Raw genomic sequence first — 56,077 nt, forward strand, 5'->3', positions numbered from 1 at the left:
TGAAAAACCCGGTAACTCAAAACGCTGGCGCACCAGCTCTTCAATCACCACATTGATGATGTCCGCCAGGTCCTGCTTGGTGGTGGCCGCTTCACGCGCTAGTTCCCGTACAATTGCCTTGCCTTCAACGGTGAACGCCTTGATGCCCACCTGTTGACGAACCGTCTCCAGCATCCGCTGACGGGCGCCGCCATTGCGGTCGTAGACCCTGAGCTGGCTCAATGCGAGATGTGAAAGGTCGTCGCACGCCAGAATGTGCGTTGTAATGGATTGGGGAACGGCTTTGAGATGGACAAAGTAGCCCAGACGCTGCACTGTTTTCAGGAGAATGAGTAGGGCGCCACGAGCAGCCGGAGTTCGACCGTGCTTTCGGGCAAAGGATCGTTCCTGGGTAGAGGGTGTATAAATTTCTGCCAGTTCTTGATCCGAGACCACCGCCTTCAATCGCGGATAGGCGGTTTCATGGAGGCTACTCATACGCAGTCCTTCGCTATGGGGTTCCAGTGAAAGGCATTAGCCCACAGTACTTTCGCTCTTGAGGGGGGCATTGCTTATAGTAGGCAGCAATTCGTCAAGACCAAAGGAACCGCCCGTTATTTTGTGAACGCCACGCTCGCTTTACGTTACGGGATTATTCGGTCATCGATCGCCGGTTCCCCGATTTATTGAATCGTTACACCACACCGCAGACTGATTCGAGCTATGGCCATTGAGCATCTTTCCCCCCCCACTGATCATTCACACCTACCAACGCCTTTCTAGTGCCCAGCTAATCGCTCTGGCAGGGACCGGGCTAACGACGGTGGCGCTGGCGCCGCTGGCCCATGACTGACGGGCGGCAGTGCGGGCCAGGTGCTCGGCATTGCGCTGGCCCTGAAGATGATTGCCTACGCCCTAATAGCACCTCTGTTTGGGGCTGTTGCCCAAAAACTTCCCCGCCGTACTCTGCTGGTCACACTGGACATTCTGAGGGCCTGCGGGGTTGCCCTTTGTCACTGAGGTTTGGCAGGGGGCCCACTCTGGCTAGGGTAGGTACAAAATTTTCGCCCAACCCCTTCATGTAATGACGCAATTAAGGGGCACGAGATATTGCCCTCTTGGGCGCAGCACCGATCAACCATGGCGCTCAGTAAAACCTCAATTTGCTGTAGCTTTTCGATCTTCCCACGTACGTCGTGCAACTTGCGCTCCGCGAGAGTGCTGGCTTCCTGGCAGTGGGTGCCGTCTTCGAGTCGGAGCAGGTCGCTGACCTCATCGAGACTGAAGCCTAACTGCTGCGATGTTTTCACAAAGCTCAACCTGCCGATATCGCTGGGACCGTAGCGTCGAATACCCCCGAGAGGACGCTGGGGCTCAGGTATTAACCCACGTCGCTGGTAGTAGCGGATGGTCTCAACTGAGACGTTCGCCGCCTTAGCCAGCCCCCCGATGGTCAATGAGTTCATTTCATCCGGCATTTGCCTTGACTCCGTAGTTGACTACGGCCTCAAGCTTAACCTATCGAACAAGGCCGTAGAAGGTGTAATTGCAATATCAGAGTTGAATTCCGAGTCACAATCCGGTCGCGAGTCGTTAATCGCAGGCGGGGTTGCAGCCTGCTCGCGTCGGCCTGCTGTCTGGGCACCTTGGCCCTGATCGCCCTGGGGGGTTCCGGTGCCTGGATCGGCAACCTGGCGAAGTCTGCGAGGTACCGCAAGTGCGCACCGCTTCGAGACACCCCGCTACCTAGGTATCGACGAGCTGTACCTGAACCGCCGCTACCTCTGCATCCTGACCAACCTGGAGGAGCGTACCTTGTTAGACCTGCTGCCCGGTCGTCAGCAGGAGGCAGTGACGAAGCGGCTCATGAGCATGACCGAGCGCGACAAGATCGAGATCGTCAGCATGGACATGTGGAAGCCATATCGCCGTGCCGTCCAGGCGGCGCTGCCACAGGCCCGCATCGTGGTCGATAAGTTCCATGTTGTGCGTATGGCCAACGAAGCCCTGGAGAAGGTCCGCAAGGGGCTCAGGAAGGAGCTGAAGGCCAACCAACGCCGAACCCTCAAGGGTGACCGGAAGACCTTGCTGAAGCGGGCTCACGACGTCTCCGACCGCGAACGTCTCATCATGGAAACCTGAATGGGGGCCTTCCCCCAGCTCCTGGCAGCCTACGAGCACAAGGAGCGGTTCTACCACATCTGGGACTGTGCCAGCCGGCGAGATGCTGAGCAGGCGCTGGCTGCCTGGATTGACGACATCCCAGTCACCAATGCCTTCACGGAGTCGATCAACCGGCTGGCCAAGGACAAGAACCGCGATGGCCGGGGCTACTCATTCGAGGTGATGCGGGCCCGGATGCTCTACACCACCAAGCACAAGAAGAAGGTGCCGCAGACCAAGGAATCCCCCTTCCTGGGCAAGGCCACCATGACCTACGGCATGGGTCTACCCGAGCCCGAGAAGAACTTCGGTGTCGATCTATCAACCTTCTGGGAAAATTAAGATATCGGTGGGCCTACAGGGATCGTCAACCAATTAATCCGGATACCCATTTTCTAATGGCCACAGCTTGACCGTATCTCAAATGAGATGCGCAATAGCGTCATGTATGACACTCGGATAATTTATCATGGCTCACACTTCAATGCTGGGTAACGGAGGACGAAGGTGAGCAACAATTATGCGGTCACCATTGTATGTGCTGGCCTGGATGATGTTCTCCGGGGTAAATTCTTGGAGAGCGTGCGCGGCCCCCAGAATTGGGCAGTGGCCAGCGTCATCCGCCAAGTACAACTCGCCCTCCCGGTGTTTATAATTAATCACAAGTAGATGGCGCTTAGAAGGGCTGCACAGACGATCCATAGGGTGATAAATACCCCCGCTGCCATGCGGCTTACCGGACGCTCGGTGGCTTTGGCGGCGGTTTCTCGGTGCTCGCTTATTACCTCTGGCGGGATAAGCCTCACGACCAGCATGATTCCGAGCGGCACGATGATGATGTCATCCACGTAGCCGAGCACGGGAATGAAGTCGGGGATCAAGTCGATGGGCGAGACAGCATAGGCCGCGACAACCACCGCAAGCGCCTTTGCGAACCACGGGGTGCAGGGATCACGAGCGGAAAGCCAGACCGCGTGTACGTCACGCTTGATGGTTCGTGCCCATTGCTTGGCGTTCGAAACCAGTTTTATTGTCATAGTAAGTGTCTCTGTACGCTACGCATTACGGACGCGGAGCATAGCCAATGTCCCGGCCGCCATCAGCAGGGCCGCCAAGCCAAAGCCGAGAGTCGGCGAGACTGCGGTCCACACCAAACCGACCGTGGCGCTGGAGACGAACTTGGCCGTCCCGTTGACCGTCCCCAGCGCACCATAGCTGATCATCAGGGTGTCGGCCTGCACCATTTCGGCTGTCACCGTGGACTCCAACGCTTCCTCGACAGTGACGTACAAGCCAGCGACGAAGAAGATGACGGCGAGCAGCGGCACGCTGTCTACCGAAAGCCAGAAGGCCAGTGCTGTCAAAACGGCCGTGAGCGTTCCCAGAACATACCCGCCGACCAGCATGGGGAGATGGCCGAGGCGATCCGCCATAGCGCCGACCGGGTAGGACATCGCGACCTGCACTTGCCGACGGTGGTCATCGGTGCCATGAATTCGTGACAAACCTGATTTTGATTCAGTGTAGTAGGTCATGGTCAAATAATCACCGTTGACAGCGTGTCAGGAGGCCCCCGTCGTGGCTTCGCTTACCGCCGGCATATTCCCGGCTGGCGCAACCACCAGCAATCCCGAGTCCTCCATGGGTAGCCCGAGCACCTCCAACTGATCGGCCCGGGTACGAAAGTCGCCGGCTCGGGCCACCGCCTGTCGCACATCCGGATCCCGGAAGAATACGCGCTCCGAGATACGATACTGGATGACTAGGCTGTTACCCTGGCGCATGGCGTACGCCTGGGCAGGCTCGCCCCCCACTCGGGTCATCCAGGTTGCCAGCACCCGGCTGTTTGCCCACGGCAATGGCGGAGACACTTCCGAGCCGCCGGCCTGGCGAGGCAGTTCCTCAAGGGCGACACGCTGATAATCGCTCAGCACGTCACTGACCATGGGAATCCTGTTGATATTATCCGGCGTCAGGCTGGGCATCAGCAGTACCGCTGCCAGTACCAGGGCAACGGCCCAACCGCCGCTGCCAATCACAACCGACGGGCGAAGGCTGCTCAGCCAGCGTTTCAGATTCGTCATGCGGCGACGACCGGATGGGCGCTTGCCACCGGCGGGGGCGTTCGCAAGGGCGATATCGAGCCGCCCGTCAAAATCGGCGGACAGTCCCGGAGTGGGTATCATCTGCAGTCGTTCGGAAAGAATTCGCTGACGTTCAACATCGTGTTGGCAGGTCTCGCATCCAGCAAGATGGGCCTCGACCAGGGCGGTGTGATGCTCATCCAACTCACCATCGGCATAGCCCGCCAGCCAATCCTGGATTTCGGCGTGCAGGTCGGACCATTCGTGGGCGTCTGTGTTTTTGAGATCACTCATGGGAATTCACCGATGTGTATTTTGTGTGGCTGGCAGCCAGGGACCTCGGGCTTGCCTTGATCAGTCGCTTAGCGAGCAGGCGCCGCGCGCGTGACAGGCGACTCATGACCGTCCCCGGTGCCAGGTCCAGAATTTGTGCGATATCCTGATAGCTCAGCTCCTCAAAGTCCCGCAACAGAATGACCTGCTGAAAGCTGTCCGGCAGGGCGTGAACCGCAGCCATGACCTGCGCATCGCTCTGGTTTTTCAGGAGCTGATCGAAGGGGCCCGGGGCACTGCAGGGATACTCATTCAACACCGCGTCACCGGTGGTCAGCACCGGAGCCAGTTGCTGCCGGCGCCCATCCCGCCGATAGTCATCGGCAACCACCCGGTTGAGAATCCTTAGCAGCCAGGCGTAGGCCGCCACGTGATCGTCCAGTTGGTCAAAGTCCCGCCAGGCCCGGAGCAAGGTCTCCTGGGTCCAGTCCTCCGCCATTTCCTGTGAGGGGGCCTGGCGTTGCGCAACACCGTACAGGCGGTAGCGCCAGGGCCGTACCAGTGTGTCGAATTGCTGCCTGCTTCCGGTGCTGCGCATGGGGCTGCCCGCTACCTATTTATGGTCACTTCACTGGAGGACGTCACCGGGTCGCCTTTTATTCCCGACTTTTTTATGGATTGCCCGGTACCGCGAGCCAGAAGGGGAACTGGCCTCCAACCGGCTCCCGGCGGACCACCTCGAGGGACTGGGTATCAATAACGGCAATGTGGTTATCCGCCGTGACCGACGCGTAAATGAACTGGCCATCGCGGCTTGCCCGAACGCCGTGGGGGCCAACGCCCACGTCGACATTTTTGACAATTTTAAGGCTCTCGGAGTCGATTATAGTGACCACGGACGCAGAAATCGCACCGGTTGCGACGTATTGCTCGCCAGGCACCACGTCGATGCCGCCATGGCCACTACCCACTTTAAAAGTTTTCAGCATGGTTTCGCTAGCCAGGTCCAGTACCCCCACGTTGCCGGTAAAGTCGCGCAGCCATAGCCGTTGACCGTTGGCGCTGATGTCAATGTTGTGAGGCGTCTTGAGACCCGGAGTGGGGATCTGACGCTGTTTTTCCAGGGCCCGCATATCCACTACCGCCAGCGCGCCTTCGCCCTGCAGCGTGACGTAGGCGAGTGTGCCGTCGGCGCTGTAAACGAGGTTGTGGGGTACCTTGCCCACTGGAATTTTCCTGACCAGTTCAAGGGTATTCATATCGATCACCGCAACGTCGCCTTGGGTCGGCGCCACGGCGAGGCCGTAACGGCCATCCGGTGAGATTTTTACGCCCTGGGCCACCTCACCGATCGGTACGCTGGCCATCACCTCACCGCTGGCGGTATTCAAAACGTAGACATTGCCGGTTTTGAAGCCGGACACCATCAGCCGGGAACCATCAGGACTCAGGGCATTGTAGTGAGCGCCCGCGACGCCGGGCCAGGCCTGCTTTGAGGGTAGGACTTTCACGATGCCGCTGTTCTGGACCGCCACATACAGAGGGTCGCGAATGGACTTTTCCAGGCTTAGTTCGGGCGCCGACCGCACGGGAGTGGCTTTGGTCCGCGACTGCTCAGGCGATTGGCCCAGCAGGGTCTGCCGCAGCTGGTAAACATCCTTGCCGGACAGGTCCTTACCCGCAATCGCTTCGATTTCTTCAGGGGTGTAGGGCTGAAACTCACCAGCAACCCGCTTTTCATTGCCGAACGCCGTCAGCACGTAATTCAGCACATCCGCCATTTGCTGGTTAGTGAGCGCACCGCCCCAGGCCGGCATGTTGCCGTTGTAGCTTGTGCCGTCGACTTTGATGGGGCCGGTCAGGCCGTACTGCAGCACATGCCCCAGATAGCGGCGGCCACCGATACCGTCAGTGGCATTGTACATTTGAGCGGTGTGGTTTTTTTGCGGGGGAAACGACCCCGGTATGCCTTGACCCTGAGCCTGATGGCAGGCAGCGCACTGCTGGTTGTACACCTCGCTGCCGCGCTCAAAGCGGGTGTTTTCCGCCGCGCTCACGGGCACACTGACACTGAGCAGGGTTGCGGCGACGAATGATGTGATGGCATGGGGGATCGGTGGACGCATATTACAAACTCCAAAGGCTAAAAGAAGTTCGGCCGGACTCATGTGCTGGCAAGACCTCTTGCCAGCAAAGCACCGGTCGAAAACGATCTGTGAAGCCAAAGGCGTCACCGGGCCGGGATTTATTCCCGAAACTTTCGGCCCGGCCCCCTACCCGCGGACCAAGGCTCAACGAAGGCCAGTAACCCGAGGCTCGCGGCCAAGGGCAAGGCCGCCGAGAATTCCAAGGGGTTATTCTGTCGTGTTCATGATGTTTGCGGAGTACCCCGCACCACGCACAGCCTCCGCAAGTTGTTCGTCCGAAATCCTTGATTCGTCAACTGCCACCCGGGCTTCACCGCTTTCATGGGAGACGGAACACCCCTTGACGCCGGTTTGCTGTTCGAGAACATGACGAACAATTTCCTCGCACCCACCGCAGTGCATGCCGCCGATTGAAAGCCTGATTGTCTGCATGTCTGTCTCCTCACTTATGATCGGCTCGCCTGTAGGCCCCGCATTCTGCTCCAGGGCGTCAAATATGGAACAACACTGCAACGGCCCCTGTCCGGGACAACAGTCCACAAGTGCCGCCAGCCCCTGGCGGATTCGCCGTAACTGTTCAATTTTCTGGTCTACGTCGTGCAGCTTTGCCATCGCCCGCTGGCGTACATCACTTGCGTCTGCCTGGTTGCTTTCGGCATCACGCAACGCGAGCAGCTCAGCGATCTCACGCAGTGAGAAGCCCAGCTCTTGCGCTCGACGAATAAAATGCAGTCGCCTTACCGTGGCGTCCGAGTAAATCCGATAGCCACCTTCCCTGGGACGTGGCGGCTGTTCAATGAGCTTGCGGCGTTCGTAAAAACGAATCGTCTCGACACCAACACCCACCACGTCAGCCACTTTGCCAATGGTCATGTCTGTCATGGCAGAACTCCCACCCAGTAGATCCGAATAATAAGATTAGTGCCCGTACCACGGTACGGGGTCAAGAGTGCTGAACATTTTATAGGAGTGTGGGGCTTGACTCCGTAGCCGACTACGGAAGTATTTTGAAGATAGCCAGCAAAGTCATGAAAGGAACCGTCGCAATGTCAGAGTTGAAATCAGAGTCCAAATCCGGTCGCGGGTCATTAATTGCAGGCGGGGTCGCAGCATTGCTCGCATCGGCCTGCTGTCTTGGCCCCCTGGTCCTGATCGCCCTTGGTGTTTCCGGTGCCTGGATCGGCAATCTTGCCGCTCTGGAGCCTTACCGGCCGTGGTTTATTGGTGCTGCTCTGGTGGCGATGGTCTTTGCCTGGCGTCGGATATACCGGCCTGCACAGGATTGCGAGCCGGGCGAGGTCTGCGCAGTACCGCAAGTGCGCACCGCTTACAAGATCACTTTCTGGATCGTCGCGTTGCTCGTACTGATCGCGTTGGCATTCCCTTTCGTCTTACCGTTATTTTACTGAGAGGCCATACACCATGAGAAAGTCCCTGATCACTGCCGTACTGTTTACGCTGTTCAGCATGCCTGCCTTGGCGGAGCAAAAGACGGTGACCCTGTCTGTTCCCGGAATGACCTGTTCGGCTTGCCCGATTACCGTCAAAGCCGCTCTCAAGAGAGTTGATGGGGTGAGTTCTGTCCAGGTCCGCTATGAGGAACGTGATGCGACGGTTACTTTCTACGATGACAAAACCTCTGTCGACGCAATAACTCAAGCCACGACCAACGCGGGCTACCCGTCCACACTGATACAGTCCGGGGCGAAACAGGAGTAGTGTTTATGAGTGATAACGATCTGCACATTGCCGTGATTGGCAGTGGTGGCAGTGCCATGGCCGCCGCTTTGAAGTCGGCGGAACGCGGAGCCCGAGTGACGCTGATCGAGCGTGGTACCATCGGTGGCACTTGCGTCAATGTCGGCTGCGTGCCCTCGAAGATCATGATCCGCGCCGCTCACGTGGCCCATCTGCGCCGCCGCAGTCCGTTCGACGAGGGCATTGCGGCAGTCGAGCCGACCATTGACCGGCCCCGGTTGCTGGCCCAGCAACAGGCCCGGGTCGATGAGCTTCGTCGCGACAAGTATGAGGGCATTCTCGACGACAATTCGGCGATTACTGTCCTGCGGGGTGAGGCCCGTTTTATCGATGCCAATACAGTGCAGGTTACTACACCTGATGGTACGGAACGCGAGGTACGCTTTGACAGAGCGTTCATTGGTACCGGTGCGCGGCCTACCATCCCCCCGGTTCCGGGCCTGTCCGATACGCCGTACTGGACGTCCGCCACGGCACTGGCCAGTGACACCATTCCGGATCGACTAATTGTCATTGGGGCATCCGTCGTGGCAGTGGAGCTGGCACAGGCGTTTGCCCGACTGGGCAGCGAGGTGACCATCCTGGCGCGCAGTCGACTGTTATCCCGGCAGGACCCGGCTGTTGACGAGGCCATTCAAACCGCGTTCAAAGCCGAGGGTGTCAAGGTTCTGAATGACACCCAGGCGAGCCAGATCAGTTATACCAACGAGGAATTCGTGCTCGACACGAACGCCGGGGAACTGCGGGCCGATCAGCTGCTGGTGGCCGTGGGACGCACACCGAACACAGACAGGCTGAACCTGGAGTCTATCGGCGTCGAGACTGATCGCGGGTCCGTTATCGTCAATGAGCAACTCGAGACCCGGGTGCCGGGCATTTACGCTTCCGGCGACTGTACCAATCAGCCCCAGTTTGTTTATGTGGCGGCAGCGGGTGGTAGCCGGGCCGCGATCAATATGACCGGCGGCGATGCCCGCCTGGATCTCAGCGCCATGCCGGAGGTGGTCTTTACCGAGCCACAGATTGCAACCGTCGGTTTATCCGAGGCCGACGCCGAGGCAAGTGGCTACGTCACCGACAGCCGTACCCTGACCCTCGACAATGTGCCACGGGCCCTGGTCAACTTTGATACCGGAGGCTTCATTAAAATGGTCGCGGAACGTGAAAGCGGGCGGTTACTGGGTGTGCAATCCGTGGCGGGTGAGGCCGGCGAACTGATCCAGACCGCGGTGATGGCGCTACGCGCCCGCATGACCGTCAACGAGATTGCCGATGAGCTGTTCCCGTACCTGACGATGGTAGAAGGTTTGAAGCTGTGCGCTCAAACGTTTACCAAGGATGTCAAACAACTATCCTGCTGCGCGGGATAAGGCAAGGCCCCGTGAATGATATGCGAGAAATCGTGAATCGGCTGGGCCTGACCGGAGAAGCGGAGGCCACGCTTCATGTGGCGCTATTGCGTGAGCTGGTCCAGGGTCGTCCTGTCACTCTTAAGCGGCTTGCAGCGTCGCTCAACTGGACGACGGACCAGGTGGTGCAGGTGCGGGAACAGCTGCCTTGCGGAACCGTCGAGTATGACGGTCAGGGGTTGGTCGGTTCGTAGCTAATCTGGGCCCAACCGGGCGCCCTTTCTCACCCAATGTGGTCCCACTGCTCAGGATAATTGCGGGCCCAACAGATTAGCTTTGTGAGCCACTACAGATACCTGTTCATCGTATTCTGAGTGCTTCCGGGCAGCGTAGCCAGCCGCGACCACACTCACCATTAGTCGGTGTCCCGGATCAACCTGGCGACTTTGGTCAGTAAGGTGTTTGCGGCGTTGTCCGTAAATTGCTGTCCTTCCTCGATGTAGCCCCGCACCGTCCCGTCATGCTTCCAGCCACCCTGGCGCTTGATCTGCGCAAAGTCGACCTTTTCCCGCGCGGCGGCGGTGGATAGACCGCGCCGGAAGCTGTGACTGCTCAGGGTCGGCACGAAGTCCAGGCCGCAGGTTTCCCCAAGCGCTTTCAGGATTCGGTTCACCGACCCGCCTGAAAGGGCCTGGGATTGCAACCGATCCCAGCGGTTGACGGCGCGGAAGACGGGGCCTTCGTGAATGCCGGCATGCTCTAGCCAGGTTTCGAGGGCGCTGACCGGGCAGACCAGCTCGTTGCCCCGAGGCAGGGCCCGCTTCAGGCCTTCACCGTGAGGGTCTGTTTTAGAGCGCGGCAGGGTCACCACCAGCCCTTCCGGCTCCCACGACAAGTGCTTCACCTCAATCGCTACCAATTCACTGCGGCGAAACGCCCCAAAAAAACCGACCTGCAGCAGGGCCCAGTCACGATGCTTCTTGAGCGAGTCAGGCTGTTGCTGGAGTGTTTCCAGGAAGGCCGCAATGTGTTCGAGGCGCAGCGCCCGGGCTTGCCGTTTCGGCCGACCATGGGCGCGACGAATCCCTTCCAACGTTTTGCGCACGCCGGGGTCTCGAGCGGGATCACGCAATCCCTGAGTCTGGTGCCAGCGCCCCAGGGCCGTCAGGTAAACATCCAGCGTGCGAGGATTAAGCGCGTCTGCCTGATCGGACAGATAGGCCGCAAGGGTCGCCGGCTGTGTCGGGAGACGTCCACCCCAGCGCTCAAAGCTGCGAATGGCCGCACGGTAGGTCCGCCGCGTGTTGTCGGTGGTGGCCATGTGGATGTACCGATTAGCCGTATCGGCTAATACGGTCTTTTCCGCGTTACGTAATGTGGACTTGACGGTGGGTTTTGGATCCATGACCGCTCCAATTCGAGGCGTGCTTTCAAGAGCCGCTGATGTACCGGCGTTACAGGAGCAGGATAGAACAGACCACACACTAACGCACGTTAACGCGCTTTAACGTGCGTTAGGCATCTTAAATAAATTTTGTTAATTATCGAATAAATAATGTAATATTACATATCACGTTATATGATAAAATGAGGCATGTCATGGCCCGCGCCGGAATTACTTACCAGGATGTCGCCAACGCTGCGCAACGCGTCCGCCAACGCGGTGACGAGCCCACTGTCGACCGGGTGCGATCGGAACTCGGTACCGGCAGTCGCAGCACTCTCGGGCCAATGCTGAAACGTTGGAAATCAGGCAGCGAAGCCGCAGCGGATCTGAACGGACTCCCGGCTGACTTGGTGGCCGCCGTGAAAGCCCTGCATGAGCGAGCTCAATACGCGGCCGATGAACGTATTACGCAGGAGCGCGAAGCGCACCAGACGCTGGAACAGCAATGGCGCACCGAGCTGGAAGAGGTGCGGCAGCGGTGCGAGTCACTGGAAGAGCAACGCTGCGGGCTGGAGAAGGCCAATGAAGCGCTTCGCAACGAAAGCGATGCCCAGGCCCACGCTCTTCAACAGGAACAGCTCCGGGCGGCCTCACTCACGTCCAAACTGGAGGCAAGTCAGGAGAAACTCAGTGAGACCACTGCAACCGTCCAAGAGATGAAGCAGGAAAACCGCGATATCCGCAGCCATTTCGAGCACTACCAGCAGGAGATTGCCGAGGATCGCCGTCATGAACGGGACCAGTTCCACAGGACCCAGTCAGGGCTGGAGGGTCAGGTGGATCAGCTGACGCAGCAGCTCCGTTCCAGCGAACAGGACCGCGACACGCTGAGACAACATCGCGACCAAATAAACCAGCGCTATGAGGCCAGTCAGGATCACGCTGAAAACTTGAAAGAAAAATTGCACGCGAGCCAGGCCGTCATAACACAATGGGCAACGCGAACAGAAACGCTGGAAGCGACAGTCGACCGCCTCCAGCTGGAGCGAGATAGCGACGCCGAACACAGGGAGAAGCTTGGTGCGGCCCTAACGGATTCTGAAAAACATCTCGCGGCCTGCCAGCAGCGGATCTCCGACCTCAGAGAGCGCGTGGCAGCGGCTGACGACCGAAACCAGTTCCTCAACGATCAGAATCGCGAATTACTGCAGGAAAAAGCTGTCCTCCAGGGTCAGTTGAAACAACTACAAACAAGCCTGGCTAAATAGCCCGCTATTGTCTCGGCCTGATCATCCCTGAGAGTTGCGAGTGATGCCAATCGCGCAAGGAGTAGTTAGATGTCTACCGTGATCTTTGGCAGGCTGCGAGCTGCGGCAAAACGCATTCAGCATGATGCGCTGACGGTTATTTTGTGGCGCGAGACCCGAATACCCCCCATAGTCGTTCGGCTGCTCGCAATCGCAGCGTACGCCATGAGTCCAATTGATCTCATTCCGGACTTCATGCCGATCCTGGGCTATCTTGACGACATTATCTTGGTCCCGCTGGGCATCGTCCTTGTCATCAAGCTGACGCCATCGAATGTGATAGAAGCAAGTCGCTCGAAAGCAGCTAAAGTGGCAATCAAGCCGATCAGCCACGTTGCGGCCGCAGTCGTTATTGGCACATGGCTTTTATGTGCCACGGCTTTTGGCTACTGGGTGTGGGAATACAGCAGGTAACGCATCGTCTGCACGTGATGAAATAGTTAATTTAAGGCTTGTAAAACAGATGGTTAATGCGCTTTTTGGAGGATTTCGTCAGAATCGTTGCCGACCCTCCAATATGTGAAGACCACCTAAATCAGCTGCAATGCTATTGACGACCATCTGAGCATATGAAGTAACTACCGCAATTTTGTAGATTGCCTTCCAAGTCATTCAGCACAGCCTTATTCATGTGACTCTGATACAGCCTACTCGGGTTCGCTGCCCTTCTCTACTTTCTTAAATAACTATTTTAATAAGTAGAGAAATAAAGCGCCAGTTCAATTGCAATTTTGAGTGTGAAAATAGCATCACTCGAAAGCGGAAAATATTATCTTAACACACTGTTTTATAAGTATTCTTACAACCAAAATGCCATTTTCAACAAGCCTGTACGCAAAATCTAGCCTATTGGCAGGGTCAACGCCCGTGGATTTTGCGAAATAAAGGGTATTTTTTGGGCAAAGCACCTCCATGGAGAGAATTTTTTGCGATAGCTTATCGGTCACTGTCAACGGTCGCATATCGTTGACATACAGCCGCGTTAGCTACAAAATGTGCTTTGCACACTTTTACATTGCCTTGTCTGGAAGCACATGTCTATATTGCTTGAATACCAACAGCTGCAGGAGCAATCGGAGTCTCTTCGTGAGCAACTAATATCGGTTGAGAATCGAAGAGTCGAGAAGATTTCAAGCGTGAAAGTGCTTTTTTAATCGCTTAAAAACGTTAATAGTTGATTATAATAGAACAGCCTTGGACGTTATTAAATTGGTTAATGCTGAAAAAGGCGTAAGCGAGTCTCCGGCTCGACGTAAAAAGCGAAAGATAAAGGTATACCGCAATCCTTATGATAGGGAGATTGTCGAAATAAGAGGCGGCAATCATAAAACCCTGAGGGCATGGAAGGATCTGCACGGTGCCGAGGTCGTTGATTCTTGGCTTGTCGAAGAGAAATAGCAGGTTATTACTGTAGGCTGACAGAGGTTAGAGATGGCCAGCGATAGCAATAAAGACAAGGACATACAAGCTGTTTCGGTTAATAAGCCGCCTCAGCTTGACCTATTCAGCCTGAGCGATAGCCGGGACAAAAATTATAGCAATAGCATCGACATTTACGATGCATTGCCTAAATATTCTCTGGAGAAGCGTCGTCGATTCACAGACCTTAACAGCGCGGTAAGAGAGCGCGAATGCCGTATAGGCGAACGCGTTATAAAGGTTAAAGTTAAGCCAGCTATTATCGAGAATAGCAATGGTAAACATGAGCTAGTTTACCCTGGTGAGCGTGAAGAGATTATAGAAGACGCTTTAAGAAAACTGGCGGTTAATGGCGGAAGCGTCATGATCGATGGTAAAGTCGGTGTGCTTTTTACTTTCTACGAGTTGCGTGCTGAGTTACGCCGGAATAAACATGAGTTCAAACTCAGCGAGATAAAAGAGGCGATTCTTGTTTGCCGTGGCGCACAGCTTGAAACGGTCACAAATGATAATGAAACTGTTATTTCTTCTAGCTTTTTTCCTATGGTCGGCCTAACCACGCGAAAAGATATTCAGATGCGCGAAGGCGATACTAAATGCTACGTACAGTTTAACCCTTTAGTAACTGAGAGCATTCTTAAACAAACTTTCCGGCTATATGACTATAGCACTTCGATGGCGATTAAGAGTCCTCTTGCCCGGTACATGCATAAGCGAATGAGCCACTACTGGAGCCAGGCATCAGCCAATGATCCCTATACTCCACACCTCGTTCCTTACCTGTCAGGCAGCCCTCGCGGCCTCTCAGATCGCATGGGCAGTAATGTGCGAGCCATGAAGATTGCCCTTGACGTACTCGTTGAGCATGAGGTTATAGCTAGTTATAAAGCGAAGCGAATCACGGAAGGAAAAAAACTTGTTGATATATATTACGCGATTTATCCAACAGATAAATTTGTTAAAACCGTTAAACGTGCAAATTACAAAAGTAACTCAATACGGTTAAAGAAAGACTTACATTCTATTCGCGAAACATCTCTTTAAAATATTATTCCCTTATTTGCTCTTTGCGAATTCTGATTCATTGAATGCATGTAGATCGCATTTACTGCGTAGGGGGGATGTTGCACACATGGATGACTCGGCGCCCCTTCAAGCCCTCAGCCAGCGTGGATCGGAACCCTGGTGCTGTGCTGCAGAAACTATTGAGGCACGGCAGTATCAGTTCTCATAGCAAGCCAAGCGTGAGTCATCTTTGGGGGGAATGTTGCACAGATGGCCGCTTCCAGACCTCCTCGATCACACCGCCCAATGAGCGTGGCCAACGTCAAGCCACCCTAATAAAGCACACTGCCATCACCACAGTAGGCGTTCAAGAGTGCAGCTCGTGGGGCAAACGTAGGTGGGAACGTTGCACCATTAGCTGCCGCGACAGGCCTCTAATGCTCGGCCAGCGTGCTCAAAAGCGTCATACCTTCCCTGGCTGGGGATTGTTGATCAGTAACAATCTGATGATAGAGAAGCCAAGCTACTGAATTGATCAGCTTAAAATGGTAACGGTATAAATGTGCTCTAATAACAGTCAACGTATCCACATTTACTGTGGGTAAGCCTGTGGAAAAGTACCGTTCTATAGGTGGGAATGTTGCACGGTTTCGGTGGGGACACTGCACAGGTTGTTTTCTGACCAGCGATTTAGTCCCCTATAGTAGGTGGGTATATTGCACAGTTGATGTAAAGCGGATCGAATTGGCCATGTCAACCTATCATTCTTAAATCTTGCAGGTGGGAATGTTGCACAGATGGTGCCTAAATGAGCCAAAATGTGGACAAAAAGACGTTTTCTGTGGACATCAGGAGGATAACTTTGAGCCCCAGGTGGGGATGTTGCACAGCAAGCGGTGGGAATGTTGCATAGCAAGCGGTGGGGACGTTGCATCGGTTTTTGAAAGATAATGCATACTTTTCAGTGGTTTGATGCTTCTTTACTCGCTCGTAACCCTGTTTTAACCCAGCCTTAACCCTTTAACCTTTTTATATTAACCAGCCTTTCCTAACACCCCCCAAGCCACCGAGTTTCTTTGTGGGCCATTAGAAGAGCAGTATCAACATCACAGCAGGTTTAACAATTAAAGGATAGCCCATAAAAAAGCCTCACCAGCTGGAATGCTGGTGAGGCCATGAAAACGGCATAACCGTTGAAGTTATATCAGCCCCCTCTCTGCAAAGCTGACATGCTCGGTGCCAGCCACAATAATGTGGTCTATCACCTTTACGTCGATCACATCCAAAGCCTCTTGCAGCTTCTTCGTAATCTGACGATCAGCATCACTCTCTTGAGGACTACCGCTAGGATGGTTGTGACACAACAATACGGCGGAAGCATTCGTTTCAATCGCACTTCTAACCACTTCCCTAGGATAGACAGCCGCCTTATCCACGGTGCCTCTAAAAAGCTCCTCATGCTTGATGACTTGATGTTGCGAGTTCAGCCACGTCACTGAGAACACTTCGTAAGGCAGTTCCGCATACTTGAGCGTCAGATAATCAACCGCTATCCAAGGAGCCGTTATCTTTGCACCCTCACTCTCAAGCTGACCATAGAACCGTGCTTCGATGATGTTCAGTGCCTCTGAGATAACAGCATCTTCACGCTCTTTACGCTGCTCTGTGATCTCTACGGTTCCCTTTCCAGGGAAACTATAAACTTTGGCCGCCTCACTAACTGCGAACATATCCAACTGGTTGGTGTGCTTCATCATTCTCTCCTCTCTCATTCCCGCTGCCGGGTCTCGATTAGAGTTAGGGAAAGCACTGACCCTGACCCCCCACCGGCTGTCACCTAGCGCCCTATCCCTTCTTGAGACCTGCACTACTGCAGGAATGAGAGAGGAGATAGATCATGAGCAAACGTGCAATCGATGGTATCCGCGAAGCACTCATACAAGGTTTGATGGAAGGCACAGCCCCCTGGCAGAAGCCTTGGAAACCAGGCGACAAAGATGTGAGCCAGCCCTATAACGCCTCTTCAGGGCGTTCTTACACTGGCTGGTCAAATATCATCAGTCTCTGGATTGCTTCATATAAAAACGGCTACACCAGCCCTGCCTGGGTGACTTTCAAGCAAGCGAAGGATCTCGGCACTCACCCCCGCAAGGGCGAAAAGGGCACTCCCGTGGAATTTTGGAAATTCCACAAAAAGCGCGAGAAGAAGGAGAACGGCACAACGGAGGAGAAAATCATCCCCGTGAACCGTATCTTTTATGTGTTTAACGAGGAGCAGCTGGCGGACCCATTGACAGAGGCTGCAAAGCCACCTGTCTTAGAAGCTCAACCTGAGCCCGTGCAGTTCGTTGCACGGCTGATTGAAGCATCGGGCATCCCTTTAAGCTGGGGCGGTGACAAGGCCTACTACAGGCCCTCTACGGATGGCATACGCCTGCCCCGTCCTGAACAGTTCCATGAGGTTAGTGAAATTGCGGCCACCGGCCTGCATGAGCTGATCCATGCTACTGGTGCTCCCTCGCGCCTCAACCGGGACAAGAGCGATCGCGCTCGAGAGGAAGTAGTGGCAGAAGCTGGCGCCTGGCTTGCAGCCATGCGCTTTGGTCTCCCTGCTACCCCCGAAAACTCGGCGTCCTACCTCACTGGATGGGCTTCACGGCTCAAAGGTGACCAGGCCAAAGAGATCGACCGTGCTCTGGCTGATGCGCAGAAGGCGGTCAACTTCATCGAGCAAATGGCACAACAGTGCGGTTTGATCGACGGAGAAGAAGACTCAACTGCAGCAACCGCGGCAGCTTGATTTTTTTCTTTACCATTCAACAGCCTCCCCCTCGGGAGGCTTTTTTTGTGCGCCCGGCACGGGCGCACTCCTGGAGGTGCAAGTCCTCCCGTAAGCTGGCCACAGCGAACGAAGCGAAGCGCAACTGCGGAAGGGTGACCAACCGTGGGAAGGAAGCGTGGAGCGTAAACCGCGAGCCGATGAACAAGAACCGGATAGGAGGCGCTGCCAAGCAGGGCGAGCGGGCAAGAAGCCGCGAAGCTCTTGTGGCCAAGGCGACGTAGCGTATATCCGGCGGTTGTGCGGTGAAGGAGTGTGTTCTTACCCGGGGAGATCTCGCCTTATGCCTGAAAGGGCAACGTGACCCCACGGAGCGAGAAGTCAGCAGAGGCCGTAGTAGCTCCTCGTTTTTTTTTGGAGCAAAGGGCCGAACGAGAAGGAGCGTCAAACGTCTTGTCGATGAGATCAGTAACGCATCAGATGCCCGCGACTGCGGGGCGGGAGAAGGCATGCCAAGGTGAAGCCTTGTCGTCCTGCTCCAGCGATGAAACTGGCCTCCCGCGACAAGTGCCGGAGGACGCAGGGCAAGGTCTGCTTGAGCGGGCCTTCGCAAGAGAGAACATGCTACGTGCATGGAAGCGCGTGCGTGCCAACAAGGGAGCAGCAGGCATCGATGGTCTGGATATTGCTCAGACCGCCGAGCACCTAAGGTGGGCCTGGCCCGATATTCGACAGCAGCTTCTTGCAAGTCGATATTATCCTCAGCCTGTCCGCCGAGTGGCTATTCCGAAGCCAGATGGAAGCGAACGAGAACTGGGGATACCCACCGTGACTGACCGTCTTATCCAACAGGCACTGCTGCAAGTTCTACAACCGCTGATCGATCCCACTTTTAGCGAGCACAGCTACGGCTTCCGTCCGGGCCGCCGTGCCCATGATGCCGTACTAGCTGCTCAGAGCTTCGCCCAACAGGGTTACCACACCGTTGTCGATGTTGACTTGTCTCGATTCTTTGACCGAGTCAATCATGACATCCTGATAGACCGCCTGAGGAAACGCATCCAGGATAATCGTGTTATCCATCTGGTTCGTGCGTATTTGAATGCGGGAATAATGGAGGGAGGGGTGGTCATTTATCGGCATGAGGGGACACCGCAGGGTGGCCCATTATCGCCGCTACTGGCCAATATCCTGCTGGATGAGGTGGATCGCACACTGGAACGTCGCGGACACCACTTTGCTCGCTATGCCGACGACTGCAACGTTTACGTGCGTAGTCAGAAAGCAGGGGAGCGAGTCATGGCTTTGCTACGTCGCTGTTACAGTAAGCTGCGCTTGACGATCAATGAGTCCAAAAGTGCGGTCACCAGCGTGTTTGGTCGCAAGTTCCTGGGCTACGCCCTATGGGAAGCTAAGGGTGGAGATGTCCGACGTGGTATATCAGCAAAAGCGTTGGGGGCATTTAAACAGCGGATTAGGCAACTGACACGCCGAAATGGCGGACGCAGTATCTCACAGGTCGTCGCCTATCTACGACGCTACCTTTTAGGCTGGCAAGGCTACTTTAAGCTGTCGCAAACACCTCGTATCTGGCGGTCGCTGGACGGGTGGATACGACGACGGTTAAGAGCTTTGCACCTTAAGCAATGGCGTCGGGGTAAGACGATTTATCGTGAGCTGATGCGTCTTGGCGCTACGCCGAGGGTAGCACAATCGGTGGCGGCGTTGAGTCGTCGCTGGTGGCACAACAGTCTGTCGGGAGTCCATCATGTATTAACGGTGGCCTACTTTGATCGGCTGGGCGTGCCCCGTCTCTCATAACCTCAACTTCTCGAACCGCCCGGTGCGGACCCGCATGCCGGGTGGTGTGGCAGGGGACCGGTCAGCCATGCTGACCGCCCCTATGCCGATTGTGTTTAGTCACTGCGGTGGGGATGTTGCACCGATCCCGCAACAGCTATGGCTTTCAACATTGGCACGATCTTTCCCAATAGATTTCCTGCACTGGTTGCATTCTTAGGTGGGAATGTTGCACAGCAGATCATCTAGTAGGCTGCGCTAGCATTATTTTTAGGGTTAGCGAAGCTGTTGACTATATTGTATGTATCTTATGTATAATACATACATACAATACATACACTAGGAGATAGCCCGGCATGACTATTAAGCCGGAAATACGGCAACGCATCATTGATGCTGCCGAGAAGCTGGTATCCGAAGGCATCGACAGGCCCACCAATGAACAGGTGCGCGAATGCCTGGGTGGTGGCTCCCTGTCGCATATTTCCCCGGTCATGCGTGAGTGGCGCGATAGCCTAAAAGACAATGCCATCGCTGTGCGAGAAATGCCGAATGAGATCCGCACTGTCTTGGAGCGGGTTGGAGCTGAACTATGGCGCTCCGCTAGCCAGCACGCTGATGAAGAAGTCGAGAAGATACGCGCAGAGTCCGAACAGCGCGAGAAAGCTGCCAACGAAGAGCGAGATGAGGCGCTACGCGAGATTGAGCGACTAGAGGCCAGCATCGCAACCTTGCGTGAACACGGCCATCAGGATGGGCAGCGCATTGAGCAGCAGACGGAGGAGATCCATACGCTTGTGACGGAGAATGCCACCGCAAGGCAGCGGGCAGCGGATGCTATGGGACGAGTTACCGATTTACAAGACCAGCTCTCCCGCCAGAATCAGCAATTGGAAACCATGCGTGTTGAAGCGCAACGGCAACAAACGTTGGTCGACCACTTGCGAGACGAGAAAGCCGATAGCAGCGCCCGGTTGGCCACAATTGAAAGCGAGCTTAAAGCCGCTACACGGGAACTGGAAACCTCTAGTAAACGTGAATTGCAGCTCCAGAAAACGCTCGAGGCCGTCAACGAAGACCTCTCTTCTCTTCAGCAGGAACATGCCAGCCTACGTGCGGAGAATGCCTCTGTTATGAGGCGCAGCGGTGAGCTGCAGGACGAGAACGCAACGCTTCGTACCGATCTCGACAAGATCAAGACATCTTCCAGCGACGCCCGTAGCGAGCTGAAGACAGCGACTAAGCGGATTGAGGAGTTGGCAAATATTCAGGAAGAGCACTCAGAAACCCGGACACAGCTGGCAATCGCTTTATCCCGCGAAGAGGATCTGCGCAAGCAGTTAGCTGACCATCAGAAACGGCTAAAATCAAACAAAAAAGACTAGGGACCAAAGGCAGAGTGATGAGGTACAGGTCAGCCAGGTTACTGACCGGGCTCATGCTGATAATGGCACCAACCGTGGCCACTGCTGATATTATCATAGGCACCTGGTACGTGCGCCAGCTTGGCTGATTACCGATTGCCAAAGTGATACACCCTGGTAGAAGCGCAGAATGGATTCTTCTCCAGCACGAGCAAGTTCAAACCCAAATTACACCGGCTTTCCAATCCTTATATCTAGGGAGGGAAAGATTACTGAGGAAGCCCTGGACATTTGTATAGCGCATCTGATCAAGCGTGGCAGGGTTCAATCCAGGAAGTCGTGGATAACATGCCGGAAAGCGTTGTATCAGTTCTTTGGCTGGTGTGAGGTGACGGGCACCTGATTTAGTGAAACGTGACTTTACGGCCATGCGTCCAAATCAGCTTTGGGTGGCCGATTTTACCTATGTCGCTACCTGGTCTGGCTTCGTTTACGTTGCGTTCGTTATCGATGTTTATGCACGCTGTATCGTGGGTTGGCGTGTAGCGACGTCGATGAGAACGGCACTGGTGCTGGACGCTCTGGAGCAAGCCCTGTGGGCACGAAAGCACAGGCAAGGGTTAATCCACCATAGTGATAGAGGAAGCCAATATCTCTCGATCCGCTACACAGAGCGTATGGCTGATGAGGGTATCGATGCCTCAGTCGGCACCACCGGTGACTCCTACGACAATGCGCTGGCCGAGACCATCATCGGCTTATTCAAAACGGAGGTGATTCACCATCGTGGACCATGGAAAGGGCGAGATGCCGTTGAGTATGCCACGCTGGGATGGGTTGACTGGTTTAACAATCGCCGACTGCTGGAACCCATAGGAAACGTTCCACCAGCAGAACGAGAAAGGACGTATTATCGTCATTTGGAGGAGTCGGGTGAAGCTGCCTGACTCAAACAAACCGGTCTCCGGAATAACCGGGGCGGTTCACTGTATAAGAACCCCCAGTGCGGCTGTTGTGACGAATATGCGCGCCATCTTGAGGAACTTGGCGTAGACGTCACCGTTATTGATGACGTCGAGCTGGGTGATATCAAACAACAGGCGGGCGTACCCTATGGTCTGGGATCGTGCCATACCATCGAAATCGGCGAGTATTGGATCGAGGGCCATGTTCCGATGGAAGCCGTACAGGCGCTGTTTGAGCAACAGCCTGATGTAGACGGCATTGGCCTAGCAGGTATGCCCATCGGTACACCGGGGATGCCAGGGCCTCAGGAAGAGCCCTATGACGTGTATTCCTTTACGGATCAAGAAGACAAGGCGTTTATGACGCTGTAGTAGGTTTTGGATGACATAATTAGACCTCTTGTACTACATGAGATGTTTGTTAAGCACCAGGTGTGTTTCGAGATGATTTGAAAATTGGTTGCGTCAGATGCTCTCTAACGTGCGACATGTTCAAGAAATCATCCAGAAATTGGCGGGGCCTTTCCCAGGGTTCGCTGATACTTTTAAGCACCCTAAATCCAAAAATGAACAGATACCCTGCGAAGCCTCGGTGAGGAATGCTTTTAACAAGGTCGCTATTGGGCACGGTGACTCAGCGAAGGTGCTATGTGCCACATTAGGCTATTGCCGTATTGCTGGTAAGAGCATCCTGCGCGCAAACCAGATGCCAGGTGCACTTCTGGTGAAGCGTCATACTGCCAACCTTCAGTGGCGGGCGAGAATCTTCGCTGCGATGGGCGAAGTGATCATTTGAACCACTGCAAAAAAAGCGGCTGGAATGGCGATTTCTGATGGCAAACCGGAAGCAGCGACAAACGCTGCGGCAATGCTGAATTCCTTTTTACTGACCGTGAAAAGATAGGTAATCACCTCTTTGCGATCGGAGGTGAGTAACCGTGAGGACATACCTACCAGGTATCCAATCAAATTGAGGCACAGGGCCGCCCCCGCAATCACAAACGCATACCAACCATAGCCAATGATCGTGGAGGCATTCGGCCCGACCACGGCGAGTAGGATCAGCAGATACAGAATTGACCCTATCCCTGCATACGCTGAATCATGCCGTGCAAAGAAAGCCGAAAACTTTGTCCGCAAGGTGACCCCAATCACGGTAGGGACAAGCACGATCAGTGTTAATTCAAGAATAATTGATCCAAGCGGTACGTCTAACTGGAGGCCGGTGAGCCATAAAAACAGGAAGGGCACAATAAACGGGCATAACGCGGTATTGACTGCGTTGAAAACAGCGGCAAGCGCCACATTGCCTTTCGCCATTAGTACCAAAAGAGGAGAGGACACATCCGTCGGCAGAGTGCCGAGCAAAGTTTGGCCAGCAGCCAGCGGGCCGCTTCCAAAAAATAGACGGCCCGTCAGCCACCCGGCAACTGACATAGGCCCATAGACCAGACCCAGTGCCAACAACTGCCGTGATGGCTTACGGAACACGATGCGAACTGCATGCGCATCGAACGTGAGGCTGATGATCAACATCAGTAATGCCAGTAAGGGCCCAATCGCGAACTCAAGCATTATTCCGCTGGTTGGAAAGAGTAAGCCTACCCCCGCGACGACCATCACAAACCAGACAAGGTGCGCCTCGACAAAATAAATGAATCTACTCATGGTGGATTGGACGTTACCGGTTGAAGTGGATTGAGCTCTGTACCTAAAACATGATCACTTCGGCCCAGCACGCCATGACTTGCTTGGGAGCAAGGGACGTGCTTCCCAATCCAGCGGTGCAAATAGGCAATGCTCAAGGGTTGAAGCTTTAGTTGCTAGAGGTTTTATAGTACCAAGAACAGATAATTCGTGAGAGGGTAACAGATGGGACATCATCATGATCATCCCCACATTGATCCTGCCTCTGGCGACCGGCGCGTCAGCATCTCCATTTGGGCCAATGGGCTCTTAACCATCGCTCAAATCGTCGGTGGCATTATGGCGGGAAGCTTATCGCTGATCGCTGATGCATTACATAACTTTTCAGACATGGCAGCGTTAGTCATTGCCTTTGCTGCTCGTAAAATCGCCAGACGGCCCGCCGATGCGCACATGACCTTTGGCTATGGCCGCATCGAGATAGTGGCAGCACTCATCAACTACACCACCCTCATTATTGTCGGCGTCTACCTGATTTACGAAGGCGCTATGCGGATGATCGATCCCCCTGAGATAGAGGGATGGACGATCGTGATTATTGGTGGCGTCGCGCTTGTCGTCGATGCCCTTACCGCCGTGCTCACGTGGTCAATGCAAAAAGAGAGTGTCAATATCCGCGCCCTTTTTCTGCATAACTTATCGGATGCGTTTGCCTCCATCGCTGTGATTATCGGTGGTTCGCTTATTTTACTGTACGACATGCGCTGGGTAGACCCCGCCATCACGATAGGGATTGCGCTATATATTCTTTACCTTGCCTTCTCTGAAATTGGTGGCCCTATCCGTACGCTAATGCTGGGATCTCCACCGGACATTGACGGGCAGGCAGTCATTGAGACCGTCCGAAATATCGAGGGAGTCCAGGATATTCACCATGTGCATCTATGGCAGATGCAGGAAAACATGGCAGCCCTTGACTGCCACGTGGTTCTGACAGAAACCGGCTGGCAGCAGCTTGAATCCGTCAAAGCAGAGATCAAGGAGCAGCTTAAAATGCGCTTCAGTATTGCTCATTCCAGCCTAGAGTTTGAGCATAGTGATCACGCGCATCAAAATGCCAATCTATATGGGCACGAGTGACAGACCGAGGCCGACTCCCGGCTCAGGTAGGTAGCGAGCGACTTACTCCCATAGCGATTGGCTTATTTTTCCACCCTACTTTTCCACCCCATCGTTGAGACAGAGAGAGAAACATGTTCAAAAAAGCGTCTTTTATATTAGCCGGTACGTTAATGCTAACCGCTGCAATCGTCGCCGTATCAAAACCTGCCCTCTTAGATATGCAAGCTCAGGCAGCAAAGGAGAGCGGTGTCCAGGCTGAGGACTCCTTGGTGCGTTCACACTCCCCCATCTTGGGGCGAGAAGACGCGCCGGTAACGATTGTGGAATTCTTCGATCCGGCTTGCGAAGCCTGCCGTGCTTTCTATCCCCTGACAAAAAGTATTCTGGAAACCTACCCAGAAAAAGTGCGGCTCATCGTGCGCTACACTCCTTTCCACGGCGACGTATCTGATAAGGCCATTCGGGTATTAGAAGTCGCTCGTCGTCAGGGCGTCTTTGAACCGGTACTGGAGAGGCTGCTGGCTCGCCAGGATCAATGGGCCTCACATGGCAGTTTTGATGAATCCGCTATCCTCGATATCGCGAGCCAAGGGGGCCTTGATTTAGCGACTGCTGAAGAGCAACTGACTTCTGCTGAGGTGCAGGCGGTGATTGACCAAGACATGGAGGATGTCAGAGCCAATCAGATTCGCCAAACACCCACCTTTTTTGTCAATGGCGAGCCTTTAGATCCCTTTGGTATGCAAGAGCTGATTGATGCCGTTGAGAGTGAAGTAGCGGAGATCTCTGGGGAAGAGGATGGCCAGTGATGCAGCGCTGGTGGTTACTAGGCTTGATGGGCTTTTACCCCTTGCTAGCCGAAGCCAATTGGCAAACGCATCTGTTATTGCCGCCGTCTGAACTTAGCCCTGTCAGGTTACAGGCGGCTAGCGAGCAAGAAGGCACATTACCGCTCGATAGCGTTGATACCCTAACCTTTGGGCGTGATGTCGTCATTGATACCACCCTCTACGAGGCCTTGGCAGCAGAAGGTGTACCAACGCGTTTCGCCACTAAACTGGAAACACTGCTCAGCGAGTTTATCGCAGCACCATTGGAGTTCTCAGGCAAAGAGCGTATTCAATTAGTGTGGGAGGAAGATCGACGCCAGGACGGCACCCGAGTTGGGCCACCACGCCTCAGTTATGCCGCTCTGCCTGACCAGACAGAGCCCTTAGAGGTTATATGGCCAGTCACTCCAAAGGGGGACGTTGCTCTTTTCAAAAGCGACACCCTGCTAGGCACGTTGCGGTTGCCCGTTCTTAGTGCTCGCTTAACGTCTCGCTTTGGAAATCGGCGACATCCTGTGTATGGAGGGATGCGTCCTCATAATGGGATTGACTTGGCTGCGCCGACAGGAACGCCGGTCATTGCCACCGCACCTGGGCGCGTATCCTTTATGGGTCGCCAAGGAGGATATGGGCAGGTGATCGAGGTGAAGCACGATACAGGGGCAGTTAGTCGCTACACACACCTTAGCCGATTTTCCCCACAGTTAGTGGTTGGGAATTTAGTCAACGCTGGGGAGCCGCTCGGAGAGGTAGGTTCGTCCGGGGTCGCCACGGGGCCCAACCTGCATTACGAAGTGAGAGTCAATAACCAGCCTGTTGACCCCCTTGATCAAGGTCAACGCATCATGTTGGGCGAACAGTCGACTCAAAGTGAATATCAAGCGTCACTTTACGAGGCAAGAGATCGCTTAGAACAAGCTATCGGTACGGCTTCTATTTACGATCTGATTTCACTTAACGAGCAATAAAATTTGGATAAGTGGATTAAATGGTGGGTGTCACCGTTGCATGAGAGTGAGGCAAACCGACCTCTCATCGGAATATCTGGTTGATGCTTGAGCCTACTGTGAGTACATATTTCCTTCGCTAATTCCGGCAAGAACGCCACACGCTTCAATTTCTCGATCATCATTGCAACATGCTCGCAGTGAAACGAGATGTTTCTCAAGCGTTTGCAGAGCGGTTATCTGCGATTGCACATGAGAGATGTGCTCATCAAGCATTGCGTTGACGGCAGTACACGGCTGGTGAGGGTCGTCCTGATAGCGTTGTAGCTCGCGAATCTCTGTCAGTGACAGATCAAGGATTCGACAGTGACGGATAAAGGCAAGCCGCTCACCATGCTTCTCGTTATAAATGCGGTAACCATTCTGCTGGCGGTCTGGCAGCGGCAACAGGCCCTGTTTTTCATAGAAGCGGATCGTCTGCGTGTCGATACCCGCTATCTGGGCTAACTGACCAATGCGCATCAGGCTTACTCCTTAACGGATCATCTGTCTTATTGACCTTATAGTGACTATATAGTTTTAAATGATGACAAACTATGTTGGCTAACTGGAGCCGTACCGTGCGTAAAACCGGTGGAGGCCCATGTGGCTGCGACGCAACGTCTGCAACGGATACCGATATGCCGGTCTTCTCCGAAGCGTCAGGGAAGTATGTCAGTGTGTATGCCGTGCCGAAGATGGATTGTCCTTCAGAAGAACGGATGATCCGCTTGGCGCTGAATGGCTTTGATGAGATTCAAACGCTGTCATTTGACTTGTCGAACCGCCGGTTGGAGGTCTTGCATGATGGTGAGGCTGAGCCCATTACCGCAAAACTGGCAACCTTGGGGCTAGGTGCTTCTCTTCAGGAAACTGTCATTGCCGACCCAGAGACAATTAGGGCCGCTGAGAGCTCGGCGGCTTCTGCGACGCAGGAGTCTGGCACCCTGCGCGTGTTGCTCGGCATCAATGCGCTCATGTTCGTGGTGGAAATGACTGCTGGCCTGATCGCCCAGTCTACCGGCTTGATCGCTGATTCCCTGGACATGTTTGCCGATGCAGCTGTCTATGGCCTGGCCCTCTATGCCGTAGGGCACAGTGCGAAGATGCAGATACGTGCCGCGCATCTGGCTGGGGTACTGCAACTGATTTTGGCTATCGGCGTGCTCGTCGAAGTGTTGCGACGTTTTGTATTCGGTAGTGAGCCTGAATCGCTGATGATGATGGCCATCGCCTTCGTCGCGTTGATCGCCAATACCGGTTGTCTGCTATTGATATCCAAGCACCGCGAGGGCGGCGCACATATGAAGGCAAGCTGGATATTCTCGGCCAATGATGTGCTGATCAATATGGGTGTCATCACCGCCGGTGCCTTGGTCGCCTGGACGGGGTCTAGCTACCCTGACCTGATTATCGGTACCATCGTGGGTCTGATCGTCCTCAACGGCGCCCGGCGCATCCTAGCGCTCAAGGCATAAGGCTGCACGGTATGCAGCTATCGATGCCTGGGACACTTAATCGAAGTGGCTGTACAAGTGCGCTAGGCCTGAACGACTACGAGTAGCGTGAGGTCCGGAACTAGTAAGGCAGCGTATCTAGGAATCTACCAAGGAAGGAAGATGATGGATAGTATTTGGCTGGTACTCGGCTTGGCGCTGTTGCCCGCGTTGGGAAACTTCAGTGGCGGGCTTGCTGCGGAGGCCTCCCGAACGACAGGGCGCCGTCTCAATTACGCCCTTCACGGTGCTGCCGGCCTCGTCATTGCGGTGGTGGCGGTGGAAATCATGCCACGTGTGCTGGAGAGCCTTTCAGCCTGGCTAATCGCCCTCGCTTTCGCGCTGGGTGGCATTGTTTACGTAGGCCTTGAGAAGCTCGTTGAGAGTCTCCAGAAGCGGCAAGGTCAGCAGAAAGAAGGCAGTCAGACGAGTGTCTGGATGATCTATATCGCCGTGTCCATCGACCTGTTCAGCGATGGCCTCCTGATCGGGGCGGGGTCGGCGGTCTCACCGTCGGTCGCGATAATCCTGGCGGCGGGGCAGGTGCTCGCGGATGGCCCTGAGGGGTTTGCGATGATCGCCAACATGAAAGACAAAGGAATTCCCCGCAGCAAGCGCTTGCTGATCTCTGCCTCCTTGGCGGTTCCCGTACTCTCGGCAGCCATCTTCGCTTATTTCGTGCTCAGGGACCTACCGGAAGCGTTCAAGCTAGCGGCATTGACGTTCACGGCAGGCCTTCTCACGGTCGCTGCCATCGAGGACATGATATCCGAGGCTCATGAGAGCGGAGAAGATACCCACGTCTCGCCGCTGGCCTTCATAGGCGGCTTTGTCCTGTTCGTTCTGGTATCGGCAGGCTTGGAAGGGGTTGTGTCACAAGGCTAATGTACAGCTCTCCAATAAAGCCCCTGTCGTGCTGACCCACGAAGCAGCCCCTGTTTACGGTGCACCTAATCGTGGACAGAAATATTCACTTTCCCCCCAGGTCAGTCCCGCCGAATGGGTTGATGTGCAAGAATGCCAAGCGTGGGCTATTCACGTTGGCGGTCATGGACGATTGCCACCCTTACGGGGCTTGTTGAGCCATTGGGTGGCTTATTAGGCGCTGGGGTCGTCAGCATGTCACAAGCGTTGCTTCCCTGGGGATTGGCCTTTGCGGCGGGAGCGATGCTGTATGTGATCAGTCATGAGATTATTCCCGGAACTCATCGGAGCGGGCACAAAAAAAGGCCACGCTGGGCCTTTCCATCGGATTGGTACTCATGCTGTTTTTGGATGTTTCTCTGGGCTAACCATTGGGCGTGGGGCGTAGCGTTAGTTCTAACCCAAGTCGTGAGCCCCTCCGTGCGATTTTTCAGTGATACAGAGCTGATGATCACTGATGACCTCAATGATTCGGCAGCTTCCCACTTTGCCACCGGCACACTGCGTGACCATCCGTTGAAGCTCCTCACGCAGTGCGGACAGTCGCTGAAGGCGGGACTCCACTTTCTTTAGGTGATGCGTGGCGATGGCATCGACTTCTTGGCAAGGCATATCAGGCTGATCTGACATGGCCAAAAGCTCTCGCACTGACTCCACCGAAAAGCCAAAGTCTCGGGCATGACGAATGAAGGTCAAACGCCGCACAGCGTCGTCTCCATAGCGGCGCTGCCCTCCGCCGGTTCGTGTTGCATCGCGCAGCAGCCCAATACGCTCGTAATAACGAACCGTTTCAGGTTTGCAATCGGCTCGTCGTGCTAACTCACCAATGCTGATACTTTGCCCCATCATCGACATGGTAAAACTCCTTACGTAGGGCTTGAAGCTATAGTTGCTACAAGGTTTACACTTCAAAACCATAGCCCATTGAGAGAAGAGGCACCATGAAAACATCAACGCAGGCGACAGCGACTACCTTTTTGACGCTGCGTGTTGAAGGCATGGACTGCGGCGGTTGTGAGCGCAAGGTCGTGTCGGCGCTAGAGCGGCTGGACGGCATTGAGGAAGTCACGGCAAGCTCGGTCACGGGATCGGTGAAGATTCATCACCATGATCACGGGGCCCCCTCGCGAAAGACCATTGAGGGCATTCTGAACGAACTAGGCTATCAAGTGACTTCCCCTGATGGCCAAACACGCGCATCTGGTTCTTCATCCCCTTGGTGGCAAACCGCTAAAGGGCGCTTGGTCATTATCACAGGAAATCTGCTGATCGTAGCCTTCGCGCTTCGTTTAGCATGGCCTGCGCTGGGTAATGTGCCGTTCATTCTGGCCACGCTGGTCGGCTTAATGCCCATTGCGCAGAGTGCCTGGGGCGCCCTCAAAATGCGCAACCCCTTTACCATCGAGATGCTGATGTGCATCGCTGCGCTTGGCGCATTGGCCATCAATGCTGCCGCTGAAGCTGCGATGGTCGTGTTCTTGTTCGCCGTAGGTGAGCTACTCGAAGGGGTAGCTGCTTCACGGGCGCGCCGCAGTATCTCAGCCTTGGCAAATTTAGCACCCTCAACGGCGAGGCTGATGGACAATGGCCATCTGCGTGACGTCTCGGCGGAGTCACTTAAACCCGGCCAGCGTGTGCTGGTGCGGCCCGGTGATCGCGTTCCCTGCGATGGACGCATCCTGGTGGGCACCTCCGACATTGACGAGTCGCCGGTAAACGGCGAGTCCATACCCCGTTCGCGAGCGCCTGGTGATGACATTTTTGCTGGCACAGTGAATCTTGATGCCGCCCTGGAGGTGGAGGTAACACGAGGCGCTGATGACAATACGATCGCACGCGTTATTCGCCTGGTTGAAGAAGCACAGGCCGCCAAGGCACCGATAGCACGCTTTATTGATCGTTTTGCGTATTACTATATGCCCGCCGTCGTCTTACTCGCCCTCCTGATGGCGATAGTGCCACCGCTGGTATCGACCATGGCATGGTCGGAGTCGATTTACCGTGCGTTAGCATTGCTGTTAATCGCATGCCCCTGCGCGTTAGTCATTTCCACCCCAGCCGCCATCGCCGCAGGCCTCTCGGCGGGCGCTCGGCGCGGCCTATTGATCAAAGGGGGAGCCGTTCTTGAACAGTTAGGTAAGCTTCGCTTGGTGGCATTAGATAAAACGGGCACCCTCACTGCGGGTACTCCAAGAGTCACAGATGTGGAGTCTTGGATCGCTGAGGAAGACGATAACAGCGTATTGCGGCTCGCCGCCGCGATAGAGCGAGATTCCAGTCACCCTATCGCCACGGCTATCGTTGAGCATGCCCGACAATCGGGCCTAAACCTCCCCACCGCCACCGGCAGCCGCGCTCTGGCGGGGCGCGGTGTCTCAGGCCAGGTGGAGGGTCGCGAGCTGAGCTTAATGACGCCTCGTCACCTTCACGAGAAAGTCATCCTGGAGGAAAGTCTCAGTGCTCGGATTATCGCGTTAGAAGAAGCCGGTAAGAGCCTCGCTCTCCTCGTCGAAGGCGAGCGTTTGTTGGGCTTGATCGCTGTTCGCGATGAGCCACGCGAAGATGCCCTTGAAGGCCTAGCGGCGCTATCCCGTTTAGGCGTACAGGCGGTCATGCTCAGCGGTGATAATGCCCGCACCGTCGCTGCCACTGGGGGTCGCTTAGGCATTGAAGCGTACGGCGAACTAATGCCTGAAGACAAGGCAGCGTATGTTCGAGACTGGCAAGCGACAGGTCGTGGCCCCATCGGTAAAGTAGGCGATGGCATCAACGATGCACCGGCACTCGCGGCAGCCGATGTGGGTATCGCGATGGGTGGCGGCACGGATGTGGCGTTGGAAACCGCCGATGCAGCCTTGCTCAAGAACCGCGTTACCGGCATCGCTGAGCTGATAGACCTCTCTCGTGCCACGCTACGCAATGTGAAAACCAACGTTGTTCTCGCCCTTGGCTTAAAAGCCATTTTCCTGGTCACCACAGCGCTGGGTATTACCGGTATGTGGATTGCGGTGATGGCCGATACCGGTGCTACCGTCCTGGTGACGTTGAACGCCATGCGACTGCTGGGTTATCGCTTTTCGCCCAGTACCGCATTGACAGGCCTGTCACAAGGAACAACAACGTCATGAGAACAGCGCAACACGACAGCCCTTCACGACGTTGGCCATGGTTCACATTTGCTTGCGTGTTGGCTCTAGCCGATCAACTGGTCAAAGAAATCGTGCATGCCCAGATGTCGTTTGGCCAAGTCATTCCGCTAACGCCGTTTTTTAACTGGGTATACACCGGTAATACAGGAGCCGCTTTTAGCTTTCTCGCGGAGGCAGGTGGTTGGCAGCGCTACCTCTTTCTTGGTTTAGCGTTGGTGGTGGTCGTCGTATTGCTCGTGCAGCTATGCAAACCCCTGCCGCGCTTGGAAGCCTGTGCGTACAGTCTGATTCTTGGCGGCGCACTCGGCAATACCGTTGATCGGTTAGCGCGTGGGTACGTCGTCGACTATCTGGACGTTTACTGGAGCGAATGGCATTGGCCCGCCTTTAACATGGCCGATATCGCGCTATTTGCCGGTGTATTGATGTTCGCAGTGGCGTTATGGCGTGAAAGTCCTGCTTTTAAGCGCTCTGAGTAACGGTATGGACTCAGTCGATCAAGAAAAAAAATATACGTTTGTGGCTGGGCGACTCTCACCAACAGTCGATTGCGTTGTAGCGCTAGCCGCTGGGGTGCTGACCACCTTGAGTGCCGCCCCCTTTTCCCTATGGTGGCTTGGCCCAGTGGCCGTGGCACTGGTCTATTGGAAGATAGCGTCGCTAACGCCTGCCATGGCCACCCTGCGTGGGTGGTGCTATGGGGTAGGCCTGTTCGGTTCTGGCACATCGTGGGTCTTCGTTGCTATTCACGACTTCGGTGGCACCGGGGCCTTGGTGGCGATGTTCCTCACCACTCTTTTTGTCAGCGTCCTGGCGCTCTTCTTTGCAATCCCCTTTGGGCTCTATCGACGCATCACGGGGCCACGGTTCGCCTTTCTTAGCTTTGCCGGTATGTGGGTGGTGAGCGAATGGCTACGCACTTGGTTGCTCACCGGCTTTCCCTGGTTATTGCTCGGCACCTCTCAGATTGATTCTCCACTAGCCCCATGGGCGCCCGTTGGTGGTGTGTACTTGCTGTCACTCATGACCGCGCTGACAGGTACGTTAGGGGTAGAGGTTCTGCGTCGCCGCTGGGTTTTCCTTGTCCCAATGGCCGCCTTGTGGATCGTTCCATTCCTATTGCCCGCCCAATGGACAACCCCTGCTGGCAAGCCCATCCGGGTGGCATTGCTGCAAGGGAATCTTGACCAGCGCATTAAGTGGACTGCCCAAGGGCAGCGCGAGGCGGTCAATATCTACACAACGATGACACAAGAGCAAGCAAGGGACATCGATCTCATCGTTTGGCCCGAGGCAGCCCTTCCCATGCTTGAGCAGGAAGCACAGCGAATACTGGAGCAAGTAGCGTCCGACCTGGGGCCTAACACCTCCTTGTTGACCGGCATTTTGCAACGCGACAGTGAAGGGCGCTCTTATAACAGCGTCATAGGGCTAAATGATGTGCAAGGCGAATACCAGAAAGCGCACTTAGTACCCTTTGGCGAGTATTTGCCATTCCAAAGCCTCCTCGCTGACACCCTTGCTTTTTTCGACTTGCCAGCACCCCGCCTGACCCCAGGGTCAGACGGACAGGCTCCGTTACACGTGGCTGGAACCACCATTGGCACTGCCATCTGTTACGAGATCATTTTCGCCGACCATGTCGCCCAACAGGCGCGTAATGCCGAGCTGCTATTAACGGTTTCCAACGATACGTGGTTTGGGCGTTCCATTGGCCCACACCAACATCTTCAAATGGCGCGTCTACGTGCCTTAGAAAATGGTCGTCACCTAATTCGAGCTACCAGTAATGGCGTGACGGCCATCATCGATTCACAAGGTCACGTCACAGCCCGTGCCCCACAGTTTGAACAGGCCAGTTTAACTGGCGAAGTGACCCCGATGCAGGGCCTAACTCCTTTCACACGCACCGGTAGTGGCCCCTCTTGGATACTCGCTGCCTTGCTGACGCTGCTCGGATTACAACTCAACTTATCTCGATCAAAAAACGACGCATTAGATGAAAAAGGAACCTAGCGATGCTCTCGGTAAATAACGCAGCAATACTTAAGAGACTCCTCCCATGGCCAATGCAGATGGGCTTCATCATGAGTGTGATGGTTTCGTCTCTGGCATGGCTCCCTGTCGCCATGGCGGCACAACCCGCCACTACCCAGGAGACGGAATGGCCCAAGGGGCATTACCCGCTACCTGAGGAAGGCAATATTATCGGAGAGGCTGACACCTTCACCGTGAAGGATTACGACGATACCTTGATAGATATTGCCAAGCGTCACAACCTTGGCTATTTGGAGATGACCCGTGCAAATCCAGAGGTCAGCATCTGGGTTCCAGGGGTGGGCACGGAAGTGACTATTCCCGGACGTTTTATTCTGCCGAATGTCGAGCGAACTGGGATCGTAATCAATATCGCCGAGCTGCGGCTTTACTACTATCCAGATGTCAATAAAGGTGAGACACCGCGCGTTGAGACCTATCCTATCGGCATCGGTCGCGAAGGGTTTGATACCCCTCTCGGTGTGACCGAGACCACCATGAACATTAAAAACCCCGCATGGTACCCGCCTGAGTCGGTAAAACGTGAAGCTGAAGCACGCGGCGAAACCGCGCCAAGTGTTGTCCCGCCCGGCCCCGATAACCCGCTGGGAGACCACGCCATTATCTTAGGCTTCGATGGCTATTTGATTCACGGTACCAACCAGCCCGATGGCATTGGCATGCGTGCAAGCCGTGGCTGTATACGCATGTTGCCTGACGATATTGAATCAATTTTTGACCGCATACCGGCGGGCACCCAGGTCAATATCATCAACCAACCTATTAAAATCGGTTGGGACAACGGACAGCCGCTGGTACAGGCATTACCTCCTTTAGGGGTGGAGGATCACACCATGACCGCTATATCAGATGCCATTTCACGCCTTGAGCAACGCAATGTAGATGGCGTTAGCTTCGATTACGAACAGCTTAGCGATTTACTAGCATTATCCAACGGGCTTATCGAACCTCTGTATCCGAAGCCGGAACCGAGTAATAAAGAAGACGACAATATCAACAGTGTTTATGAAGAACTGACACTTCATTCGTCGTGAATGTCGATAAAGACAAGGCAGAGCGTTTTTTCAGCCCTTTGGAGAACAACGGCTTGGCTACCGTCAAACCCTTAATATTCGTCGTGTGTTGTTGATTGAGCTCTTCCATCACTAGCGTAGAAAGAGCTAATGCGATCATCACAACGTTGGTAGCATCCACTTTCGGTAGCACTGAAGTGTGACGAAGAGGATCTATTCTAAGCCCCTTCCACTGGCTGGCAGGGGCTTTTTCTATACCTAGGCAAAGTGATAAATATTATTTCCCTATTAAGATTCATTTATTCCAGTGTTTGTTTAGTGGCTGATGCTCTGGGTTCGCCTTATCAATTGCAGCACCGATAGCAGCATAGGCGTGTTGGTACGTCTTATAGTTTTTCTGATTGCTGTAATACACGTTAAAATCAACAAGGCTTCGCACCACTGCCAGCAGGGTTTCTGGCTCACCATCACGAGTGATAACGTCAATAGCGTCGGTCACAGATTCATCGTAAACGCGCATAGCTATCTCGGCGTGAAACGCCTCTGCGTCGTGTTTAATCTTTGCCAAGTTCATTCTCCTTATGCGTTGCTTATCAATGTACTTTCAAAGCCCTCTAACAGCCTGGTGGTTCTTCTAGCTACTACGCGCTGCCGCAATAACACCAGCTGAAGTCAGCCCTGTCCAATGAATGTGCCCAGTTGTTGTCTATTGTTGTTTCGCCTGTTTGCGTAAGAGGTCGCCGACATCGAGCCAGCCGTAAGCTCGGAATATATTGGCTACGCCCATGGCTTTACTGTTCTCACAGGACAACAGTAAAAGGTGATGGCCATCCTGCCACGGCGGGGGTGCTGAACAGATGGCGAATGGGATCTGCGCAGCCTCCATACGCTTCATAAACGCCTCGTTCATCGTGTGCTGCTCTGGCTCGCAAAAGATGTCGAAGGCGCTGAGAATAACGTGGGTGACCTCGGGGTTCAGTGCATGCTTGGTCAAGGGAGCTTCTATGCGCAGCTCAGGATCGAAGAAGCCAGCAATCAGACGAGCTGCAGCGAAGTGATGGGCGCCGCCCTGGTTGTTTAGATGGTATCCCCAGGGCCGCCAGCTGAAACCTTCCATTGATTCTTCAGTGCCAGCGCCGCCATGGAAGCGGAGTTCATGCCAGTTGAGCAAAGGTTCGATGCTGGCACGATTGTTGTGAACCAATTCGCGACATTCGCCGATAGCACAGGAGTCGAGAGTGGCGTAGCCGACGAGATCGCCTTTTCCAGACGCCAGGGAGATGATGCCTCTGATCGAGCAGCTGAAGTTATCATCGTAGGTGGTCGTTGTGAGTCCAGCGGCCGCTGGATAAGGCAGGCGCTGACATTGCAGCCCCGTTCGCCCTGGTCGCCAGTAGGCAATATCACCCCCTAAGCAAAGCGGCCATCGGTGCCATTGGATGATGCCGAGTTCGCTGGTGCTAGCGGCTGGGAGCGTTACCTGGGCTGCTAAGTGCGAAAATTCAATAGCGTGCTGCACGACTGCTGGGCTGGCCCAGCAAGCATGGCGCAGCCAGCGGATCAGTAATGTGGTTGCCAGCATAATATGTCCCCCCAAAGCCTAAACGTTACGGTCACCCTCGGCTCTATCTTGGAGTGATATTCTGATTTTATTCTGGAGCCCAGGTGATAATGTCACGGCGTCAACAAAGGCTTGTGAGATTCGATCGGCCCACTACCCCGCAAATTATCGGCATTTTGGCCCTTTTCTTGATTGGCACTGCACTAATCACCGGGATGATTCTTCGACAGGCCACTGCATTTTCCTCTGGTGTCTTGCACGCTAAGGAAGGCCGGTATTCGCTCGTGCTTGAGGTGGTATCTACCTCGCGCCAGCGTCGCAACGGCCTAATGGAGCGTGACTCACTGGCTCCCGATGCTGGCATGCTCTTCGTCTATGATGAGGAGCAGACAGCCGATCATGCTTTCTGGATGTACCAAACTCGTATACCGCTTGATATTGCCTTCCTCGACCATGTCGGAGAGATCCAATCAATCACCAGCATGGACCCCTGCACGACCGAAAAAGGAGCCTGTCCGCGTTATCCAGCTGGCACGAGCTTCTGGATGGCCCTGGAGGTAAATGCCGGCTACTTCAATGAGCATGGTATAGCCGCTGGAGATCGCCTTGAGATCGACCCTTTACAGCACCACCCCCCTCTTAAAACCTGTTTTACTGTAGGAGTGAGAGAGAAGCACGTTAATGAGCACACCCGTTTTTTCACCTCAATCGGGGCCAATCTAGTTGGCGGAACAACTGCTCCTGTACTGTCAGCCATGCCACCTTTAAGCAGTTTCTACCTCAGCTGTCATTGACGCGTGTAGCGTTACGCGCTACACTTCGAGGGCGTTTCACAACAAGGGAGCAAAGCAATGCGATGATACAGAAGATCAAACACAAAGGGCTTAAACGTCTTTATGAGAAGGGAGAATCCCAAGGAGTACAACCAAACCATGTAGACGATTTAAGAGGCATACTTGCTGCACTGGACGCAGCCACTAAGCCAAACGATATGAATTTGCCAGGATTTGATTTTCATAGTTTGAAGGGTGATAGAAAAGGCTTTTTTTCGGTGCATGTAAACGGTAATTGGGTAGTGATATTTACGTTTGATGGGGAAGATGTACACCTTGTTGACTATTTAGACTACCACTAACCCCGGCGTTCCTTGATAACCGGCTCGGTACGGTTATCAAGGGCCACCGAGAAAGATGGCCTCGCAGACGTAGCCATGAATGCAACACCTCAAATATGCGATACACAATTTGTGTAGAGAGAGAGAACTGAAACATGACCATGATGAACCCGCCGCACCCAGGTAGCTTATTGCGCCGTCGGATCGTGCCAGCGCTGGGGCTGAACGTCACTGAATTTTCCAAAAAGTTAGGCATGTCTCGTGCAGCAGTTTCACGCGTATTACATGAGCATGCCGCTATTTCCCCCGATTTGGCCGTTAAGTTAGAGCATGGCGGAATTGGCAATGCCAAGCACTGGCTAACGATGCAGGCAAACTATGAGCTATGGCACGCCGAGCATAAAGAACAGAACCATATTGAAAGATTTGCAGCTGTTTGAATTAGTAAGATATTAATTCGGAAAAACCCAACGCACCGCGACGTTGGGTTTTTTGTATCCAATTAGCCTCGCTAATTGAGACGCAAAAACCCGGCTTATTGCCGGGTATCAAGGTTTAAATATTGGCCATTATGAAAAATCTGCTTACCCATTCATGCGAACGTAGCAGGTAATAGCACCTAATTAGAGGTCGTCTTCTTCCTCTACATATTTGGGCACGCAGTCATGACAAAGGAATAATTGGCGTTCCTGGCCGAACACCACAGCTGTTATATTGTGAACTGCTTCTCGCGCACATGGCGTCTCATCATCCTTCATGCCTTCGCACTCAATCACGGTGCTACCTCATCGGTTTTTTGTCTGACTAGGATTAACCAGCAGCTTCGCTAAAAGCCCTACTCCTATTAAAACACTAGGCCTGCATTTCGACACCCGTCGACATAGGTGTTATCTATATTCTTTTAACAGGTTAAAAAAACGTCGTATAGGGCCGGACTTTTGGTGTTTGATGTTGTGTCATGCCATCTGGATGTAGAGAAACCCGGCTGGCAATTCTTCGCAGCGTGTTACTTCTTATTCACGCGGTGGTAAATTTCTTCCTCTAAGACGAGCTTAAACGCCTCTCCTTCTGCTTCAAATTCATCCCACAAGCATTCTGGCAGCGATGCAGCGTCCAGATCGAGTTGGCCCGGCTGAGCGCCGTATTCTATTTCATTGACGATATGGGGTTCGCGCTGGATAAATAACGTGGCCATAGTGTTGAGCTTTTCGTCTTCACGCTCTTTCTGGTAGAGCCTAATTTCATCTAGCGCCGGGCCTTCTGGCCAGGACTCTTTTCCTTCCATTCGACGTTTTGCCGTGTCAATCAGCTCGCCGAAAGCGCCCAAAGCCCCTGCTGCTGAACGATGCCCGTACTCATCGGCCGCCAAGATCAAGTCTTGCTCTTTATAATCGCGCACAGCCACGCGAAAACGAACGCCATCACAATGCAAGACCGAGTAAGGCATGACACTGCTTTCGGCATCAATCCACTCGGCAATACCTCGTATAGTAGTTTCACGGTCAAAAATGCGGCGTGGGTAATCGTCCCAGCCATCGATAGCGTCGAGAATCATGCTTCCCCCTGTGGGCGCTTATTAAGTTTATTAAGATAATTTCAAGTGGTTTTTCTATATTCATCTTGGTGGGTAGTTAAAGTACTGCCAACCATACATGTGAAATTCGGTGAATTATAAACAGGCTATACGTTGGATTCCGGTGCAACATTCCCCCTATAGCTGCCTTTTACTACCCAGTCAAAGCGTACTACATCAATTAGACTTGTCCTGGCCAAGGTTCACCTTCGGCCGAGTACCCATTACAGATAAGAAACAGCTTTGGTTGGCACGGGCACAGTAAAGGTCTACTACTGCAAGTGGACTTGTACCGACCAAGGTTCTCCCTATTCCGGGTGCCCATTCGGCATAGGAAACAGCCTAGATTGACACGAGTACAGTAGAAGCCTATTATTTAAGACAAGAATAACCCCCACGCCTCACAGGATTCGTTCTGACTGCGCACCAGGGGGTTAGTTTTTTTAGTGGTAAAAGAATGTATGGGGCTACAACTGCAACCACAACTAAACTTCACAAAACCCGCAAAATCCTCTCACGCCCATCTTCGCCACCTTCGCGCCAAGGGTCTCATCACCAAAGGTCAGCAATCACAAGCACTTAATGCCCTTCAGTTTGTCGGGTATTACCGGCTGCTCATTTATACGCGGCCGCTGCAGGATGATCAAAAACGTTTTTATCCGGGTGTAAGGTTTGACGATATTCTTGCGCTTTACGAGTTCGATCGTAGTCTTCGGCTAGTGCTCCTTGACGCTATTGAACAAGTAGAAGTCGCGTTTAGATCCGCCATAGTTAACGCTATGGCCAATGACAAAGACTGCGGCCCCCACTTCTATCTCAAAACCAAACATTTCAAGGACATGGAAGCGCACCGCAATTTCATGAAGAACGTCTTGGGATTGAGACTTACCAACCCCATTAAGCACTATTACCACACTTACCATACGCCGCCTTATCCGCCGATCTGGACAATCTTGGAGGAGTTAAGCATTGGCCAAATGTCGCGGTTGCTTGCCAGTCTTGATCGCGAACATCGGAGGCGAGTGGCTACACAGTTTGGCTACGATGAAAAGGTCATTGTGTCGTGGCTCAAAAGCACAACCATGCTGCGTAATAATTGTGCCCACCATAGCAGGGTCTGGAATAATAATGTCGGCGCTGACAGCCCTCAAAGCGCGAATGCTATCCACTCCGAGTTTCCAGGCAACCCTGATCAAGGATTTTTCTTTTCCCGGACCGTCGCGCTCCAAGCACTTTTGAAAGCGATCGATCCATCAACAACTTGGCAGGATCGCTTCAAGACAGTTATGAGAACATTGCCAGTTGCGACGCTCTCAAAAGCCGGCATCACACCTCAGTCAATAGGGATTCCCTTTCAGTGGGAAACACGACCGTTCTGGAACTGAATACAACCCGAAGCTAATTTTCAGAGAGTATCCTGAAACATCTTATTATCCAGGGAAAGGTACGATGTTACGCTGCCTGGGAGTTGCAGAATACGAGGCCTTGGCGAAAGTAGCCGATCGTTTGCGCCTCACTTGGATCGAAGTCCCTGTTGAAATCGAGGATAGTTGGGTAAGGCTGAATCGCCAAACGGTTGCCTATCTAAGTAAGTTAGGTGACACATCCAACTGATTAAGTTTAAACAGTTGCTTGTAATAGGCTCTACTAATGATCACTAACATTAATGAGTACGAGGCAGAGACTGCCTTTGAACGTTTTGCCCTTGACCGGTATTTACCCCTTACAGCCCAGGCATCTGGAAGCTACATCGATATACGTCCACTCATTGACGGAGGAAAAAACGTTATACAGAACGGGGCGAGCCACATTCAAGCCAATCGGGAGGACAGCCTACGTGCAGCTATCTTGCCATTGGCGTTTGGAGCAGCCTGGAAGGTGCTCGATCTTACGATCGAGCTTGCGCTGGCGAAACAAGGTATAAAACCCCAGCGGGAAGCCAAGCTCTGGCCAATTAAGGAAAAGGCTCGTATCGCAATGAGCGGGACGTTGAACGGCGAGATCCTAACCGAGGAAACCTGCACCTGGGTGGGAATTCTGACTTGTTACGTGTCTACAATAGAGTATCGCCATAGCCTGATTCATCGACAAGCTCAGTTTGTGGAAATCCCCCTCACCTTATCGGGCCATGGTAGAGATGGTATGCCACTTCCACCGCTAGATGAAGCTACGCTTAGAGCCTTAATCGCGTTGTCACAACTCGTTGGGGAAGGGATCATCAGCAACGGGCTGAATCGTCGTCGTCTCGACAACGTGAATTTTCTCTTGAATAGATTATCGTGCTTTGGGGTTAACTCAGTACCGCAAGGCGTCAGGATGAAGCCTATCGAATATTATTGGATGAAACTTCGTCCAGACCCTCATGGCCAATGGGTGGCCCCCTTCTCGATCGTTCATGAGCAGATGCGATGCAGAAGACAGTTAGGACACATTGACGTTCGCATCGACTTACCGGGAGAAAGCGGTCGCCAGCTTGTCGGTCAGTGCGAGGATCTACCGGACTGGGATGTCACAATCGATTTCAACCAACCCCCAAGCTACCTAGCTTATCAGTAATGCAGCCTAGCCAAGATAGATAAAAGAGAAGTATTGAAATAGACATTGTACTCAGGCGGGCGCCGCAGGGACCGAGCCATGGCTGAACCTTGCGATTACCGATCGCGAGACATTGAAGCGATACCTTTGGGCGCTCGCCCCGGGGGCTCTCACCACCTGTGAAATTGATTCTGCTAACGGCAGCTCAACACAAGATCAAGGCAGCCAAACCCTGCCAATACAGCCTCCCCTCAACTGACTGAGATTGTCGTTTGTGGATTTTTTTTTACGATATTAACTTCCCAGATGTCACCCATGCCCCTATCTTATTGGCGAGGCCGTTCATTGAACGGTATGGGAAACGGAAATTGCTAATCACGATAACCTTTTAGGTTGGTTGTCAGGTTGTTTCGACAAGGCCCGCGGGCTTTTCGGCTATCACGCGAGGGCGCTTACGTCAGCAGTCCTGATAACCTCCTCAAGGCATCCCTGTGGCTTTTTGCTCCAGGGGAAGCTGTCATGCACAGCAAATCTGCAGCCTTCGGCTGATCAGATTCACGTTTTACCTTCAAGCCCCTTCTAGTTCGCTAGTTGGGGCTTTCTCGTTCTGTGTCATAACCGGCCCTATCTCCCTTTAACCAGCCATTCATGAGCAGGGGACAACAGGGGGGAATCACTTGCAGCAAAGTGGTGGTCCAGGCCGGCGAGGCACTGGTGACACACTACCTAGATACCCCCTTTACTCGGTCGTCCGTGATTTATGAGACGTACGTTCGCCTGTCATGGGATAACGCGCACCCTAAGTACCCCGAGCCTGAAACCCTCCTGTGATATGTCGCTGCAGCTCAGGCTTTAGTGATCGATACTCAGCAGCATATCAATCGCCAGACTTCATGAAAGCGATCCCGCTCCGCGGCATCTGAGTACGCGATGAGGATTCACCTCGCGGGACGAGTTCGCCAGCAAGCACTACATGCCCTAACCAAGCAGAATGAGAAATCCAATGATCATTAGCATCGAATATACAAGTCGACGTGACATCGAGCGTCGGCAAGCAAGCGCCGACACAGTAGTCCTGTCCATTCGTGGGGTCGATGAGCGTTCAACTCGCTTGGCAAAGGGGTGGGCTGATGTTCTCTTAATGCAGTTCGATGATGTTGTTCCCGGTGAGGGCTTCGGCTGCGAAGAGCCCATGACGCTTGAGGATGCTCAGAGGATTTCTGGCTGGATACGGCAGTGGGCCAGCGATCGACGGCCGGTAAAACTCGTCATTCATTGCACTGCCGGTGTGACCCGGTCTGCTGCAGTGGCTCTCTGGGCTGGCGCCTCACTCAATCGACCAGCTCAAGGGGTCGAGGGTGATGGCAGGGATGCGAATCCACACGTTTGGTCAATGCTCGACCGCACGGCAGCGTAAACACCCAGCCCCTAGTGTGTATTGCCCATGAGTTATACTGTAGCCTATCGACTGGTTGCGGCCATCCAGCACTTCCTCACTCCAAGTGTCACTCTGCGTCCTACCATTGATGAGACCTGCACTGGGTAGGAATGACTAAGGAGATCGTATGAAAGAGTTCGAGGGCTGCTTTAAGGGTTACATGCTCAACAGCAGTATGGATGGGATTAGACTCCCAGAAGGAATCACAGAGAGGATTTTTATCGGGTTGTACCATATCGACGGTGGAACAGCCTTTGATTCCTGCATTCAGTGGGATAACCGCTCCCCCCTTGTTGCATGTTTATCAGGACGCTTGGAAAGTTCCGTGTTTTCGATTTAAATAAAGTCTATTTGTAAGGACTGCTGTTACGTAAAAAGGTGCTAAACGTTACGAAGAGCTCACACCTATTCCTGCTTACTTCAGTTTTCGGCCAGAAGCGGCCTTTTAGTAGCCACTACTATAGCGCTTCAACGCCCGCAACACCGGGCAAGTTTCGGCGCAGCGGAAATTGATCCGAGTGCTTGCGATTGTTATACGGACTTAACTGCATCAATTAATCCGTCTCCGAGCTTTACAAGGCAACTTAGCAATGAATCGACATCACCATTTTTTACAACGACCCTTTGACCGACCACATAAGATTCATCGTTTGACTTTTCGATATATCGGGAATCCACGATTCCATCATTGTGTGCCAGCAAATGTCTCTTCTGAAATAGAGTATTAAGTGAGACAAGCTCTTGATGGTTAAGCCAATCATGGTATCCACGGCCAATAGCATCTTGCCAAAGCCGGCTTCCTTGGTCTAAACGCTGGAAGGCATTAAAGGGCGGCACGTCATATTTTAAATAAAGCCCCTCACAATATTTCTGAAACGCAGTGACGCCATCTAAAATACAGCTTTCTAGTATAGATCGGCATGTGACTTCAGCCTCATCTAATCCCGCTACATCCGTTAATGCTTTTTTTATAACTCCAATATTTTCTTTCTTGCTTCTTATTTTACGGATAGCGTCAGAGTAGTTTTGAGTGACCGAGTTTTCCCCACAACATGGGCAAAAGAAGGCATTTCCAATTACTGAGAAATGCGCAGCGCAGCTCTCACATTCAATTTCGAGCTCCATCTTATCAACTGCTTCTGCTGGCAGCGCATAAGTGCTTTTCTTTCCGCCTGAAACTTTTATGGAAACTGACAGAAACTTATACTTGCTTTGCTTTCTATTAAAATTATCAGCGCCAGATACCAATGCATTATGAATGGTGTTTTCAACAACCCTCTTTGCTTCACCAAGACTATGTTCAACTTGCCCTTTAGTGAACCACTGATTTGCCGGAGCTTCATGTCTACATAAGGGGCACCAAACGGCTTCGTCTTTGAATAGGTTAGACCAGTCTTCATGATCGACTTTGAATAAGAATTCACAGTCCTCATTTGGGCACTGCTTATCAATAAACCCTTTTTTGTCCTCTTCTATAGGAACAGAAACTGAACTTAAGTCTTTTAGGGCTTTACTTAAATTTTCAAACATTTCCCACTCCCTCCTATTCTGTATAACAAGTATTAGACTGCCCATCTTATGATTAGATAAACGTGACTGCATGTTTATCCGACAAATGCAGTCTAAAAATAACTCTAAGCTATTGGCATACATCATTATTAGTTATAATTAGCCTAAATATCCAAGAATGACCGCTTTGGATCGATAACACTTATGCACGAACATTCCTGTTTCGGCCACAAGCTTAACATCAGCTCAAGGTGATGAAATACTGTAAATAGCCGAATGCAAAAATCCTAGAGCAGCCTTTTCGGACTCGAGTTAATTTTACTACTCATTAGTCACTTGTATTTTTCAACCTTGCTCTTTAAGTGAGTTTTATAGAGGTACTCAACTTTATCTATATTCATTACTGAGCCACGACAAGAGCGAATCCCTGCATTTTTAAAATATTGAGAAAGTGTGAACACTGGCAAGTTAGAGCCAGACCTTTTGAATATTGCACATATTTCAGCAGATGCTTCTATGAATTGGTTTGAGTATGTTGTTGCCCAACTTCCCGAGCCATGATCACCTGGAATATATTCACCTTGATATTTTTTGCAATGTTCAATTAGCTCACAAGCTCTTACATGATCTTTACTAGACAACTTCATGGCGCCCCCTATTTGCCTGACTATTAGCGCAGACCTCATCCGACTCCGAAGGAGCTCGATTAGGGCGATTTATAAATTGAAATTATTTTCCTTTCTTCTTTGGCGTCTGCGCCAACGTACTGCCTGCAGCGGATTTCGAAGCCTTGCTAGTGCGACCATCGCTAAGAGTCTTTGAAGCAGCGGAAGCGGCCTTAGGAGAGGTTTGACGCTTTGGCGTTCCTGTCTGAGAGAGTGCGCTCCCAGAGGCTGACTTGGATGACTTGCCAGTGGATTTACTGGTGAGTGTCTGAGATGCGCTTTTAGATACGCCCTTGCTCGTTGTTTTCTTATTCATTATGTGCTCCCTCATTTAGGCTGTTAATTAAGCCGATTATCTTTTTTGGCAGGGATGCTTGTGTCCACAGTCGCTTACCACTATTAATCAGCATAGACTAAAGATCCTCATTCGGCCAATAGCGGACTCCCAAATTTAGCTAAAACCCTCAAATCTTTGGGGACGATTCAAACTATTGAGAGTAAGGATGATAAATGTACTTTATCAGATCTTAAAAAATTTGTCTGACTGCTTTAACCATAATACTGTATTATCATCAATAAACTTTTGATCAAGTGACTGCAATTTATCACTTAATATAGCCATCACTACTTGGATTTTCTTTTTATTAGCTATGCGAGCTAAAGTAGCTATTTTATCTGGATCTGCCGCTTCTAGATGATCTTGCAGTGTGAACTGAGGTAATTTTGCTTTTACTTTTTTTACGTATTCTACAAATGCCATATCAAATGCTAGCGCAGCTGCACGCGGCGCCCCATCACCGGCAACCTTCTCTTGGTTAACTATAGAAAACTCAAGTTCATTAGTGGCGCTATTGGTGTCAACATTTACACTCAGAGCAAAACTCTTGAATAAAGCGCGTGTATATTCCTTGCATTCTTTATTAAATACATCGACATTAGTTTTTAGTTGTGACATGTGCGCTTGGTTGTTCTGCCTTAGCTTTGTAATTGTCAATTCTAACTTCTTAATCTTCCTCGCTTCAGATGCGATTTCGTCTACAATCATACTTGTTCTTCCCCGTTCCTCTCTTTTATCCTGCAATTCCTTCTCAATAACAATAAAGCCACCTAAATGTGATTCAGTGAAAATAGCCTTTATCAAATATTTTTCTTCTCTTAAAAGAGCCTCTAGCTCCGCCTGTTTGCTTTCCCTGTCTAGTGTGTATTCAGCGAGCTGTTGATTAACATACTCTGATTTTTTTCGTATTACCAAGTCGTGAAAATTGATAACCTCTTCTAGAGATTTGCTCAGATTAGGTACTAGTGATTTCGCCTCCGCATAGATGGCTTCAATCATATTGACGTCGAGATCGGACTGTTTGGAAGCATAGTTGGCTATTGTTCGTCGAGCATAATTCATTCTAATTTCCAAGCGCGCGATTTCACTTGTAACCTGTGCTATTAGCTTTCTCTGGTGCTTGAGGCGTGTAATTCCCTCATTTTGTGCATCTTTAAAATCATATGCATCTTCTTTTTGATTCAATATCTCAATATCGTCATCTATAGACTTAAGATTGTCTTTATAATCTTGTTCAGTCTTACCATTTAGTAGCATGGCTATGCGAGATTCGCTCTCCTTTTTCTCCTTACTCAGCTGTATTTCCCTTGAAAGTTCACTGTGCCCTGCAAATCCAAATATGTATGAATAGTAAGAAATATAGGATGCATCTGACGTATGAACGTTTAAATAACGATACGTGCCATGAGAAGTAGTTTTGTCTATTCTGACAAAACGATTCTTTATTGCGCTATAAGTAGGGCTCTCAATGCTAAAACCTAGTAATGGAGCCAAGGCTTCTTGAAATTTATCATTGGTATCGTATTCATTGCCATTAATCCAGCTATACCGCTTAAGTACAGTGCGAGTTTTCTGATGAGCTTCAACGATTCGCCTTTTTATACAATAAGAAGTGCCATTTATATTCATGTACAAAACAAATGTTACATTCCCACTTGTAACGAACTTTCTTATTGAATCGCTTGTAGTTCTTGAATCAGGATCGTTCCATATATTTTCACCATCAGATCCAAGACAAAAGTTAATTACCCGTAACGCGGTACTCTTACCAATATGATTTCCTGATGCTTCCGAGTTGGTAATAATGTTTATACCATCTTGGAATTTAATCTCTCGCCTAACGGATTTACCGTCCAGAATCTGCAATTTAATTAGCTGCATAATTTAATATCACCTGACTCTGTTAGCTCAATAGCGCCGACCATATACAGCCAATCCAAACCAAAGTTGAAATAAGCGAGCGAGACGTTTTCATTTGAGATTTTGAATTTCTCAAATAGTTCTAAGGGGTCGACAGACATATTCTCTAAGGAGCGCAATACAAATAGTATATTTGCACCAATGACATAAAGGCTCTTATAGGGTGCTGATAAGTTACTTATAATCATCGGGTCTTTCCAATATTTTGCAATTAACGAATCCATAGCAAACAATCAAGCTAGTTGCCCCTTGGACGTCTTCAACCGGACAGTGATGTAAATCAACTTCAGCAAAACCTATAACTGTATTAGACACACTCAGTATGAGGTTATCCGCGTTAGAGCGGACCAAACTAATAACATCTTCTTTTTTTGACGGATCAGCCTTATTGCTTATTAATAAGTTTCTTCTATGATTTTTGTAGTTTTGGTGTATAGCTTTAAGAAACTTATCCTTTGATCCTGGTTCCTCATCATCAATAGCGTCGACCTGCTCTTCAACAACAGATAAAAAACTTATGCATTCATTGATCTCTTCACCAAAAACTTTAACGTCATTAAACTCAATCTTTTCCATAGGATCCGGCAGTTCGTTATCATCTGATTTTTTCGGTTTTTGGTCATAATTATCTATTATTTTTTCTAAAAGTGGATTAAGTAGAGAACGATACTTTGCAGTTTGATTTATATTAAACGTTGGTTTGTTTCCAACTCCAGAACCATCATAAGCGAGGCCCCCTCTATCCGCCTTTATGTCTTTACCTGCCATTATTTGTCACCCTTGTTTTTCTTAAAAATATTAAACTTATTAAGAAATCCGGAGTTATCGACAGAAATACCACCGTTATCAGATGTAATTGTTTTGCCTGTGGATTTTGATGAAAACGAAAGGAAAATAGTGACAAGAAGTAACAGACCCGCAATCCCAGAAGACCATTTAAATGCTGCCAAAGTTTGCTCAGCTCTCATTTGAGAAAATAAATTAGCCTGTATAAATCCTTCGTGAATTGACCAGAATGTCGCGGCCGCTATTGCAGCTAAGCCAAATCCTGCTTTGACCGCTACCTTCAGAAAATCAATCATATCCGCACTCCTTACCCAAAAAAATGAAACAAAGCATGTACAACTAGCACCTACCACACGACGACTTAAAGCTGCTTCAGGTTTCACCATTTACTTTTTTAAACATAAACTGGCTCAATAGTACTCACTATATAATCGGTATCCTTTTCTTCCCGATTTTAAATCTCCGGCATCCGCTATGGGTCGTTCAGGTACCATGCTCGGATACTAGATCGGACCCTCGTAGCTACCCTGGCCTCTAAACTATCCATCAGCGTTCAGTCGCTCTTCGACTTCCTTGACAAATGGCGATGGCATATTCGCCGCGTACATGATATGCAGTTCCTGTTTGGCGCGCGTAAAACCCACATAGAATAGTCGCCGCCACTCGACGAGACGCTGGTTACTTTGGTTATGCCATGGGATGGTTCCATCGTTCATACCGAACATGATAACAACCACGAATTCACGGCCCTTCGCACTATGGAGCGTTGAAAGGCTAATACAGTTCTTGCCCTCACTCCTTCCTGCAAACTGCTCCAAAGTCATTTCTGCGCAATCGCCATCGGGAGCGGCACGATCGATAAAAGCACCGAGGGTCTCACCCTCGTCCTGCAACGTGCGGCACCCCTCGATCAGTTCCGCTATCGCTTCCCGTCGCATTTCGTTAAGCCACCAATGGAGTAGAACGGTACTGTCCCGTCGTTCCCATAGCGTCTTTAGCAGCCGCCGCTGAAATAAAAGGACATCACCTTCCGCAGTCAAGGATTCTGAAAAAATGCGCTGCCCATCATTCATCAGGGTCCTGAACCGCGGCGTGCCGGTACGCCAACCTCCGCAACACCACTCGGCACATTGTTCCAGCCAGCGCATCAGGCGACTAGAGCGAGGGTAAAGAGAATTCTTATCAGTTCTTATCGTCGGCAGACCGTAGTTCTGCGCGGCGCTCGCCACCGCATCGCCTATAGGTGCCGACGGGTAAAGAATTGCGATATCCGCGAGCCGCAAATCGGGCAGGCGCTCCCTAATATCGGGAAGCAGCGACGAAAAGAGGTCGTCTGCCTGTTGGTCGCGGTTCCCTGTTCGGGGATGGAAGTGTATCGTTCCTTCATTCGCCCCTTCAGCAGCTTCATAGTCGCGATCCTCGCCGAGAGCGTAACGCGAGCCGGTCACGATCCGGGACCCGCAACGATAGTTCAAACGTAGGTGGACAGTCTCAACATCGTCACGTCGTGAAAGTTGCTGAAGCAGGTCCGGGCGTGCCCCATTGAACCCGTAGATCGACTGATCCGGGTCACCAACGGCGAACAGGCGCATCCCGGCACTAAAGCAGAACCCCAAAACCATGCGGTGCAACGCACGGCCCAAGTCTTGATACTCGTCGACGACCAAAACCGGATACTTCGCAAGAAGCGCGCGTTGAAGCCACTCATTGGCGCGCAGCGCCCGCAATGCCAGCAGAGGCATGTCGTCAAAATCGATGCGCGCCATGGCCCGCAACTCGTCCTCAAAGGCCTCAACAAGGGCCGCCAATACAGGGTCGCGCTCACGCCACTGGGGACTATTTCGGTTCAGGATCGCTCGGCGGTAATTACCCATTCTGAAGTCCCACGTCTGCGGGTTATCAGGGCCGTCGATGACGCTTCTGTAGGCGCGTTCAAGCGCGCTGGCCCGCTCACTTTGCGTCGCGACGCTGAACTCGTCAGGAAGGCCGAGCCCCGCCACCTTTGCGTATGGCAATACGATCTGAGTCAGCGAGAACGAATGGACTGTGCCAATGAAGACACGACCTCCAGGTTCGATACCGAGGGCCGCCAACCGGCTTTCAAGTTCCCTCGCGCATTCATTGTTGTAAGTGATGCACGCGACGCCGCGCGGTTCCTGGACATCCTCAGCTAGGAGGCGTGCGAGCTTTACCGTCAGCGTCTTTGTTTTGCCGCTGCCCGGTCCTGCAAGGACAACGCAATGGCCGAGGGAATCGTAGGCCGCCCACTGGCCAGGATTACGGCGCAGTGATTCTGCTGCCTGCAGATAAAGCGCTCGCTCAGACACGGTCTGCTACAAACTCAATGGCGCGCTTTATATAGGTCGGCGGTTCGATGCCCTCTATGCGGGAGGCAAGGCGCTGCGCAAAGCGACCCTTGCCAACGGATTCGATCAGCTTGAGATAGTTCTCGACATCCAGAGTATCCCGGTCTACTTCCCAGCCGTCGATCCAGTTTCGTCGTTCCTGACTCCATTTCTGTTCCCTCAATACCGCAATAATTTCGGCTGTAAAGTCCTCATCTTTGAAAAGATCAACTTCAAGGGTATGCGTGTTTGTGAAGACGCCAAAGTTCTCGCATCTGTCGCTGAAATCATTCGCGTTCTTAGCGAGTTCTTTGAGCTCATTCACCACCTCGACGGGCACCTCGCCGGTCCTCTCATGCTCCATAGCCGCGATGAGTTTCAAAGCACGGTTCATGGCAAGAGGCTTTTTACCTTCAACGGGATCCCAGTCAGTGACAATCGAGAAGGGGATATCAAGTGCGGTCAGAAACTTCGCGTAGGGCTTAAAGTTCGTGCCGGCGACAGAGCAAACCGTAATGCCGGCGTGATCAAGCGGATGACCAATTGTTTCAGCAAGCACTGGCAGCAGGAACTTCTCGGCGTCGCCTTCGACCAGGATGATGCCGCGGGCGAACATCATCTCCGCTCTTGTGACATCAAGGTAGCGGGCAAGATCCTCTTCATCGGCTTCAGAAAGGGAGATGCTTGCCGTGGAATGCCCGACAGCCCCGTCGTTGGCTGTCTCTTTAAGCAGCACTAGAGAGCGTAGCGGCGCAACGCTGGCAATATGCGGCGAGTGCGTAGTCAGCAGGATCGAGAGAGGGGTACTCTCACCAATATCTTCGAAGAGATCCCGGTAGACAGACCGTTGCAAATGCGGGTGCAAATGAGCTTCCGGCTCCTCGATCGCCAGGAGTGTGTGATCCCGCAAGTTCTCATTCATCTGGCGTTGCAGTTCGAGGCTCTTGAGGGTGAGGAAAACAATATTTGCAGAACCAAGGCTGGCATCGTTGATCGCTCTCTGACCGTCATCAATCAGTAATCTTATGTTGCGATAGAGCCGCGTGGCCTCTGTAGCGCCAAACCCTAGCCGGGGTTTGATGTCCTGTTTTGGGCCACTCATCTCGGCGAAGCGCGTGCCGAGCTTCTCCTCCAGCTCCTTCACAGCCTCAAAATCGCCAAGTCGGGCTGTCGCTGCTTGAACCGCGTCCTTTATCTCCTCAAGCTCGTTGCGCTCGACGCCACGGAACGCGCTTTCGATTAGCGGCCGCAACGGCGACCGGCGCCAGGTTGCAAGATCGCCCTCCGCGTCTCTGAGCGCAGGAAGCACCTCCATCGTAATCCGTCGTCGCTGCGCGTGCCCGAACGTCTTCGTGTCGCTCTCTCCCCCGTAGCAGACGAACTCATAGTCATCCTCTGACGCCGGCGAGCCTTCCAGATCGCCTCTGGGCCGGAACTCGTAAGTGAGGCGTACCGTCTCCGGGTCGTCATCAAGGCGGAAATCCGTCATTTCCGCAAGGATATCTAAGTCGTCGTCGAAGTCCTTGATTTCGACGGCCACAACGATCTTGTCATCTTCGTCCGGTTCTCCTAACCCGTCCCAGAAGTCCTCCAGTCCGAGTTGGCGGGCGCTGTCAGGGAGTGTGGGATCGAATATTAGGCGGATCGCGTAGAGAAGGTTGCTTTTGCCGACACGGTTTTCACCGACCACAACAATATTGCCGTCAAGCGCGACATCTAGATCCGAGAAATTCCTGAAGTTTTCAATTTTTATTCGTGACAAGTACATTGCGCGCCCAATCTTTCCTAGTGTTCGAGATAGGTATGACCAATCGTTTCAGTTCGATAGCCGTGGTACGAAGCTTTGACGTCCAGCAGGTATTAGACCCATACGGCGTGATCTCGGCTGAACGTGCCTGCCGTCTTTGCTGGCGTGTCCGCTTTGGGTCGTTATCGGAAAATCGAGATTCCTCATAATTCTTAAGCTGACAGTATCTTAATCAAAAAAGGCTGTCACGGTTTATAGATTTTCACGCGTTTCCCACCCTCCTACCTCTGGCCTACAGTTATCAATCGCTCACGTATATCCGATCTCTCACTACGCACTCTTATCGAGGTGCATGGCCATACCGATGCAAGGAAGTAGGAGCCCTTCCCCCTTTTTGGTACCACGGAGTCTTATATATTGTGTCAGTGGCTTCCCTATCTCCCCCTGAGACCTGCAATCCAGCAGGAATGAGAGAGAAACGATCATGGAACTGACTAAATTTGACGGCTTTGCAATCTGTAGTGACACCGTGACAGGTTCACATGGCGACTTCATGATCACAGTGTTGCTCGGCCATGATCCAGATGTGACACCGAACTGCTTTGATACCTATTCAGGTTCCGATAAGGAAACCTGGGCAGAGAATAAGTGGTTCTTCGGTGTGCTCAAGGCCAAGGTCGAACTGAAGGTAGGTAGCCAATCTGTTCTTTTGGACGATGTGGCAGCTGTACTGGGGGGTATTGAGGTCAACAAGACCGAAAATAATGCTCACCTTGACGTTCATGCTCGTGAACTTGCTCAAGATGCTCTTGAGCAGGGAATAGAGATTGTTGAACAGATCAAGACCGCTGCGTAGTACATTCAACAGACCCTTCACTTGTGAAGGGTCTTTCACATTCAGGCTGAACCGATCGCTGCTGTGCAACATTCCCCCTCTTTCTCTGACATCCGATAAGCGGATTTCTAAGGTTATCTATGCAGTGTCCCCCCTTAGTGCGTTGATGACAATGGCAAGGCATCAGGACTATCTGTGCAACATCCCCCCCTCTTGCCCTGGGCCTGATACCAGGCGCCAGTTTTCTTTGTGTGCAGTATTCCCACCGGCCCAGTTTTGGGTCACCTGGTCCCCTACCTCCTTTCGAGACCTGTATTCCGCAGGAATGAGAGAGGAGATTGATCATGGGCAAGAGCACTGTGATTTATACCAAGATTGGTGAGCACCGTGGTAAGCAGCGTCTGTGGCTAGAAGGTAATCGGCTGGCGCGTACTGGGATCACACCAGGGCAGCGCTTCAACCTCGTTGCCGGCCGTAAGAGCCTGACCCTGCAATTTACAGAAGATGGTGCTTACAAGGTGTCGCGCAGAAAGCGTGGTGAGGTCGAGTTGCCAGTCATAGACATTACGGCAGGTGAGCTGGCGCAAGCGTTGGGCAAGGTAGAGAGGGTGCGTGTCGTCGTCAGGGGGAATCGTGTCGACATCACGATTCATCACCATGATCTTGCTGAATCTGATCGTATGGGTCGGCTACTGCAGTCCCTGACCAAGGGTGAGCCGCTTGAAATTGGTTCGATTGCACACGGTGCTGGAGTGCTTGATCACGCGATACATACTGGCCTTGCTGATGTCGGAATGCCCTCGCGCCTAGCCTTCGCTAATGAGCTGGAAGGTGCTTATCTGGAGGCATCATTGGCGAACAATCCTGTGTGGGACGAGGATAGCATTGCGATCCAAGGCCCGATGGAGGAAGTGGAGTGGCACAAGCTGCCGTTCATTCACCTCCTTTGCGCGGGTTTGCCTTGTACCGGGGCTAGCCTGTCAGGACGTGCGAAGAACAAGCTGGATCGGGCAGAAGCGCATGAGACAGCAGGTAGTCTCTTCATCGCTTTCATGAATGCAATCCAGACTTTGCGCCCTGCTATGGTGCTACTGGAGAATGTCCCGCAGTACCAGACGACCGCCAGCATGACGGTCATTCGCAGCGTGTTGTCGAGCATTGGCTATGACGTGCATGAGACCATTCTGGATGGGTACGCGATGGGGTCACTGGAGCGGCGCAATCGGCTTTGCATGCTCGCAGTGAGTAAAGGCATTGAGGTCGATCTCGAAGCACTGGAGCCTGTACGTCAGCGTGAAACATTAATCGCTGAGGTATTGGAGCCGTTTCAGGCAGTCCAGGATCGCTTCAAGCCTTACAGCTACCTTGCCGACAAGGAAGCCAGGGATCTGGCCGCGGGTAAGGGCTTTCGTCGTCAGCTGCTCGATGGTTCAGAGGGAAGCCTCGGCACCATAGGGCGTGGTTACTCGAAGGCGCGCTCAACTGAGCCGTTTCTCCGACACCCAGACGATTCTGGCCAGTCGCGACTATTGACCAAGGCAGAGCATGCCCGAGTCAAAACTGTCCCTGAGATGCTTGTTCAAGGGCTGTCTGAGACTGTCAGCCACGAACTACTGGGCCAAGGAGTGGTTCATTGTGCATTTCGCGCAGTGGGCCGCCTCATTGGCAACTGCTTGCATAGTATTGGTGAGCAGGACAAATATGCCTGGCAACAGAAGTGGCACAAGACGCATTCCGCGGCTTAGCCACACACTGAACTACTAGGCATCCTTCAAGCCCCACTCCGATCAATTGGAGTGGGGCTTTTCTCTGTTTAAGACTACTAACTGCCATTGTTTCGCATGCGGAACATTTATATTTGGTGGCAGTGTCTCCCCTACCTCTCCATAGCCGTCACTGGTCGCCCTATCTACTTGTGAGATCCGGGTGACCGGAAATGAGAGAGGAGCAGATCATGAGGAATAGTAACAAGTACGAAATTGCTGATGTGAAGCGTATTGCGGAAGGTCAATGGGATACTGTCTTTCAGGCACTGTGCCCCGAGCTGGAGCATGCACTTGCCCACCCGGGACATCACATCGATTGCCCGATACATGGTGGTAAGGAAGATTTCCGTCTCGATCGCGGTTTCAAGCAACGCGGTACGGCCATTTGCACTTGCGGTAACTGGGATGGTTTTAGCCTGCTCAAAGAGCTGAAAGGCTGGTCTCTTCCCGAAATACTGGAACAGGTCATGGGGGCTCTCGGTGAACAATCCGTTGAGCCGCTAGCGCCTACAGTATCTCGGCCGCCCCCACGGACGGTTGAGGAAAAGCAGGACATACGGCCAACGCTGCGCAAGCGCTGGGAAGAAGCTCTACCCCTGGGAAGGGGCGAAGGTCGCTTCATGCTGGCGAGCTACTTGCAGTTCCGCGGGTTGCCTGTAAAGCCGATGCTTAGCGTTCTCGAGACGGAGGCACGCCTCCACCCTAGGATGGCCTACATCGAGAAAGGCAAAGTGGTTAGCTACTACCCTGCACTGATAACCATTGTCAGGGATGCGGCTGGAAAGCCTGTCACGATGCATAGGACGTATCTCAACCGCACAGAAAATGGTGTGGTTGAGAAGGCGCCTGTGAGCAAGGCTAAAAAGCTGTTCCCTGTGGTGAAGAATGGTGATGTCCACGGTGGTGCTATTCGACTAGGCACAGCTACAGCCGGCGTTATCG

The 56,077-nt window shown here is 52.6% G+C and carries 53 protein-coding genes and 7 pseudogenes (2 of these 60 cut by a window edge); 36 read left to right on the forward strand and 24 right to left on the reverse strand.

Going from position 1 to position 56,077, the window contains the following annotated elements:
- Positions 1–477, reverse strand: partial view of a Tn3 family transposase gene (locus RZA33_RS10380; protein ID WP_317507698.1) — the 5' end (the start) only. It extends 2,496 nt beyond the left edge of the window; the window shows 477 of its 2,973 coding nt (coding positions 1–477); it begins with the start codon at positions 475–477; its stop codon lies beyond the left edge, outside the window.
- Between the two features lie 232 nt (positions 478–709).
- Here RZA33_RS10380 and RZA33_RS10385 point away from each other — a divergent pair.
- Positions 710–1,009: pseudogene (locus RZA33_RS10385) on the forward strand (MFS transporter); the annotation flags it as partial.
- On the opposite strand, the gene merR reads toward RZA33_RS10385, so the two are convergent.
- The gene (merR, locus tag RZA33_RS10390) at positions 993–1,457 is read right to left on the reverse strand and encodes an Hg(II)-responsive transcriptional regulator (protein WP_063091985.1); all 465 of its coding nucleotides are present in this window, start codon (positions 1,455–1,457) and stop codon (positions 993–995) included. The pseudogene RZA33_RS10385 and the gene merR overlap by 17 nt on opposite strands.
- A 73-nt stretch (positions 1,458–1,530) precedes the next feature.
- Between merR and RZA33_RS10395 the strand changes: the two are divergent.
- Positions 1,531–1,694 (forward strand): annotated as a pseudogene (locus RZA33_RS10395) (mercuric transporter MerT family protein); the annotation flags it as partial.
- A 7-nt stretch (positions 1,695–1,701) separates the two neighbouring features.
- Positions 1,702–2,484: pseudogene (locus tag RZA33_RS10400) on the forward strand (ISL3 family transposase); the annotation flags it as partial.
- Positions 2,485–2,801: 317 nt separating this feature from the next.
- Here RZA33_RS10400 and RZA33_RS10405 read toward each other — a convergent pair.
- The 6 genes from RZA33_RS10405 to RZA33_RS10430 form a co-directional block, all read right to left on the reverse strand.
- Positions 2,802–3,179 (reverse strand): YkvA family protein, encoded by a 378-nt coding sequence (locus tag RZA33_RS10405; RefSeq protein ID WP_101146399.1) that lies wholly within the window; start codon positions 3,177–3,179, stop codon positions 2,802–2,804.
- A gap of 18 nt (positions 3,180–3,197) precedes the next feature.
- Positions 3,198–3,677, reverse strand: a complete 480-nt coding sequence (locus tag RZA33_RS10410; protein WP_198556036.1) for a hypothetical protein — start codon at positions 3,675–3,677, stop codon at positions 3,198–3,200.
- A 27-nt stretch (positions 3,678–3,704) separates the two neighbouring features.
- Positions 3,705–4,520, reverse strand: coding sequence for an anti-sigma factor family protein (locus tag RZA33_RS10415; protein ID WP_113270578.1), 816 nt, complete (start codon positions 4,518–4,520; stop codon positions 3,705–3,707).
- A complete protein-coding gene (locus tag RZA33_RS10420) occupies positions 4,513–5,097 on the reverse strand; it encodes an RNA polymerase sigma factor (protein WP_083024703.1) in 585 nt (194 codons plus the stop codon). Before RZA33_RS10420 ends, RZA33_RS10415 begins: the two co-directional genes overlap by 8 nt.
- A gap of 73 nt (positions 5,098–5,170) precedes the next feature.
- Entirely contained in the window at positions 5,171–6,625 is a 1,455-nt protein-coding gene (locus RZA33_RS10425) for a cytochrome D1 domain-containing protein (RefSeq protein WP_101146398.1), read from the reverse strand.
- A gap of 228 nt (positions 6,626–6,853) precedes the next feature.
- Positions 6,854–7,528: a MerR family transcriptional regulator gene (locus tag RZA33_RS10430; RefSeq protein ID WP_198556035.1), complete on the reverse strand. Its 675-nt coding sequence runs from the start codon at positions 7,526–7,528 to the stop codon at positions 6,854–6,856.
- A gap of 164 nt (positions 7,529–7,692) precedes the next feature.
- Between RZA33_RS10430 and merT the strand changes: the two genes are divergently transcribed.
- From merT to RZA33_RS10450, 4 genes are read left to right on the forward strand one after another with little or no spacing between them, the layout of a single operon-like run.
- A complete protein-coding gene (gene merT / locus RZA33_RS10435) occupies positions 7,693–8,055 on the forward strand; it encodes a mercuric ion transporter MerT (protein WP_085682208.1) in 363 nt (120 codons plus the stop codon).
- A gap of 13 nt (positions 8,056–8,068) precedes the next feature.
- A complete protein-coding gene (gene merP, locus RZA33_RS10440) occupies positions 8,069–8,365 on the forward strand; it encodes a mercury resistance system periplasmic binding protein MerP (RefSeq protein WP_085682209.1) in 297 nt (98 codons plus the stop codon).
- Between the two features lie 5 nt (positions 8,366–8,370).
- Positions 8,371–9,774 carry a mercury(II) reductase gene (gene merA, locus RZA33_RS10445; RefSeq protein ID WP_085682210.1) on the forward strand — a complete coding sequence of 468 codons (1,404 nt, stop codon included), beginning with the start codon at positions 8,371–8,373 and terminating at the stop codon, positions 9,772–9,774.
- 20 nt (positions 9,775–9,794) lie between these two features.
- Complete coding sequence (locus RZA33_RS10450) at positions 9,795–10,007, forward strand: hypothetical protein (RefSeq protein ID WP_223305241.1); 213 nt, start codon at positions 9,795–9,797, stop codon at positions 10,005–10,007.
- 161 nt (positions 10,008–10,168) lie between these two features.
- Here the strand turns inward: RZA33_RS10450 and RZA33_RS10455 are convergent, their stop codons facing one another.
- Positions 10,169–11,158, reverse strand: coding sequence for a site-specific integrase (locus RZA33_RS10455; protein ID WP_063091982.1), 990 nt, complete (start codon positions 11,156–11,158; stop codon positions 10,169–10,171).
- Positions 11,159–11,352: 194 nt separating this feature from the next.
- On the opposite strand from RZA33_RS10455, the gene RZA33_RS10460 reads away from it, so the two are divergent.
- The 4 genes and pseudogenes from RZA33_RS10460 to RZA33_RS10470 all read left to right on the forward strand — a co-directional run bounded on the left by RZA33_RS10460 (position 11,353) and on the right by RZA33_RS10470 (position 14,910).
- The gene (locus RZA33_RS10460) at positions 11,353–12,408 is read left to right on the forward strand and encodes a DNA-binding protein (RefSeq protein WP_023007038.1); all 1,056 of its coding nucleotides are present in this window, start codon (positions 11,353–11,355) and stop codon (positions 12,406–12,408) included.
- A 69-nt stretch (positions 12,409–12,477) separates the two neighbouring features.
- A complete protein-coding gene (locus RZA33_RS10465; protein WP_023007037.1) occupies positions 12,478–12,861 on the forward strand; it encodes a YkvA family protein in 384 nt (127 codons plus the stop codon).
- Between the two features lie 744 nt (positions 12,862–13,605).
- Positions 13,606–13,845: pseudogene (locus tag RZA33_RS19915) on the forward strand (histone-like nucleoid-structuring protein, MvaT/MvaU family); the annotation flags it as partial.
- A 33-nt stretch (positions 13,846–13,878) separates the two neighbouring features.
- Positions 13,879–14,910: a plasmid replication protein gene (locus RZA33_RS10470; RefSeq protein WP_101146411.1), complete on the forward strand. Its 1,032-nt coding sequence runs from the start codon at positions 13,879–13,881 to the stop codon at positions 14,908–14,910.
- 1,160 nt (positions 14,911–16,070) lie between these two features.
- On the opposite strand, the gene RZA33_RS10475 is transcribed toward RZA33_RS10470, so the two are convergent.
- A complete protein-coding gene (locus tag RZA33_RS10475) occupies positions 16,071–16,625 on the reverse strand; it encodes a JAB domain-containing protein (protein ID WP_273188291.1) in 555 nt (184 codons plus the stop codon).
- 143 nt (positions 16,626–16,768) lie between these two features.
- Here RZA33_RS10475 and RZA33_RS10480 point away from each other — a divergent pair, with 143 nt between their 5' ends.
- The 5 genes and pseudogenes from RZA33_RS10480 to RZA33_RS10500 all read left to right on the forward strand — a co-directional run.
- Positions 16,769–17,671, forward strand: coding sequence for an ArdC family protein (locus RZA33_RS10480; RefSeq protein ID WP_101146414.1), 903 nt, complete (start codon positions 16,769–16,771; stop codon positions 17,669–17,671).
- A 432-nt stretch (positions 17,672–18,103) separates the two neighbouring features.
- On the forward strand, positions 18,104–19,471 hold the full coding sequence (gene ltrA, locus RZA33_RS10485) for a group II intron reverse transcriptase/maturase (RefSeq protein WP_008958288.1): 1,368 nt from the start codon (positions 18,104–18,106) through the stop codon (positions 19,469–19,471).
- A 335-nt stretch (positions 19,472–19,806) separates the two neighbouring features.
- Positions 19,807–20,835, forward strand: coding sequence for a DNA-binding protein (locus RZA33_RS10490; protein WP_052703847.1), 1,029 nt, complete (start codon positions 19,807–19,809; stop codon positions 20,833–20,835).
- Positions 20,836–21,215: 380 nt separating this feature from the next.
- Positions 21,216–21,761 (forward strand): annotated as a pseudogene (locus tag RZA33_RS10495) (IS3 family transposase); the annotation flags it as partial.
- 36 nt (positions 21,762–21,797) lie between these two features.
- A pseudogene (locus tag RZA33_RS10500) lies at positions 21,798–22,151 on the forward strand (DUF411 domain-containing protein); the annotation flags it as partial.
- Positions 22,152–22,526: 375 nt separating this feature from the next.
- Here the strand turns inward: RZA33_RS10500 and RZA33_RS10505 are convergent.
- The gene (locus RZA33_RS10505; RefSeq protein WP_273195935.1) at positions 22,527–23,447 is read right to left on the reverse strand and encodes a bile acid:sodium symporter family protein; all 921 of its coding nucleotides are present in this window, start codon (positions 23,445–23,447) and stop codon (positions 22,527–22,529) included.
- Between the two features lie 204 nt (positions 23,448–23,651).
- Between RZA33_RS10505 and RZA33_RS10510 the strand changes: the two genes are divergently transcribed.
- From RZA33_RS10510 to RZA33_RS10520, 3 genes are all read left to right on the forward strand, one after another.
- On the forward strand, positions 23,652–24,566 hold the full coding sequence (locus RZA33_RS10510; RefSeq protein ID WP_159340873.1) for a cation diffusion facilitator family transporter: 915 nt from the start codon (positions 23,652–23,654) through the stop codon (positions 24,564–24,566).
- A 113-nt stretch (positions 24,567–24,679) separates the two neighbouring features.
- Complete coding sequence (locus tag RZA33_RS10515; protein WP_159340875.1) at positions 24,680–25,357, forward strand: thioredoxin domain-containing protein; 678 nt, start codon at positions 24,680–24,682, stop codon at positions 25,355–25,357.
- A complete protein-coding gene (locus RZA33_RS10520; protein ID WP_273195929.1) occupies positions 25,357–26,346 on the forward strand; it encodes a M23 family metallopeptidase in 990 nt (329 codons plus the stop codon). Before RZA33_RS10515 ends, RZA33_RS10520 begins: the two co-directional genes overlap by 1 nt.
- A 93-nt stretch (positions 26,347–26,439) precedes the next feature.
- On the opposite strand, the gene cadR is transcribed toward RZA33_RS10520, so the two are convergent.
- On the reverse strand, positions 26,440–26,847 hold the full coding sequence (cadR, locus tag RZA33_RS10525; RefSeq protein WP_101146561.1) for a Cd(II)/Pb(II)-responsive transcriptional regulator: 408 nt from the start codon (positions 26,845–26,847) through the stop codon (positions 26,440–26,442).
- A 98-nt stretch (positions 26,848–26,945) separates the two neighbouring features.
- Between cadR and RZA33_RS10530 the strand changes: the two genes are divergently transcribed.
- The 3 genes and pseudogenes from RZA33_RS10530 to RZA33_RS10540 all read left to right on the forward strand — a co-directional run.
- Positions 26,946–27,842: a cation transporter gene (locus tag RZA33_RS10530; RefSeq protein ID WP_101146565.1), complete on the forward strand. Its 897-nt coding sequence runs from the start codon at positions 26,946–26,948 to the stop codon at positions 27,840–27,842.
- A 141-nt stretch (positions 27,843–27,983) separates the two neighbouring features.
- Positions 27,984–28,745, forward strand: a complete 762-nt coding sequence (locus RZA33_RS10535; RefSeq protein WP_232774881.1) for a ZIP family metal transporter — start codon at positions 27,984–27,986, stop codon at positions 28,743–28,745.
- Between the two features lie 144 nt (positions 28,746–28,889).
- Positions 28,890–29,152 (forward strand): annotated as a pseudogene (locus RZA33_RS10540) (ZIP family metal transporter); the annotation flags it as partial.
- Between the two features lie 28 nt (positions 29,153–29,180).
- Here RZA33_RS10540 and RZA33_RS10545 read toward each other — a convergent pair.
- The gene (locus RZA33_RS10545; RefSeq protein WP_101146562.1) at positions 29,181–29,639 is read right to left on the reverse strand and encodes a MerR family transcriptional regulator; all 459 of its coding nucleotides are present in this window, start codon (positions 29,637–29,639) and stop codon (positions 29,181–29,183) included.
- 86 nt (positions 29,640–29,725) lie between these two features.
- Here RZA33_RS10545 and RZA33_RS10550 point away from each other — a divergent pair, with 86 nt between their 5' ends.
- Genes RZA33_RS10550 through RZA33_RS10565 form a run of 4 tightly spaced genes read left to right on the forward strand, consistent with a single transcriptional unit; the run spans position 29,726 to position 35,025 of the window.
- Positions 29,726–31,912, forward strand: coding sequence for a heavy metal translocating P-type ATPase (locus RZA33_RS10550; protein WP_317507699.1), 2,187 nt, complete (start codon positions 29,726–29,728; stop codon positions 31,910–31,912).
- Positions 31,909–32,412 (forward strand): signal peptidase II, encoded by a 504-nt coding sequence (lspA, locus tag RZA33_RS10555; RefSeq protein ID WP_035556057.1) that lies wholly within the window; start codon positions 31,909–31,911, stop codon positions 32,410–32,412. Before RZA33_RS10550 ends, lspA begins: the two co-directional genes overlap by 4 nt.
- Positions 32,413–32,416: 4 nt before the next feature.
- Positions 32,417–33,949, forward strand: a complete 1,533-nt coding sequence (gene lnt / locus RZA33_RS10560; protein ID WP_273195917.1) for an apolipoprotein N-acyltransferase — start codon at positions 32,417–32,419, stop codon at positions 33,947–33,949.
- A 53-nt stretch (positions 33,950–34,002) separates the two neighbouring features.
- Positions 34,003–35,025 carry a L,D-transpeptidase family protein gene (locus RZA33_RS10565; RefSeq protein ID WP_416337861.1) on the forward strand — a complete coding sequence of 341 codons (1,023 nt, stop codon included), beginning with the start codon at positions 34,003–34,005 and terminating at the stop codon, positions 35,023–35,025.
- A gap of 274 nt (positions 35,026–35,299) precedes the next feature.
- On the opposite strand, the gene RZA33_RS10570 is transcribed toward RZA33_RS10565, so the two are convergent.
- Both RZA33_RS10570 and RZA33_RS10575 read right to left on the reverse strand, forming a co-directional pair.
- A complete protein-coding gene (locus RZA33_RS10570; protein ID WP_127062892.1) occupies positions 35,300–35,572 on the reverse strand; it encodes a hypothetical protein in 273 nt (90 codons plus the stop codon).
- A 138-nt stretch (positions 35,573–35,710) separates the two neighbouring features.
- Positions 35,711–36,586 carry a DUF6685 family protein gene (locus RZA33_RS10575; protein ID WP_317507700.1) on the reverse strand — a complete coding sequence of 292 codons (876 nt, stop codon included), beginning with the start codon at positions 36,584–36,586 and terminating at the stop codon, positions 35,711–35,713.
- An 89-nt stretch (positions 36,587–36,675) separates the two neighbouring features.
- On the opposite strand from RZA33_RS10575, the gene RZA33_RS10580 reads away from it, so the two are divergent.
- The 3 genes from RZA33_RS10580 (at position 36,676) to RZA33_RS10590 (ending at position 38,119) form a co-directional block, all read left to right on the forward strand.
- Entirely contained in the window at positions 36,676–37,359 is a 684-nt protein-coding gene (locus RZA33_RS10580) for a DUF192 domain-containing protein (protein WP_273195913.1), read from the forward strand.
- A gap of 62 nt (positions 37,360–37,421) precedes the next feature.
- Positions 37,422–37,700, forward strand: a complete 279-nt coding sequence (locus tag RZA33_RS10585; RefSeq protein WP_101146622.1) for a type II toxin-antitoxin system RelE/ParE family toxin — start codon at positions 37,422–37,424, stop codon at positions 37,698–37,700.
- Positions 37,701–37,840: 140 nt separating this feature from the next.
- Positions 37,841–38,119, forward strand: a complete 279-nt coding sequence (locus RZA33_RS10590; RefSeq protein WP_035561890.1) for a HigA family addiction module antitoxin — start codon at positions 37,841–37,843, stop codon at positions 38,117–38,119.
- A gap of 566 nt (positions 38,120–38,685) precedes the next feature.
- On the opposite strand, the gene RZA33_RS10595 is transcribed toward RZA33_RS10590, so the two are convergent.
- Positions 38,686–39,234 (reverse strand): hypothetical protein, encoded by a 549-nt coding sequence (locus tag RZA33_RS10595; RefSeq protein ID WP_101146623.1) that lies wholly within the window; start codon positions 39,232–39,234, stop codon positions 38,686–38,688.
- A 479-nt stretch (positions 39,235–39,713) separates the two neighbouring features.
- On the opposite strand from RZA33_RS10595, the gene RZA33_RS10600 reads away from it, so the two are divergent.
- The 4 genes from RZA33_RS10600 (at position 39,714) to RZA33_RS10615 (ending at position 43,565) form a co-directional block, all read left to right on the forward strand.
- A complete protein-coding gene (locus RZA33_RS10600; protein ID WP_101146624.1) occupies positions 39,714–40,637 on the forward strand; it encodes an Abi family protein in 924 nt (307 codons plus the stop codon).
- A gap of 265 nt (positions 40,638–40,902) precedes the next feature.
- The gene (locus RZA33_RS10605) at positions 40,903–41,808 is read left to right on the forward strand and encodes a hypothetical protein (protein WP_317507701.1); all 906 of its coding nucleotides are present in this window, start codon (positions 40,903–40,905) and stop codon (positions 41,806–41,808) included.
- Between the two features lie 982 nt (positions 41,809–42,790).
- Positions 42,791–43,204, forward strand: a complete 414-nt coding sequence (locus RZA33_RS10610; RefSeq protein ID WP_317507702.1) for a hypothetical protein — start codon at positions 42,791–42,793, stop codon at positions 43,202–43,204.
- Positions 43,205–43,352: 148 nt separating this feature from the next.
- Positions 43,353–43,565 (forward strand): hypothetical protein, encoded by a 213-nt coding sequence (locus RZA33_RS10615; protein WP_317507703.1) that lies wholly within the window; start codon positions 43,353–43,355, stop codon positions 43,563–43,565.
- 191 nt (positions 43,566–43,756) lie between these two features.
- On the opposite strand, the gene RZA33_RS10620 is transcribed toward RZA33_RS10615, so the two are convergent.
- The 8 genes from RZA33_RS10620 to RZA33_RS10655 form a co-directional block, all read right to left on the reverse strand.
- Positions 43,757–44,755: a hypothetical protein gene (locus RZA33_RS10620; protein ID WP_317507704.1), complete on the reverse strand. Its 999-nt coding sequence runs from the start codon at positions 44,753–44,755 to the stop codon at positions 43,757–43,759.
- A 311-nt stretch (positions 44,756–45,066) separates the two neighbouring features.
- Positions 45,067–45,381 (reverse strand): hypothetical protein, encoded by a 315-nt coding sequence (locus RZA33_RS10625; protein WP_317507705.1) that lies wholly within the window; start codon positions 45,379–45,381, stop codon positions 45,067–45,069.
- A 538-nt stretch (positions 45,382–45,919) separates the two neighbouring features.
- Positions 45,920–47,617 (reverse strand): DUF2326 domain-containing protein, encoded by a 1,698-nt coding sequence (locus RZA33_RS10630; protein WP_317507706.1) that lies wholly within the window; start codon positions 47,615–47,617, stop codon positions 45,920–45,922.
- Positions 47,608–47,880 carry an ABC-three component system middle component 6 gene (locus tag RZA33_RS10635; RefSeq protein ID WP_322976196.1) on the reverse strand — a complete coding sequence of 91 codons (273 nt, stop codon included), beginning with the start codon at positions 47,878–47,880 and terminating at the stop codon, positions 47,608–47,610. The genes RZA33_RS10630 and RZA33_RS10635 overlap by 10 nt, the downstream gene beginning before the upstream one ends.
- The gene (locus tag RZA33_RS10640) at positions 47,831–48,424 is read right to left on the reverse strand and encodes a hypothetical protein (protein WP_317507707.1); all 594 of its coding nucleotides are present in this window, start codon (positions 48,422–48,424) and stop codon (positions 47,831–47,833) included. The genes RZA33_RS10635 and RZA33_RS10640 overlap by 50 nt, the downstream gene beginning before the upstream one ends.
- Entirely contained in the window at positions 48,424–48,738 is a 315-nt protein-coding gene (locus tag RZA33_RS10645) for a hypothetical protein (RefSeq protein WP_317507708.1), read from the reverse strand. Before RZA33_RS10645 ends, RZA33_RS10640 begins: the two co-directional genes overlap by 1 nt.
- A 243-nt stretch (positions 48,739–48,981) precedes the next feature.
- Positions 48,982–50,769 (reverse strand): ATP-dependent helicase, encoded by a 1,788-nt coding sequence (locus RZA33_RS10650; RefSeq protein ID WP_317507709.1) that lies wholly within the window; start codon positions 50,767–50,769, stop codon positions 48,982–48,984.
- On the reverse strand, positions 50,762–52,555 hold the full coding sequence (locus tag RZA33_RS10655; protein ID WP_317507710.1) for an ATP-dependent nuclease: 1,794 nt from the start codon (positions 52,553–52,555) through the stop codon (positions 50,762–50,764). Before RZA33_RS10655 ends, RZA33_RS10650 begins: the two co-directional genes overlap by 8 nt.
- A 463-nt stretch (positions 52,556–53,018) precedes the next feature.
- Between RZA33_RS10655 and RZA33_RS10660 the strand changes: the two genes are divergently transcribed.
- The 3 genes from RZA33_RS10660 to RZA33_RS10670 all read left to right on the forward strand — a co-directional run.
- Positions 53,019–53,390: a hypothetical protein gene (locus RZA33_RS10660; RefSeq protein WP_240720375.1), complete on the forward strand. Its 372-nt coding sequence runs from the start codon at positions 53,019–53,021 to the stop codon at positions 53,388–53,390.
- Positions 53,391–53,713: 323 nt separating this feature from the next.
- Positions 53,714–55,114: a DNA cytosine methyltransferase gene (locus RZA33_RS10665; protein ID WP_317507711.1), complete on the forward strand. Its 1,401-nt coding sequence runs from the start codon at positions 53,714–53,716 to the stop codon at positions 55,112–55,114.
- A 209-nt stretch (positions 55,115–55,323) separates the two neighbouring features.
- Positions 55,324–56,077, forward strand: partial view of a toprim domain-containing protein gene (locus RZA33_RS10670; protein WP_185858948.1) — the 5' portion only. 338 nt of this gene lie beyond the right edge of the window; 754 of the gene's 1,092 nt are visible here — the first part of the coding sequence; its start codon is at positions 55,324–55,326; its stop codon lies off the right edge, out of view.

The sequence above is a fragment of the Halovibrio sp. HP20-59 genome, assembly GCF_033052795.2.
Classification (GTDB): domain Bacteria; phylum Pseudomonadota; class Gammaproteobacteria; order Pseudomonadales; family Halomonadaceae; genus Vreelandella.

What these genes read in the sequence shown, in the direction of transcription:
- merR (WP_063091985.1), bottom strand. Translation starts at nt 1,457, where the DNA reads ATGCCGGATGAAATGAACTCATTGACCATCGGGGGGCTGGCTAAGGCG.
- RZA33_RS10405 (WP_101146399.1), bottom strand. Translation starts at nt 3,179, where the DNA reads ATGACAATAAAACTGGTTTCGAACGCCAAGCAATGGGCACGAACCATC.
- RZA33_RS10410 (WP_198556036.1), bottom strand. Translation starts at nt 3,677, where the DNA reads ATGACCTACTACACTGAATCAAAATCAGGTTTGTCACGAATTCATGGC.
- RZA33_RS10415 (WP_113270578.1), bottom strand. Translation starts at nt 4,520, where the DNA reads ATGAGTGATCTCAAAAACACAGACGCCCACGAATGGTCCGACCTGCAC.
- RZA33_RS10420 (WP_083024703.1), bottom strand. Translation starts at nt 5,097, where the DNA reads ATGCGCAGCACCGGAAGCAGGCAGCAATTCGACACACTGGTACGGCCC.
- RZA33_RS10425 (WP_101146398.1), bottom strand. Translation starts at nt 6,625, where the DNA reads ATGCGTCCACCGATCCCCCATGCCATCACATCATTCGTCGCCGCAACC.
- RZA33_RS10430 (WP_198556035.1), bottom strand. Translation starts at nt 7,528, where the DNA reads ATGACAGACATGACCATTGGCAAAGTGGCTGACGTGGTGGGTGTTGGT.
- merT (WP_085682208.1), top strand. Translation starts at nt 7,693, where the DNA reads ATGTCAGAGTTGAAATCAGAGTCCAAATCCGGTCGCGGGTCATTAATT.
- merP (WP_085682209.1), top strand. Translation starts at nt 8,069, where the DNA reads ATGAGAAAGTCCCTGATCACTGCCGTACTGTTTACGCTGTTCAGCATG.
- merA (WP_085682210.1), top strand. Translation starts at nt 8,371, where the DNA reads ATGAGTGATAACGATCTGCACATTGCCGTGATTGGCAGTGGTGGCAGT.
- RZA33_RS10450 (WP_223305241.1), top strand. Translation starts at nt 9,795, where the DNA reads ATGCGAGAAATCGTGAATCGGCTGGGCCTGACCGGAGAAGCGGAGGCC.
- RZA33_RS10455 (WP_063091982.1), bottom strand. Translation starts at nt 11,158, where the DNA reads ATGGATCCAAAACCCACCGTCAAGTCCACATTACGTAACGCGGAAAAG.
- RZA33_RS10460 (WP_023007038.1), top strand. Translation starts at nt 11,353, where the DNA reads ATGGCCCGCGCCGGAATTACTTACCAGGATGTCGCCAACGCTGCGCAA.
- RZA33_RS10465 (WP_023007037.1), top strand. Translation starts at nt 12,478, where the DNA reads ATGTCTACCGTGATCTTTGGCAGGCTGCGAGCTGCGGCAAAACGCATT.
- RZA33_RS10470 (WP_101146411.1), top strand. Translation starts at nt 13,879, where the DNA reads ATGGCCAGCGATAGCAATAAAGACAAGGACATACAAGCTGTTTCGGTT.
- RZA33_RS10475 (WP_273188291.1), bottom strand. Translation starts at nt 16,625, where the DNA reads ATGAAGCACACCAACCAGTTGGATATGTTCGCAGTTAGTGAGGCGGCC.
- RZA33_RS10480 (WP_101146414.1), top strand. Translation starts at nt 16,769, where the DNA reads ATGAGCAAACGTGCAATCGATGGTATCCGCGAAGCACTCATACAAGGT.
- RZA33_RS10490 (WP_052703847.1), top strand. Translation starts at nt 19,807, where the DNA reads ATGACTATTAAGCCGGAAATACGGCAACGCATCATTGATGCTGCCGAG.
- RZA33_RS10505 (WP_273195935.1), bottom strand. Translation starts at nt 23,447, where the DNA reads ATGAGTAGATTCATTTATTTTGTCGAGGCGCACCTTGTCTGGTTTGTG.
- RZA33_RS10510 (WP_159340873.1), top strand. Translation starts at nt 23,652, where the DNA reads ATGGGACATCATCATGATCATCCCCACATTGATCCTGCCTCTGGCGAC.
- RZA33_RS10515 (WP_159340875.1), top strand. Translation starts at nt 24,680, where the DNA reads ATGTTCAAAAAAGCGTCTTTTATATTAGCCGGTACGTTAATGCTAACC.
- RZA33_RS10520 (WP_273195929.1), top strand. Translation starts at nt 25,357, where the DNA reads ATGCAGCGCTGGTGGTTACTAGGCTTGATGGGCTTTTACCCCTTGCTA.
- cadR (WP_101146561.1), bottom strand. Translation starts at nt 26,847, where the DNA reads ATGCGCATTGGTCAGTTAGCCCAGATAGCGGGTATCGACACGCAGACG.
- RZA33_RS10535 (WP_232774881.1), top strand. Translation starts at nt 27,984, where the DNA reads ATGATGGATAGTATTTGGCTGGTACTCGGCTTGGCGCTGTTGCCCGCG.
- RZA33_RS10545 (WP_101146562.1), bottom strand. Translation starts at nt 29,639, where the DNA reads ATGTCGATGATGGGGCAAAGTATCAGCATTGGTGAGTTAGCACGACGA.
- RZA33_RS10550 (WP_317507699.1), top strand. Translation starts at nt 29,726, where the DNA reads ATGAAAACATCAACGCAGGCGACAGCGACTACCTTTTTGACGCTGCGT.
- lspA (WP_035556057.1), top strand. Translation starts at nt 31,909, where the DNA reads ATGAGAACAGCGCAACACGACAGCCCTTCACGACGTTGGCCATGGTTC.
- lnt (WP_273195917.1), top strand. Translation starts at nt 32,417, where the DNA reads ATGGACTCAGTCGATCAAGAAAAAAAATATACGTTTGTGGCTGGGCGA.
- RZA33_RS10565 (WP_416337861.1), top strand. Translation starts at nt 34,003, where the DNA reads ATGCAGATGGGCTTCATCATGAGTGTGATGGTTTCGTCTCTGGCATGG.
- RZA33_RS10575 (WP_317507700.1), bottom strand. Translation starts at nt 36,586, where the DNA reads ATGCTGGCAACCACATTACTGATCCGCTGGCTGCGCCATGCTTGCTGG.
- RZA33_RS10580 (WP_273195913.1), top strand. Translation starts at nt 36,676, where the DNA reads ATGTCACGGCGTCAACAAAGGCTTGTGAGATTCGATCGGCCCACTACC.
- RZA33_RS10585 (WP_101146622.1), top strand. Translation starts at nt 37,422, where the DNA reads ATGATACAGAAGATCAAACACAAAGGGCTTAAACGTCTTTATGAGAAG.
- RZA33_RS10590 (WP_035561890.1), top strand. Translation starts at nt 37,841, where the DNA reads ATGATGAACCCGCCGCACCCAGGTAGCTTATTGCGCCGTCGGATCGTG.
- RZA33_RS10595 (WP_101146623.1), bottom strand. Translation starts at nt 39,234, where the DNA reads ATGATTCTCGACGCTATCGATGGCTGGGACGATTACCCACGCCGCATT.
- RZA33_RS10600 (WP_101146624.1), top strand. Translation starts at nt 39,714, where the DNA reads ATGGGGCTACAACTGCAACCACAACTAAACTTCACAAAACCCGCAAAA.
- RZA33_RS10605 (WP_317507701.1), top strand. Translation starts at nt 40,903, where the DNA reads ATGATCACTAACATTAATGAGTACGAGGCAGAGACTGCCTTTGAACGT.
- RZA33_RS10610 (WP_317507702.1), top strand. Translation starts at nt 42,791, where the DNA reads ATGATCATTAGCATCGAATATACAAGTCGACGTGACATCGAGCGTCGG.
- RZA33_RS10615 (WP_317507703.1), top strand. Translation starts at nt 43,353, where the DNA reads ATGAAAGAGTTCGAGGGCTGCTTTAAGGGTTACATGCTCAACAGCAGT.
- RZA33_RS10620 (WP_317507704.1), bottom strand. Translation starts at nt 44,755, where the DNA reads ATGTTTGAAAATTTAAGTAAAGCCCTAAAAGACTTAAGTTCAGTTTCT.
- RZA33_RS10625 (WP_317507705.1), bottom strand. Translation starts at nt 45,381, where the DNA reads ATGAAGTTGTCTAGTAAAGATCATGTAAGAGCTTGTGAGCTAATTGAA.
- RZA33_RS10630 (WP_317507706.1), bottom strand. Translation starts at nt 47,617, where the DNA reads ATGCAGCTAATTAAATTGCAGATTCTGGACGGTAAATCCGTTAGGCGA.
- RZA33_RS10635 (WP_322976196.1), bottom strand. Translation starts at nt 47,880, where the DNA reads ATGGATTCGTTAATTGCAAAATATTGGAAAGACCCGATGATTATAAGT.
- RZA33_RS10640 (WP_317507707.1), bottom strand. Translation starts at nt 48,424, where the DNA reads ATGGCAGGTAAAGACATAAAGGCGGATAGAGGGGGCCTCGCTTATGAT.
- RZA33_RS10645 (WP_317507708.1), bottom strand. Translation starts at nt 48,738, where the DNA reads ATGATTGATTTTCTGAAGGTAGCGGTCAAAGCAGGATTTGGCTTAGCT.
- RZA33_RS10655 (WP_317507710.1), bottom strand. Translation starts at nt 52,555, where the DNA reads ATGTACTTGTCACGAATAAAAATTGAAAACTTCAGGAATTTCTCGGAT.
- RZA33_RS10660 (WP_240720375.1), top strand. Translation starts at nt 53,019, where the DNA reads ATGGAACTGACTAAATTTGACGGCTTTGCAATCTGTAGTGACACCGTG.
- RZA33_RS10665 (WP_317507711.1), top strand. Translation starts at nt 53,714, where the DNA reads ATGGGCAAGAGCACTGTGATTTATACCAAGATTGGTGAGCACCGTGGT.